At 59.1% G+C, this 57,671-nt stretch carries 38 protein-coding genes (1 of these 38 running past the window's edge); 11 read left to right on the top strand and 27 right to left on the bottom strand.

Translation table 11 applies throughout. The features are described from left to right. The 5 genes from SFU85_12555 to SFU85_12535 form a co-directional block, all read right to left on the bottom strand. Window positions 1-621, bottom strand: partial view of a hypothetical protein gene (locus SFU85_12555; GenBank protein ID MDX6767608.1) — the 5' portion only. The gene continues 6 nt to the left of window position 1, outside the view; the window shows 621 of its 627 coding nt (coding positions 1-621); the start codon lies at window positions 619-621; its stop codon lies beyond the left edge, outside the window. 178 nt (window positions 622-799) lie between these two features. Beyond that, window positions 800-4,108 (bottom strand): hypothetical protein, encoded by a 3,309-nt coding sequence (locus tag SFU85_12550; GenBank protein ID MDX6767607.1) that lies wholly within the window; start codon window positions 4,106-4,108, stop codon window positions 800-802. Next, window positions 4,105-4,875, bottom strand: coding sequence for a prepilin-type N-terminal cleavage/methylation domain-containing protein (locus tag SFU85_12545; protein ID MDX6767606.1), 771 nt, complete (start codon window positions 4,873-4,875; stop codon window positions 4,105-4,107). The genes SFU85_12550 and SFU85_12545 overlap by 4 nt, the downstream gene beginning before the upstream one ends. Window positions 4,876-4,928: 53 nt before the next feature. After that, window positions 4,929-5,384 carry a hypothetical protein gene (locus tag SFU85_12540; GenBank protein ID MDX6767605.1) on the bottom strand — a complete coding sequence of 152 codons (456 nt, stop codon included), beginning with the start codon at window positions 5,382-5,384 and terminating at the stop codon, window positions 4,929-4,931. Window positions 5,385-5,423: 39 nt separating this feature from the next. Further along, complete coding sequence (locus SFU85_12535; protein ID MDX6767604.1) at window positions 5,424-6,074, bottom strand: prepilin-type N-terminal cleavage/methylation domain-containing protein; 651 nt, start codon at window positions 6,072-6,074, stop codon at window positions 5,424-5,426. 199 nt (window positions 6,075-6,273) lie between these two features. On the opposite strand from SFU85_12535, the gene SFU85_12530 reads away from it, so the two are divergent. After that, complete coding sequence (locus tag SFU85_12530; GenBank protein MDX6767603.1) at window positions 6,274-7,344, top strand: LacI family DNA-binding transcriptional regulator; 1,071 nt, start codon at window positions 6,274-6,276, stop codon at window positions 7,342-7,344. Between the two features lie 81 nt (window positions 7,345-7,425). Here SFU85_12530 and SFU85_12525 read toward each other — a convergent pair whose 3' ends face one another. The 3 genes from SFU85_12525 to SFU85_12515 all read right to left on the bottom strand — a co-directional run bounded on the left by SFU85_12525 (window position 7,426) and on the right by SFU85_12515 (window position 15,326). Next, window positions 7,426-12,225 (bottom strand): glycoside hydrolase family 2 TIM barrel-domain containing protein, encoded by a 4,800-nt coding sequence (locus SFU85_12525; protein ID MDX6767602.1) that lies wholly within the window; start codon window positions 12,223-12,225, stop codon window positions 7,426-7,428. A gap of 131 nt (window positions 12,226-12,356) precedes the next feature. Continuing rightward, complete coding sequence (locus SFU85_12520) at window positions 12,357-13,100, bottom strand: hypothetical protein (protein MDX6767601.1); 744 nt, start codon at window positions 13,098-13,100, stop codon at window positions 12,357-12,359. A 48-nt stretch (window positions 13,101-13,148) separates the two neighbouring features. Further along, a complete protein-coding gene (locus SFU85_12515) occupies window positions 13,149-15,326 on the bottom strand; it encodes a glycoside hydrolase family 31 protein (protein ID MDX6767600.1) in 2,178 nt (725 codons plus the stop codon). Window positions 15,327-15,686: 360 nt separating this feature from the next. Here SFU85_12515 and SFU85_12510 point away from each other — a divergent pair, with 360 nt between their 5' ends. After that, a complete protein-coding gene (locus SFU85_12510) occupies window positions 15,687-21,251 on the top strand; it encodes a glycoside hydrolase family 2 TIM barrel-domain containing protein (GenBank protein ID MDX6767599.1) in 5,565 nt (1,854 codons plus the stop codon). Between the two features lie 48 nt (window positions 21,252-21,299). On the opposite strand, the gene SFU85_12505 is transcribed toward SFU85_12510, so the two are convergent. The 4 genes from SFU85_12505 to SFU85_12490 form a co-directional block, all read right to left on the bottom strand. Beyond that, window positions 21,300-22,211, bottom strand: coding sequence for a ribokinase (locus SFU85_12505; GenBank protein MDX6767598.1), 912 nt, complete (start codon window positions 22,209-22,211; stop codon window positions 21,300-21,302). A gap of 14 nt (window positions 22,212-22,225) precedes the next feature. Then, entirely contained in the window at window positions 22,226-23,611 is a 1,386-nt protein-coding gene (locus SFU85_12500; GenBank protein MDX6767597.1) for an ADP-ribosylglycohydrolase family protein, read from the bottom strand. Between the two features lie 157 nt (window positions 23,612-23,768). Continuing rightward, window positions 23,769-24,113, bottom strand: a complete 345-nt coding sequence (locus tag SFU85_12495; protein MDX6767596.1) for a hypothetical protein — start codon at window positions 24,111-24,113, stop codon at window positions 23,769-23,771. Window positions 24,114-24,238: 125 nt separating this feature from the next. Continuing rightward, window positions 24,239-25,276, bottom strand: coding sequence for a cellulase family glycosylhydrolase (locus SFU85_12490; protein MDX6767595.1), 1,038 nt, complete (start codon window positions 25,274-25,276; stop codon window positions 24,239-24,241). A gap of 202 nt (window positions 25,277-25,478) precedes the next feature. On the opposite strand from SFU85_12490, the gene SFU85_12485 reads away from it, so the two are divergent. Then, on the top strand, window positions 25,479-26,438 hold the full coding sequence (locus SFU85_12485; protein ID MDX6767594.1) for an AraC family transcriptional regulator: 960 nt from the start codon (window positions 25,479-25,481) through the stop codon (window positions 26,436-26,438). On the opposite strand, the gene SFU85_12480 is transcribed toward SFU85_12485, so the two are convergent. Then, window positions 26,369-27,169, bottom strand: a complete 801-nt coding sequence (locus SFU85_12480; protein MDX6767593.1) for a PEP-CTERM sorting domain-containing protein — start codon at window positions 27,167-27,169, stop codon at window positions 26,369-26,371. The two genes, SFU85_12485 and SFU85_12480, sit on opposite strands and share 70 nt — an antisense overlap. A 97-nt stretch (window positions 27,170-27,266) precedes the next feature. Here SFU85_12480 and SFU85_12475 point away from each other — a divergent pair, with 97 nt between their 5' ends. Beyond that, window positions 27,267-28,388: a LacI family DNA-binding transcriptional regulator gene (locus SFU85_12475; protein ID MDX6767592.1), complete on the top strand. Its 1,122-nt coding sequence runs from the start codon at window positions 27,267-27,269 to the stop codon at window positions 28,386-28,388. On the opposite strand, the gene SFU85_12470 is transcribed toward SFU85_12475, so the two are convergent. Both SFU85_12470 and SFU85_12465 read right to left on the bottom strand, forming a co-directional pair. After that, window positions 28,312-30,180 carry an alpha-galactosidase gene (locus tag SFU85_12470; protein MDX6767591.1) on the bottom strand — a complete coding sequence of 623 codons (1,869 nt, stop codon included), beginning with the start codon at window positions 30,178-30,180 and terminating at the stop codon, window positions 28,312-28,314. The two genes, SFU85_12475 and SFU85_12470, sit on opposite strands and share 77 nt — an antisense overlap. 143 nt (window positions 30,181-30,323) lie before the next feature. Then, the gene (locus SFU85_12465; protein ID MDX6767590.1) at window positions 30,324-31,352 is read right to left on the bottom strand and encodes a LacI family DNA-binding transcriptional regulator; all 1,029 of its coding nucleotides are present in this window, start codon (window positions 31,350-31,352) and stop codon (window positions 30,324-30,326) included. A 145-nt stretch (window positions 31,353-31,497) separates the two neighbouring features. Here SFU85_12465 and SFU85_12460 point away from each other — a divergent pair, with 145 nt between their 5' ends. Next, window positions 31,498-32,199, top strand: coding sequence for a PEP-CTERM sorting domain-containing protein (locus tag SFU85_12460; protein ID MDX6767589.1), 702 nt, complete (start codon window positions 31,498-31,500; stop codon window positions 32,197-32,199). 536 nt (window positions 32,200-32,735) lie between these two features. Here the strand turns inward: SFU85_12460 and SFU85_12455 are convergent. The 3 genes from SFU85_12455 to SFU85_12445 form a co-directional block, all read right to left on the bottom strand. Next, window positions 32,736-33,440 carry a PEP-CTERM sorting domain-containing protein gene (locus tag SFU85_12455; protein ID MDX6767588.1) on the bottom strand — a complete coding sequence of 235 codons (705 nt, stop codon included), beginning with the start codon at window positions 33,438-33,440 and terminating at the stop codon, window positions 32,736-32,738. Window positions 33,441-33,548: 108 nt separating this feature from the next. Next, window positions 33,549-34,574 carry a LacI family DNA-binding transcriptional regulator gene (locus tag SFU85_12450; GenBank protein ID MDX6767587.1) on the bottom strand — a complete coding sequence of 342 codons (1,026 nt, stop codon included), beginning with the start codon at window positions 34,572-34,574 and terminating at the stop codon, window positions 33,549-33,551. A 79-nt stretch (window positions 34,575-34,653) separates the two neighbouring features. After that, window positions 34,654-35,868, bottom strand: a complete 1,215-nt coding sequence (locus tag SFU85_12445) for a Gfo/Idh/MocA family oxidoreductase (protein ID MDX6767586.1) — start codon at window positions 35,866-35,868, stop codon at window positions 34,654-34,656. Between the two features lie 131 nt (window positions 35,869-35,999). Between SFU85_12445 and SFU85_12440 the strand changes: the two genes are divergently transcribed. Beyond that, on the top strand, window positions 36,000-36,908 hold the full coding sequence (locus SFU85_12440; protein ID MDX6767585.1) for a helix-turn-helix domain-containing protein: 909 nt from the start codon (window positions 36,000-36,002) through the stop codon (window positions 36,906-36,908). Between the two features lies 1 nt (window position 36,909). On the opposite strand, the gene SFU85_12435 is transcribed toward SFU85_12440, so the two are convergent. The 3 genes from SFU85_12435 to SFU85_12425 all read right to left on the bottom strand — a co-directional run bounded on the left by SFU85_12435 (window position 36,910) and on the right by SFU85_12425 (window position 41,255). Next, window positions 36,910-38,619: a hypothetical protein gene (locus SFU85_12435; GenBank protein ID MDX6767584.1), complete on the bottom strand. Its 1,710-nt coding sequence runs from the start codon at window positions 38,617-38,619 to the stop codon at window positions 36,910-36,912. 13 nt (window positions 38,620-38,632) lie between these two features. Further along, window positions 38,633-40,105 (bottom strand): sialate O-acetylesterase, encoded by a 1,473-nt coding sequence (locus SFU85_12430; GenBank protein MDX6767583.1) that lies wholly within the window; start codon window positions 40,103-40,105, stop codon window positions 38,633-38,635. A 97-nt stretch (window positions 40,106-40,202) separates the two neighbouring features. Further along, complete coding sequence (locus SFU85_12425; protein MDX6767582.1) at window positions 40,203-41,255, bottom strand: LacI family DNA-binding transcriptional regulator; 1,053 nt, start codon at window positions 41,253-41,255, stop codon at window positions 40,203-40,205. Between the two features lie 105 nt (window positions 41,256-41,360). Here SFU85_12425 and SFU85_12420 point away from each other — a divergent pair, with 105 nt between their 5' ends. The 3 genes from SFU85_12420 (at window position 41,361) to SFU85_12410 (ending at window position 47,695) form a co-directional block, all read left to right on the top strand. Further along, on the top strand, window positions 41,361-42,251 hold the full coding sequence (locus SFU85_12420) for a PEP-CTERM sorting domain-containing protein (GenBank protein ID MDX6767581.1): 891 nt from the start codon (window positions 41,361-41,363) through the stop codon (window positions 42,249-42,251). 165 nt (window positions 42,252-42,416) lie between these two features. Further along, the gene (locus SFU85_12415; protein ID MDX6767580.1) at window positions 42,417-45,386 is read left to right on the top strand and encodes a LamG-like jellyroll fold domain-containing protein; all 2,970 of its coding nucleotides are present in this window, start codon (window positions 42,417-42,419) and stop codon (window positions 45,384-45,386) included. 32 nt (window positions 45,387-45,418) lie between these two features. Next, complete coding sequence (locus SFU85_12410) at window positions 45,419-47,695, top strand: hypothetical protein (GenBank protein MDX6767579.1); 2,277 nt, start codon at window positions 45,419-45,421, stop codon at window positions 47,693-47,695. A 41-nt stretch (window positions 47,696-47,736) separates the two neighbouring features. On the opposite strand, the gene SFU85_12405 is transcribed toward SFU85_12410, so the two are convergent. From SFU85_12405 to SFU85_12385, 5 genes are all read right to left on the bottom strand, one after another. Further along, the gene (locus SFU85_12405) at window positions 47,737-47,952 is read right to left on the bottom strand and encodes a hypothetical protein (GenBank protein MDX6767578.1); all 216 of its coding nucleotides are present in this window, start codon (window positions 47,950-47,952) and stop codon (window positions 47,737-47,739) included. A 197-nt stretch (window positions 47,953-48,149) separates the two neighbouring features. Beyond that, window positions 48,150-48,959 carry a PEP-CTERM sorting domain-containing protein gene (locus SFU85_12400; GenBank protein MDX6767577.1) on the bottom strand — a complete coding sequence of 270 codons (810 nt, stop codon included), beginning with the start codon at window positions 48,957-48,959 and terminating at the stop codon, window positions 48,150-48,152. A 193-nt stretch (window positions 48,960-49,152) separates the two neighbouring features. Further along, window positions 49,153-50,043: a LacI family DNA-binding transcriptional regulator gene (locus SFU85_12395; GenBank protein ID MDX6767576.1), complete on the bottom strand. Its 891-nt coding sequence runs from the start codon at window positions 50,041-50,043 to the stop codon at window positions 49,153-49,155. 264 nt (window positions 50,044-50,307) lie between these two features. Next, entirely contained in the window at window positions 50,308-51,372 is a 1,065-nt protein-coding gene (locus SFU85_12390) for a Gfo/Idh/MocA family oxidoreductase (protein MDX6767575.1), read from the bottom strand. A 34-nt stretch (window positions 51,373-51,406) separates the two neighbouring features. After that, complete coding sequence (locus SFU85_12385) at window positions 51,407-52,222, bottom strand: sugar phosphate isomerase/epimerase (GenBank protein ID MDX6767574.1); 816 nt, start codon at window positions 52,220-52,222, stop codon at window positions 51,407-51,409. A gap of 104 nt (window positions 52,223-52,326) precedes the next feature. Between SFU85_12385 and SFU85_12380 the strand changes: the two genes are divergently transcribed. After that, window positions 52,327-53,163 (top strand): AraC family transcriptional regulator, encoded by an 837-nt coding sequence (locus SFU85_12380; protein ID MDX6767573.1) that lies wholly within the window; start codon window positions 52,327-52,329, stop codon window positions 53,161-53,163. 315 nt (window positions 53,164-53,478) lie between these two features. Here the strand turns inward: SFU85_12380 and SFU85_12375 are convergent, their stop codons facing one another. Continuing rightward, a complete protein-coding gene (locus tag SFU85_12375; protein MDX6767572.1) occupies window positions 53,479-54,333 on the bottom strand; it encodes an AraC family transcriptional regulator in 855 nt (284 codons plus the stop codon). 84 nt (window positions 54,334-54,417) lie between these two features. Between SFU85_12375 and SFU85_12370 the strand changes: the two genes are divergently transcribed. Next, window positions 54,418-57,483: a glycoside hydrolase family 38 C-terminal domain-containing protein gene (locus SFU85_12370; GenBank protein MDX6767571.1), complete on the top strand. Its 3,066-nt coding sequence runs from the start codon at window positions 54,418-54,420 to the stop codon at window positions 57,481-57,483. Window positions 57,484-57,671: the final 188 nt, after the last annotated feature.

Genomic DNA, 57,671 nt, shown 5'->3' with positions numbered 1-57,671 from the left:
TTTGGAGGTTTTTTTGGTTTCGACTTCTCGGACTGCTTTTTTGAACGCTTCTGTCGTCGGACTCAGGGCAGAAGCGGACTTGTCCAGTGTGTAATCATAGACAAAGTCCTTGTTCCGGTATTGCACGGGCAGAAGGGTTTTGGCATCAAGCCACAACACATGTTGTTGGGCTGGAGCTTCTGTTTGTTCCGCCAAGGCCCGGGTGGCGGCCTCGGAAAGCCCCTTGGATTGGGCCGTCAGCCCTGTCGCATCAGCGGATGAACATTCGAACACGTATATTTTTTTGCCCTGGATATTTTCCGTCCGCACGTAATCCGCACGTCGTAATGCGGGGATTTCCGGAAAATCCCCTTTGCTGAGATCGGGCGCGGATCGGTCGCCCGCATGGACTTCCACGATCCTGATGTCGCTCGGGAAACGCAGGGAACCCTGGAAAATGAGATAGCCCCCCCTGACGTAGAATTCTGAAACCTTGCCCCCTTCCCAGCGGGCCTGCATCGCGAGTTGACCGTTCTCCCGTGCATATACGGCGCTCACGGGATCGGGTTGCCACTTGAGCCGGTTCTGGTTCGTCCGCTCCTCCTCAGGCAGCGGACGCAGGCGTTGGGCTTGGTAGGTCATGGCGCACCCTTCCGGAATCCTCAAGACCAACGGATCCGGAATATCGGAAGGTGCTTTTTCTTTTTCCTGCCCGGAACATGTCATGGCGAGCAAAGTGAACAGGCAAAAAAGCACATCCACACAACCCCCACGCCTTCCACTGAAAAAACGTTCCACTTGCATCACGATTCCTTTCTCTTCATTCGGATACCATTTCCATCTGCCGATCCACCACCTTGCCGGTATAGCGGTCAACGGCGACATGGAGCCAATAACGGCGTTCCCCTTCGACCATAAAATCTTTCAGCGTGGCTCCAGGGCGGTTGGCTGGATATCGCCCCGCCTGGGCCACGACATCGATCAGCAGGTTCCACGTGCGGGTCTGGCCGGACTCAGCCAGCGCCCGGATGACCGCCTCCTTTTGGGTTTTGATTTTGTTGGCGTCCGAGGTGGCGCTGAATAGGGCGTTGTTGCCAAAGCGCGTGACCAGTTCGGATTTGTTCAGCAGCGGTCCCTGTCCAGCTCCCGATCCCCTGGTTAAGGCTGTCAAGGCGTCGGCAAAGGATTGGGCTTCGGAATTGTTGATCTGACTTCCGGCAAGGTTGGTTTCCTGCCGGGCCGCACCCAATATCATGGCCTTCAACACTTCCGGATTCCGGGTGTTGAGATTGACCTTGCCTGCGACCAAGCCAGTGGAGCCATCCGCATCATTCATACAGAAGAAGTCGAGCAAGGCGGCATCGGCGCTTTTGTCATTGGAGAAATCCAGGGAGCGCCAGGGCATGTCCCGGAAGGTGTAACCCATTTCCGCGACGGACCGGAACGGGCGGTTGAGTTGAACCGGGCGGTATTTGCTCCCGTTTTGCATAGGGAGCGTATTGCTTGCATCGGAGGAATACCATCCATCCCCGGGCCGGACCACCCCGTCAGGGTCCGGGTAGTTGGGATCATTGGAGTTAGTGCGTGCGCCGCTATTGTCCGCAAGCCGGTAGGTCCGCCCTTTGTTCATCCACCAGGCATTGGTGTGATTGTCCGCCGCAATAAACTGCGGCTGCCAGAATGTCTCCAATCGATTGGATGCATCCCAAAAGGCCGTCTTGCTGATGAAATTGGCGAAACCATCACTATTCAGATCGGGTTTTTGAATGCCAAAACGGAACGTTCTGGGGTCAGAAATCAAGGTGGTGCCGATGCGTCGGTTGCTGGCCCGTGCCCGGTTGTCCGTCGCGGTGAAACTTTCCCAGAGTCCCCCATTGGCCCCATAGCCGAAACGCTGGACTTCCTTCCATTGCCCGGAATAGTTGGCCTCCAACGCGTAACGTGGACCCTGCCGCGTCCCTTGGTTGCCCGGCAGGGAATAAATGACATTGTTCACTTCCTCGCCGGAGCTGATGAAAATCGAGCCCGCCCAGAATCCGGCGTAATTCAGGCCGTCTCCCGTGTAGAAATTTTCCACTTGGTTGGAATCGCTGGACAGGGTTGCTCCGGAAGACTTCAGCCCTCCCAAGAGGATGGGATTGGCCGCGACAGATGACCAATCGGCATAATCCATTTGCAGATAGGAACTGGTGCCACCGGGAACTGACCCCGACTTGTATGTCGTTCCTGGATTTAAAATGGCTTCTGAATAAACCGTGCCAGAGACACGCCGCAAACGGAACTGGGTCGGGCCGTTATAGGTTGAGGTGGTTTGTAAAGGATTCCAGAAGGTGGGTTCCCACCAAACACTGAGGACATTCCGGCTGGGATCCCCGTCAACATTTCCGCTCGAAGCCAAGGGCCGGTAGGCCGTCAGGCTCATGCGGTAGAGGTAGGGCAAGTTTTCCGAACCATAAAATTCAAAATTACTGAAAAACACCCGGATGGGGAAGCTGTCGGCATCCGATTGATCGATGATGTTCATTCCGATTTGCAGGATATGCCGGTCGCGCAGCACTGCGGTGGTCACCGCCCCGGAATTGTAACTGCGGTTAGTGGCATTGAATGGGTCCCAATCGCTGACCGAAAGCGCATACCCATTGCTGTCAGGTTGCGGGTAGGAAGGAACAACCAGGCCGGTGGAACCTTCCAAGATGGCCGCCTTGAGCAATTCGAAGTAGTTCGGCTCGCGCTGTTCGTCGGCCACCTGGTTCAAGGTCTTGATGCTGCTTTGCGGGGTCGAACCCGCCGCGCCCACGTAGTCCCAGCGCAGGTTCGATGCGTTCCACTTTAACCCAAAGCAGGCCTGTATGGCCGCATCGCTGATCCCGGCGGCCGGGCCGTTGGTTCCCAACCAGGCCAGGCGGGCCAGTGGAAAACGTCGCTGCACCAATGACTCTCCAGGATTGACGGTATAACTGAAGGAAGTTCCATCTGATTTGTAACCGGTGATGGTTTTGTTGGCCGGCGTGGCGGAGGGAAAGCGGACATTGGCCACCGCACGGTTCACCGCTGCGGTAGAATTTGCCTGGGCCGCATAATCGATGGTGGATCCGGTGGGAGTTGCCGGGACCCAACTGGGGGCGTTCCATTCTCGGCTGAAGGTCCCAAGGTAGGGGAGGGCCTGCGTGCCGACGACCGAGGGATTGTCCCTGGCATAACGCAACAGGTCCTGGCGGCCGAGGAGCCGCTGGTTGCCAGCGGCCGGAATGAGGAACGAATTCAGGCCGGAAAACAAATAACTGGTGTTGACCCTGGTAACCGGGTCCCGCCAATTGACGAAGGCCGACGGGTCACCCAAGCCCGGAATGGCCGCCAAGGCAGCTTGGTGGATCAATCCTCGACGGCTGTTTTCCGAGGCAGTCAGACCGTTGCCCGCCTGGTTGATATCGAGAAGACCCCCTTGATCAAAGATCAGGTAGGAAAAACGTCCAATGACGTAGTTGGCATTCCCCACAGTATCGTCCCCCAAGACCGCCAAGCCAGGCAGTGCAGTGGTCGTGTCACGGAAAGGTCCCTGCCGTGTGATCAAGACCCAGTCAGGAGCGACGAATGCGGGGGGGACCGTTTCCCCGAGAAGGTAGCTTTTGTTCCAGCGTTTTTTGCTGATGTATTGTCCGTTGGAGGCTGGGTCGGTCTCGCTGTTCACGGCCACGGCACGGATGGGTGCGGTGGGGGTGGCGTTGAAGGTGCTTTCATTCCAGAAAGCCGTGGCGGAAACACTCCTTTTGATCAAGTTGGGCAGGGTATCCGACGTCCCCGTCCGGATGGGCATGGCAGCCTTGTTGTTGATCGGCTTGTAAATCCAGATTCCTGAGGCGGCATCCTGGTAAGTCGTGCCGGCGTCTGAGCCGGCCCGGATTTCTTCCCGCAGGTCCCCCAGAATCAGATCCATGGCGCTGCGAGAAAGAAAATCCGCGCGCGCCTGGCCCGCACTGCCGAAGGAAATCCGTCGTCCAATGAGGGTTTTACTCAAATAGGCCACGATCAACACACTCAAGAGGGCCACGGCGGCGAGGGTGAAGAGCAGGGCGATCCCGTCCCTGCCGCGGCAAAATCTTGTCCAACCCGATGGCTGTCTGGCATTCATGGATTGAGAACAATGCTGCGTTGAAAGATCCGGACGGAAGCGGTGGCGTTTTTCGCCGCCAAGGCGAGAAATCCCGCGGTTCCCACCTGGTCGGTCCAGGCCTTGAGAGGAAACTGGCCGTCCACAGCGTCCGTCAGTGCGGCGACAAGGGAATTCCACTGGGCCGGAGTGACCAGCTTGGCACTTTCCGGATCCATCGCCGCCACGGTCACAATCATGGCGCCCACTTGGGCGAAGTTCGGTCCGGGTGAAGCCACCAGCGACCCATCCGCCTTCATGACAAAGGCGTACTCGACCCGGAACACGCTCTCGCCGAGAATACCGAAGTCATTGGCCCCAACTGTTTCCACAGAGGAGACATTGAGGGGTTTGCTGCCGCCAGTGGCTTCCCAATCCGTTCCCGTCAAGCCCCTCTCGAGTCGTAAGCGTGAAGTGGCGGCATCGGTTTGGACCCGGTAATTGACAAACGAAACCCGTCGACGTCCGGAGTAAGCCGGCACTTCGGCATAAAATGAAAGCCCGTCATTTCCCGGCAGTTTGTCAACTTGGTAAAGACTGCGCGGGTCGCGGCTCATCTGGAGCAGATCAAGGGTGAAGCGATCAAGGGCGACACGGGCCTGGTTGACGGCGTCCATGCGTCGGTTGCTCTCCCGGATGGCACTGCCGGTCAGTGCGGTCACCTGGGCGATGATCATGCCAAGGACAACAAAAACAACGACCGCCACCATCAGCTCGATCAGGGTAAAGCCAAGCGCGCGTTTTCTCATCCCGCTCTTCCGAAAGTTGTGGATGCGGGGACCAGAAGGGATGGAGGCTGTTTTCAACGTAGGAAGGTGGCGTAGGTTTCCACCCGGTTGCGTTGGGCCTCCGGAGCGGAGGCAGGCCACGCCACCTCGACCAAGCAGCCCACCGGCTCACGTGCATCGGCTGAAGAAACGGGATACTGGGTAATCTTCAGGGCGTATCTGGAGCCCGCCTGGGCGGAGAGCATTTCATTTTCGGAAATAAAATACTGACGTGTTAACAAAGACGTTCCTGCGGCAGCGGGCAAATCCGGCAGGGCAAAACGCTTACTGGGTCCGCCGAGCGGCGAGAATCTCAAATCATCGATAACGGCACCGACCAAATTGACCGCCCGTGTTTCCTCATTGCTCGCCTTTTCAGACTGCATACCGACCGGCAACAAACCGACCAGGGTGATGAGACAAAATGCGGCGATACCGAGGGCTAGGGCCACTTCGACCAGCGTGAAAGCCGATGGCTTGCGTTCCAGCATAAATCGAATCCGCATTTTTACCTGAACGTAATCCGACGTTCAGGGCCGAACCAATCGCACATTTCCTCCGAGTCCGCTGACCTGCAAGGAAGCCACGTTCGGGGATGTGCCCTGAAGATTTTTCAAGCCGATTTCAATCCAACGCGAGGACGTGTTGGGCTGACAACTGACTTCCCCCTGGGGCGTGAACCGCAGGACCAGGGTGAAGGTCTTGGTTTGCCCGGCGAACTTGGTGCTGAACGTGCCGTTGGTATTGGTTGTCAATTGTTCGAGAAGGCTCGGATCAATCGAGTTGGCCAGGGAGTTGTTCCGGGCCACGTCATTTTCCAGGCCCACTTGCGAGAGCAGGGTCGGGCGGATGACCGGGCGCAGATTGGAAGCGGTCAGATCGTTTTCACCACTGAGCGAGGATACCACCGAAACATAGATCCCGTCTTTGCCGCCATCATCGAGCAAGCCCAGCCAGACATAGGTGTTCTGGGACGTGGCGGTGATTTTGGCCTGCTCAATGATGCCGTTGAGGTCGGAAAGGGACCGCGTGAATTTGCCTGCCGGGTAGAGCGAGCTCAACCCCATGACCGAGAGTGCGGAAAGCACGGATATCACAGCCAAAACCGCGAGCAATTCCACCAAGCTGAACCCACTTGGGGAGGTCAGCCGTATCGGTTTATGTACATATATTGTATGCATATTGGCCATTGTTTGTTTGCTTGTTTGTTACAGTTTCAACTATTGGGGCCGCATAGCAAGGGGTGGAATACTAAACACGTTAATTGAGTTGCTACCTTTCCCATAATCGCTTCAATGGACCCAATCAAGACCTGAAGAAAACCATCGCAGGGCAGGCGATTACCTGCGGGTGCGCGTTTATTCACTCAACTATAGGTGTATGAAAGTAGAAAAAAACAAGTCGAAAGGCGACCACGCCGGTCCCCCCACCTACCGGGATTTGGCCCGCAAGGCCGGGGTCAGTGTTGCTGCCGTGAGCATGGCTCTCCGCAACCGACCCGGCGTCTCGGAGAAAACGCGTGCGCGCATTCTCCAGTTGGCCAAAGACGAAAACTACCGCGTCAACCCCCTTGTCACTGCCCTCATGGTCGAAACACGACAACGTCGCAAAAACGGGGTCAGAGCCATCATGGGAATCCTCAGTCACGGACCTCTCGACTCACCGGAAAGCTATCGCGAACACTACGGCAAATCGGAATACCTCCGTGGTGCCACGGCCGCGGCCTCAGAACACGGCTACGCCCTGGAACAATTCGATTGGAAAGATTTGCACGCCGACATGCGCTCATTCCAGAGGGCTTTGTATACGCGACGGATGGTCGGACTGCTGATCCATTTGAGCGAACCACCCCCCGCCTGGTTCAAACCGGAATGGGAAAACTACGCGGTGGCCTCGGTGGGCAACGTCATCCATCTGCCCGAGCTTGATGCCGCGACCCATGATCACTTCAGCGGCCTGCAAATGGCCCTGCGTCATGTTCATGCGATGGGCCACCGCAGGGTCACGCTCGTTTTGGATAAAGAAGCCCAGCGCCTGCAGGAATACCGTTACCTTTCGGCCTACACCGGAGCCCCGAGTTTCCTCCCCAAACTGGCCAGAATTCCTCCACTGCTTGCGGACAAGATCACCCCGGAGCAGGTGTTGGAACATGTGCGAGAAAACAAAACCACTGTGGTCATCTGTGCTGACCATTTGGTGTACCATTGGCTGGAGAAAGGCGGCTACCGCATTCCCAAAGATATCTCCTTCATTCACCTCGACCGTGACTACCGCTGGAACCACATCGCCGGAATAGAGCAGAACAGTTTTGACACCGGCTCGGCTGCGGTGGAATTGGTGGTCAGCCGGATCAACCGCAACCAATACGGCATTCCGCAGGTGCCCCACGTGACCATGATCGAGGGCCGTTGGGTGGATGGGCCAAGTATCCGTCCCCTCGGTGACGCTTGAGATTCGGCCCGATTGATCGAACGGACGCGACCCAACTTGCCTGTGGGACCTTCCAGTTATGCCTGGGCCTTCCGAGTGGAATCAGGGGTCCGCTTTGAGACCGCTGATGCCTAAGACGAATGGCTGGCCATTCCCCACTTTACCCGGCGAGAGGATGTCGATGCTATCGACACTTTTGTCCGGTTTTGGATTTTTCCAACGCATGAGGTAGATACCCACCTTCACGTTCCCCTTCGCGGACTCGGGGGTCATGGTGGTCCAGGCCACCTCCGCGTCAGGGAGGAAAACTTTGCCCGCCTCAACCGCTCCGGCCGAATACCAATCAGTAATCGATTCCTCTGGCTTGACCAATACATCGACAAAAGGATCGGGCATGCCAGGAATCCAAGTCTTTCGGTCCTCATAATAAACCCGATAGGTGAAACCCGGCGATCCCCAGCTGGCACTGTGGAGGAAGTACAACTCTTCCACCTTCCTTCCCACCTGGATGTTTTTCACCTCTGCGGGGAGCACGCCAATTTCACGCGTGCCGGAAAGTGCGATGATCGATTTGCCTCCGTTTTTTGCCGGGTCGATGATGTCGAACGGGATATCCTTGAAGGTTTGGGCACCCAGGGGCATGTTCCGCAAATCGTTGTCGGGGCCCTGTCCCGACCAACCCCTCAGCGTGTTCGCGGGGTCATCGGCGAATGGACGGTTGGCCTGGGCACGCAAATCGAGGGTGAAGTAGCGTTCGGCCGGGATTCTGGTCGTCGCCGCTTGCGCGGCCCCTTTGCCCCCAAGAGAAACACCGGCATTGGTCAGCATCATCGAGAGGGTGCGCAACGGGGCAGGCAAGGGATATCCCAAGGCATTGGTGAGATTGACAATGACCGCCCCGTTGCCCACTTCCCAAACCCCTGCGTAAGCGGGATCGATCAACGGTGTCAGCCCGTCCCCGGTCAATCGCTTTTTACCCAGAAGGGCGCGGCTGTTTTCTTTCATGGAGACGGTGATATTTCGGGCCCCCTCTTCCAGGTTCCCCTGCCAAAAAAAATCACTCGGGCTCAATCCCTGCATCCAGCGACTTTTTTCCGAAGGGTAGCCGCGGTCCATGCGAAAGTCCTCCAACTTCACTGTCCTGCCTGTCAGGGAGGACAACCATGCTTCCCCCTCACTACCCAGTCCTTGCAAGAAAAGGCGGTTGCCCTGCCGCAGCCAGGGCAGAAGAACGGACTCGTGCTTCTGAAGGTAGGCCATGGTCTCCGCATCATCCGCCGGAGCCACCAGCACTCCGTAGTTTTCCAGGACCAAAGGATCCCCGGGTTTTTGGATGACCTCCCCGGAAATACCAAAGCGGGCCCGCATGCTCTCCCCCTTGGATTGGGGAAAAGCCAGCACGAGAGTGGGACGGATGTCACGAAGAGGTGATTCCGCCCCGGGCCAGCCGAGGATGCGCGACAACATCTCATGCGCCATGGGGTCACTTTCAATCGCCCCCTCAATGTTCAATTGACAGAACAACACACGCCCCGCACCTTCCCGCACCTCCAAAAGCGGGGATTCCGTGAGCATCTGGGTGCCAGCCAGAAGATGGGGGCGGAAATTGCCGCGGTCGGGCAATTCGATGGCATTGTATTGCACCATCCAGTCAGCGTCACGAGTGGTCCAAAATCGGAAATCATCATCCTGCAAGTCGCGCGTGAGGGAAGAAAAACGGTCGGGAACGACCGCTACCACGCTGGTGTTGCGGTTGTACTCGGAAGCCTGGGTCTGGGTGATCGGGAAATGGAGGAACTTCGGGAGCTGACGATGGGCCAGCACCACAACATCGGCGCCGGCATTGACCATGTCGCGCAATTTTTTCAACCCATCGGGTGCGACACCCGCCAATGCCTCCGGCCCAATCAGAATAAAAGCGCCCCGGGCCCGATTCGGATCCAAGCTGTCGAGGTTTTTCCGGACGACGCAATCCAGCATTGCCTTTTTCAGGTACTCCACCATTTCCCCGGCAGGATCAAAGATTTCCAAACGCGCCGCCCCCGTCAACTTGATCGGTGCGCGGTCGAAGACGGAAAGAACCTGGCTGTCCGTGAAATAGGCCGTTCCGTCGGAGGCCCACATTTCTGTCAACAAGGCATAGTCTTTACCCGGTTCCGCCGGCAGTTCCAACGACACGGTGGCGGGGGCATAGACCGCCGGCTTGAGCCGGATTTCCAATTGCTGCGTGGCCACAACGACCGGCCCGTTCATCACCGTCCACTTCACCGTCACATCTTTTTCTTCCAGCATGTCGTTGTGCAACGAATAGACCATGCGGGCTTTTTCTCCGGAGTAGAAACGTGTCTTCCGGTCGAGGGGGAAGGCCGCCAGGGGACTGAACGCCCTGGTGTATGCGCGGTCAACATGGATGAGGAAACCGGCCACGCCGGCCTGCCGGTCGAATTGGAGATAGTTCCGCCGCTGGGTGGCCCAATTGAGGTAGTTGTGGGCGTTGCCCCGGTCCCAGTCAGATGACCAGGACAGGGGATGGTAGGTGCTCAAACCGTTCAGTTCGGCACCAGGATTGAGGCAGTATAAAGACTCGGACAGGAGAAAAGGCCTCCCCCCCAAATGGGCCAGGCCCTGATAGAAGCTTTTGTCCTCGAAAACGGTCCAGGGTGGTGCCGTTTCCCTGGCGGGTTTTTGGGAGTAGATGCCAACGTTGCGAAAGAGGGCAGGCCTTTGCTCGGGGTGGAAAAAAAAATAGAGAAACCGGTCCCTCGGGCTGTCGAAGCCATGGAAGTCGACGATCTCAAAGCCCGGCGGATGGGGCACAGATCCACTCACCGTGACCAGCCGGGTGGGATCCATTTGGCGGATGCGCTGGAAGAGGGATTCCATTTTCTTTCCCTCCCCCGGACCGTCGAATTTTACCTCGTTGCCCACATCCCACATGAAGTTGGAGGGTTCGTTCGGCCGCACCCGGTAGACGGCCTGCATTTCCTTGTAGAGGTTTTCCCATGTCTCAGGCAATTGATAGGCAAAGCGGTCCCCATGATGGGCGTTGTGCTCCAACATTTCATTTTTGATGAAGATTCCCTGTTCATCCGCGAGACGGCTTCCGGACAGACCCTGCATGAATCCATTTTCACCCTTGAAGTTGTAGCGCAGGATACGGGGCGACCAGGGAATCACCGGCCAAGTGTTGCCATTGGTCATCAGGTGGCCTGTCCCGTAAAGGTTGAAACGGGCACCATTGAGGGTGAAATGGTCTCCGGAAATGCCGATCTGACGGAAGCCGAAGCGGTCCCGGCGCTCATCCAGCACGCTACCGGTGTTGTCGAGCAGGCGCGTCCTCAACTCATAAAGATGCGGTTTCTCCGGATTCCACATGACGGGCTTTTCCCACGGGATCCTCATTTCGAGCACCTGCGTTTTCGCCGGCGAAACCACGACGGTTCGAGAGGGGAATTCCAGAACTTTTTTGCCCCTGTCATAAACCACTGGTTCCAGAACGACACTGCGGGCCACCCCGGCCTGGTTGACCAATTCAAAGCGACCCTGGATCTCGCTGGGGTCTATGCGAGTATCCACCGCCACCCAATCCGTCCGCAGCGCAGGTGCGGCAAAAATTTCCGGGATACTGTCCAATCCCGTGTAACTATTTCCCTGATTGAGATGTGAAGTGGCCGCGATCAAGCCCCGGGAGGGTGCGGAGGCGGTACCGGGTGCGGTCACCGGAAGCCCCGGCGCCAAATTGGCCGTGTAATTGGTGACCCGTATGGCCAGCTCGTGCTCCTTGGCATTTTTTAAGTGCGACGTTATCTCAATCGAACCGGGCAGCTCGTAGTTTGGCTTAACCCCAGCAGGGGCACCATCGATGAAAAACTCAGCCCGATATTGCACGCGGGGGAGAAGCAGAAAAATCCTTTGCGGGCCCCATCCTTCCGGAATGGCGAACTTCTTCCGATACCAGACCGTGTTGGACTTGAACTCGGCAATCGGCACTTCATGCGGGAGGGTGACTTTTTTCCATCCTTCCCTGGGCTGGGTGCCGGGAGATTTTTCCGGTCCCTTGGGCACGGAGTACTCCCAGCCCTCTCCGAGGCGGAAAGCCCCTTCCCGCTCAAGATGGTGGATATGCTCCCGACCGTAGTATTGGGAATAATCAAATGTTGCCTGTCCGGCGCTGACGGCCTGGACGCGCGTTTTGTAAAGATCCGGTTTCTTAGGAATCTTCAAATCGAGCGGGAGCGCGCTTCCCCCCCCTATTTCCAAATTTTCACCCATTTCAGCCAATGGGGTTCCGAAAAAATCTTCATGGCTTACTTGGAGCTTCAATCGCACCGGAAAAGGGGAAGCGTTCTGAACACTGACCGTACCGCCGGTGGGTTGGGAAATACGGATGGTCTCATTCAAATCCGCCGTCCTTAGACGCAACCGTCCGAACCCGTTCGGGTAAAGTTGGGTGAGATGTTTGGCGCGAAAAAACAAGCGGACCGTTTGGCCCGGTTTGCTCACGGGCAAAAAGACCACGCCCTCCCCCCCCGCCCAGCGACGGGCGGCAAGGGAGCGGTCAAAAAAAACGGGATTGCCCAACAGGGTGGCGTCTGCGATGGCACGGGTTTCATCCAACTCCAAGACCAAGCCCCGATCCTGTGGGGCATCCTCGGGGATCTTCAGGTCCGCCATCCAAGCCCGCGTCTCACCAATGAGGATGTTGTGTGCCGAAAGAAAGGCCCGGTCAAAAACCTGGGCCATCGACAGGGCATCCACCCCATTCCTGCCTTCCAGATCCTTTTCGCTCCGGATGTCCCGAGGCAGAAGATATAGTTGGTGAGAAACATCACGACACCAATCCGGTTTGGGCGGCATGGCAGTGGGCAAACGCACCACATCCGGAACCTCTTCCGGTGTCATCGCAGGTGCCGGATCTTGCGCCGTTACCCCGGGATCAGGAACAACCGTTGCCGGCGGCGGCGCAACTTCCCCTGTCAGCAGAAAAGGGATAAGCACACCGAGCCCGACAGATAAGCGCGCCATCCATCCGATCATGGCACTTCAATTTCAAAACGAAGCGTTTCGCTGCCGCCGACAGTTTTCGTGCCCCCAAAATCAAGATAGAACGTGGCACCGCCGGCACTGGCATTGTAGCCTGGCGTTCCGTACCAGACAAACTTCTGGTCAAACGCGACCGTGGCCGTGCCGGATTTGAAATTGAAAACGAGGGGATTGCCCGGCTCGGCATTGAATCCGTCTTCCATCATTTCCTTGTTGGTATCGATGGGAAGGATAAAATTAGTGTCGACCCCGTGTGGCAGATCCTGAGTGATCTTCATATTGTACTCCAGCACGATCTTTGTCGGCAGACAGGTGACCTTGAGGCCCCAAAGCACAAAGTTGCTCATGTTGGCATTGACATAGTTGAATACGGGATTGCCAGCCTCGTCTTTAGTCTTGACTACCGTCAACTCAGGGCCGGTGGGAATACCCCCATCATACGTAAATTTATCAGGTCCTTCCTTTGGAGTGCCTTGGATGATCCATTCCCCCACTTTGCGGAACAACACAACCCCACCCGCATTGTGGATCGAACGCAGACAGCCCCGTTTGTCCAGAAGGAACCCGTAGTGGTCGTTTTGGAAATGTTCCTGCAACAAGGAGGGGTCAAAATCATTCGGAAGGATCGTATTCAAATCTACAGCCGCCCTGGACGGGACCAATGGCAGTAGAAAAAAACCGAGTAGAATGATGGGGAGAAACTTCAAAATAGTACATAAGCGAATGTATTTCATAACAATTGTCCGTTCATAAGTTTGTTCTGCACACGGTTAATCGATGAGTTAAGAAACAACCTGGACGGGTTCGCCCAGTACAAAGGGTTGGAATGCGCCTGACTTCTTGCACCCCCGGGTCATTTTCTGAAATCCGGTGGAAGAACTCCATCTCCAATCATGCCAAACACATTCCCCCGATAGATAGGAGAGCGAGTTCCCATCATCATCATAAAAACACCCTTTGGCCTTGGTCTCACTGTAAATGTGGGGCACGACCTGGATTGGTTTTTTTCCATCGAAGGCGTACCCGGGGCTGGCCAGCGGCAGAATGGCCCCATCGCGCACAAAGAGAAGCATTTCGGAGAGGGGAACATCGGCAAAGTGAACCTTTTCCCCACCTTGGTAGGACTTGCCCGTGAAGAAATTACGCCATACCCCTTGAGGCAGGTATACATCAAGGTTCTTTTCATTGGCCAGCAGAGGAGCCATCAGCAGATCATGGCCAACGAGAAACTGTCGGTCGCACCGCCAGGTATTCCGATCCCCGGGATAGTCCATCACCAGGGCACGGAACGGCGGCGTCCCTTCCCGGGCATAGGTGGCAAATGCCGTGTACAGGTAAGGCAACAGACGCATGCGCAAATTCAGGACCCCCCGCAGCAAGCCGGAGATTTCTTCCGATTCTGCCATAAAAATATTCATCTCATTGAGTGAACGCTCGACTTGTTTCCAAGGCGGGTTGGGAATGTACCAGCCGTTGATGAGACTGAGGGGCGAAAGGGCCACGCACTGCACCCGTCGCACCAGATCCTCGATGCTGTCGGCGTGCCGGACTTCCGGAGTCCAAAGTAAACCGGAAAAACCGGCGTTGACCAAGCCGCGGATGAAATCGTCGTGGCCATACAGATCACTGTAGAGCACATAGGGCAGCGGGGCCGCCAAGGCCCCGGAGGAACGCACGAGATCATACTGCCTGCGTCCGAGCCGTTGGAAATTCTCCGCCAGGGTATGCTGGTAGTGCACCCCGTAGAGTGAATGCATCTGTTCACCATCCGCACCGCTCGGAAACTGGGTGTGTTCCGGGAACGACCAAGCGAAGGGTAAAAAATCGCCGTTGTCGCACTCGTCCAATTTGAATCCATCGGCTCCGTCCTTGATCAATTGGTCGTGGTGGTCGGAGAAAATTTTCTTGGCGCGGGGGTCCAGAAAATCCGGAGCCAGACCATCGGTACTGAGTTCGTCACCACAGAAGGGCTTGATCTCCTCGGCAAAAGGGGCGGCGGGATGGACAAAAGCATTTTCCCACAGGTTGAGGCGGTAACCCCGTTCATGCATGTCTTCGGTGAACTTGCGCGGATCCGGAAACCGCTCACTCCAGACAAAGGAATTCGGATAAAAATGAGTGTGCCATCCGGGTTCCAATCCGATGACACTGAAAGGCATTTTATCCTTCTGAAACTGCCTTACCAGATTGAGCACATCGCGGGCATTGTGTGTTCCGCAGGCCCGGTACCAATTCCCCAAACCCCAAATCGGCGGCAGGAAGCCGCCCCCGGAAAAAAGCACATAGCGGCTCACGGCCGATTTCATGTCAGGCCCGGCAAAGAAATAGATATCCACCCCCGCCGCCGCCGGGATGTCGATGACCGTTGTGTTCCCGATGGAATGGGCCGCGTAGAGTTCCTCGGTGCTGGTGTGGGGCACGGGATTCGATCCCCATTTTTCATCTACCCTCCGCTTCAACTCTTCGACCTTGGCGTGGGTTCCGAAGTAAAAGGAAGCATAACGTGCCGTATCGACGAAAATCCCATAACCATGGGTCGAGACAAAAAAGGGCACCGGGGCGTGGGAATCACCCGTGTCCACCGTCGGATCGGCATTGACTCGGAGCTGTTTTTTCTTGCCCGATTGCAGATGGCTCTTCAACTGCAGACCCAGCCCAAAGATGCCCTCGCTCCGGTCGTAAGGCAGTTCCAATGTGCACCCGCGACGATGACGGCGAAAGTTGATCTTCTCCACTTCAAACGGAACCTGCATGCCCCATTCAGGCAGCAGATGATAGGCCTCCTGTTTGGCGGAGTTGGAACAACGGACAGAAACCGGAGTGATTTCTTCCGGCTTCCCCAGGGTGATCTTCCACACTCCGGGTGCCACCAATGTCCAAACAGAACGGGCAGGGTCCAGCGTCTCCTTGCCGAAATCCACTAACCCCGCCAATTCATGGCAATCAACATTCGAGATCATCAGCAGCGTATTCGGGGAGGATAGTTATCAATGTCTCTGGCCCAGCAGGACCCGGTTTCGTCAGGTGTCCATCATCGGACCGGGACGCGTGCTGCCAAGCGACAGGCGACTAAACGCGTTAATTTTCGATACCCCACCCATTGTCCGGCCCTTCGTATATTAACCTGAAAGTCATGATCCTTTTCTCTTGAAGCATTTGTTAACGCGTCAAGCGTTTGACTAGTCAGACCGATTGGACGAATGCTTCCGTTGAATCTAGATTCCCTTTTCATGCATTCACAACTTTCCTCGCAACTCCGGCTTCCAAGTTTACTGTCCTTGCTGCTGTCCTTTGCTCTCGTCTTGTGTGTCCTGGTGCTGATGAGTGGCTGCGTAAAGAAAGAGCCCGCCCCCAATGTTCCACCTCTTTCCCTGCGCATGCCGGAAAAGCCCGCCTGGGAAGTCACCCTCACCCCGCACTTGGAGTGGCTCGGCGATTCGCTCGATTCACTGGAAGCCGCCCGCCGCGCACCAGGCATGCCTTACGCCCAGGCCATGAGCCGACGCGCCCGTGAAACCCGACTTGACCATCAAGGCCGTTCTGTTTGGTGGCGTGTACAGGTTACACTACCACCTGAAGCCGCCACCGGCGAGCCCTGGCCGGCCGTGCTCGACGCCGATGAAGCCCGCGTCATCGCCGGAGCCTGGATAGATGGTCAACCCTTTGCCGGATTCGAGGGAAAAGACCAAAGCGGCCGGATCGTCAGTGGCGAGGGTAGCGTTGCCCTGCCCGGATTCGATACCCGGGAGCGTGGCAGCCTATGGTCAAGTGGCGAAGGTTCTCTGCTCCTTCCACTAACCCCGGGGCGGATTTCCGGGGAGGTTCTCCTCAAGTCCCAGGACATGCCGCATTTGTATGAAAACGGCTTCGGCCAGTTACGCCTCCGTCCCGCCACGCTTGACGAGCTCATTCGCCTGGAGCGGGCAGAAAAAGGTTCCGTGCGCGTAACCAACCGGGGACCTCTTCCGATGGTGATCACCTTGCACGTCCGTCATGAAGATTACTTTGGTGTGGCCCTTGTTGTGAATGACCTTCCGCTGACCCTTGCACCCGGCGCCAGCACCGTCATCCCTGCCGGCCAACCGGAACCGGACAAATCCACCGACCTGTATAAAACCCGCTTCTGGGCCAGTGTTGGATCCCGCAAGACCCTGGAATATTGGGACATCCAGGATGCCGCCCGGGATGAACGGGTGCGCCCACAGGTGCTCCGGCTCGAACGGGGCTGGGAGTTCTGCTTTGTTCCGGGACCGCACGCGCAGCACCCCGCACCGGCCTCCGCGGCCCAGTGGAAACCAGCCACCATACCCCACCGTATCCCAGACGATACCTATTCCAGCCATTGGATGTGGTATCGCACCCGCTTCACGGTGCCTGCGAATTGGAAGGAACAACGCATCCAGCTCATGCTCCCCAGCCGCATCCTCCTGCAATCGCGTGTGGTGCTTGACGGCCAACTCGTGGGCGAGTTCCCCAACTGGGAACTCCCCAAAATGATCCTGCTGCCCGGGACCTTCACCCCCGGATCGACCCACGAATTGATGATTGGTGTGACCGACTACATCGTCGCCCTCGCCCCGGGAATCACCCCACCCGCCGGTGGTCCGATGAATCCTCCCGGCCGCGGCTTGATCGCACCCATCGCCTCCACCACCCGGCTCGAAATTGGCATGCAGAATATCCCGGAGTTGATCTCCGTGCCCGCCGTTCGAACCGATCAGGCCACCGTCCGTACGACCCTCTCGGGTGGCCGTCCGCAGATTGAGGCAAAGTTAAAGCTCAACAACAATTCGTCCCAAGACGGCACCTACACCGTGGAAGCCTCGGTCCTCGAGAAAGGCACACCCGTCTTCCGCTTCCCCACCCTCACCGTCGCCGTGCCCGCCGGAAAAACCGTCCCCGTCGACTTGAAGAGAGATTGGAACGACCCAAAACCTCGCCTCTGGACCCTTGAGGACCCGTGGTTGTATGAACTTCGCACCGAAATTAAGGACGCTACAGGCGTGGTCCTCGACACCCGGCGCGAGCGCTTCGGGTTCCGGGAATTTGGCATCAAAGACGACCACTTCACCCTCAACGGTCATCGCGTCAACCTGCTCGGGGGCAGCCACGTGGTCCTGCAATCCCTCACTTGGCCGGTGCGGCACCAGCCATTCATTTTCCTGCGCCACTTTGGCAACCACCAGCCCAGCGGCTTCCTCACGGGTCGCGCCGTGCTTCATCTCGCCGATGAGATGGGCTATCTGGTCAAAAACGAAAACAGCAACCTGAATGCCCATCACATGGACAACTATGCCTGGCAGGACCCGCTTCTCTGGGAACGCGCCACCTCCCAAATGCAAGCCCTCATCGATGCCCAGGGCAACCATCCATCGATTGCTGTCTGGGACATCGGCAACGAAATCATTTTCAAAGGACCCGGCGAAAGTCAGATGATGGCCGACCAGCTGGCCCGAATCCGCAGCATGGATCCGTCGCGGGTGCCCACCGTCGGGGGCTCCGCCCCCTTCCCGCCCGGAGCGATTGCGCTCGATATGCACGGCTGGGGAAGCTGGTCAAACCGTTCAGACTACCTATTCTACCATCCGGAGGAGCGCCCAAGTTACCTTCGCAAATCCGGGTTCTACTCACACCGTCCCGCTCAAGACCCCGAGAAAGACTGGTCGGTGGATCTGAAAAACATGGGAGAATCCTCCCTCGTCCGTCCCAATGACAACAACAAGCTCCACCATATCGAGGGCAAACCCGTCATCTTCTCCGAGGGGCATTATTACGAAAGCCAGCTTCCCATCCCGCTTCTCGGCCATTTGGCCTATCTCCGCTTGAAACGCGAGGGAACCGAGCAAGGCCTGGACCGCTACCTCAGCTACCACGGACTGAACTTGCTAGCCACCCGAACGCTCTCCATCCAAAATGTGCGCGATGCCGGCTTCGCCTCCTCGATGATCCACGTCGACCGCGGCATCGGGCGTTTCATCCTCCCTCTGGTGAGTTTCTCGCACGACCGGCGCACCCGTTTCTCGTCCGGTGAGAAATTCCAGAGCCGTTACGGGATCTTCTACGACCTCTCGAATCCCGGCGAAGTCCATGCCCGCTACCGTCTCTTCGACGGGGAAACCCTGCTCGGCGAAAAATCCTTCACCCAGCTCTGCCAACCCGGCTCGCGAAACTACGTAGATCTCGAGTTTCCGCTTCCCCGGGTGGAAGAAGACCGGCGTCTCCGTCTGGAAGTGCGCCTTTCCATGGAAGCCACAGGTCGCTGGTTCTACGATGATGTGCCGATCACGGTATATGCCACGGACAGACTTGCCCTGCCTGCGGGCCAGTCCCTCGCGCTGTACGATCCCCAGGGCGGAGCAGCCGCGTTTCTTCGGGCACACAACATTCCTTTCACCACACTCAAGAAACTGGCCGATTGGGAGGTCGCACCGGACGGATTCCTCCTCATCGGCTCAGAAGGCTTGAACAGGTGCGGAGACGAGGACCGGGCCGGTCTGGGCAAAAAAATCGAGGCCGGAGGACGCGTCATCGTGCTCGACCACCGGAGCCTTCCTCGCTTTCTAGCCCGTCCGCTCGCGCAGACTAGTCAGCTCTTGAACATGGTCGCACGGCTCGAAGGACCCTCCGTGCTCACCCGCGGTCTGCTCAATGAGGATCTCCGATTCTGGCACAGCCGCGAACGGGACCAGTTGGTCAGCTGGGGGGCGTTGGAGATCCCCGCCACCGGACGCTTCCGCGTCCATCTGACCTCAGGAAATGGTTCACCCTTATTGGAATTGCAGGAAGGCAAAGGCCGGGTCGTCTTTGTCCAATTGAACCTTCAAGATACGCTCGGCCTCGAGCCAGCCTCCACCCGCTTGATGGCCAATCTCCTTCAGTGGTCCGGTGAACCGTCCGTTTTTCCAGATAAAAAGACCCTCCTGGTTTCAAGCAATAACATGCTCGTCTCTCCATTACAGAACCGCCTCGGTTTGAACACACCTGTAAAACCTGTTCTTTCGGCGGAGGATGCCGCCACCGCGGAATTGGTCGTGGTCTCCGGCACCGAGGCGACCAGCCGTGCCGGCGCGCTTGGCTCCCACACCGGATTAGCCCGTCTGTTCGATCGCGGCGGCACGCTGTTTGTTTACGGCCTGGATGCCGCCGGAGCCCGTTGGCTTTCCGAAATCGCCGGGACCGAGCTGAAACTGGAACCCGTGGCCAGTCGCGGCGCCCTCCTCCGGGGCGGCAACCCCCTGACCGCCGGTCTCGGCCATGGCGATTTCTTTCCCAGTGGCTTCGGCGATGGTTTTGACGTGGATGCCCCGTTCACCGTCAAGCCCGGGGACAATACCCTGGCGCTCGCACGCTTGAGCGGCTCCTCCGTGCGCGCCCTGACCCAGCCCGGAGTCCTCAGCGAGATTCCTGTCGGCCGTGGCCGGATCGTCGTCTTGCTCGTGCAGTCATTGGAGTACCCCGTGCCCGCACTCATCCGGATCCTCTCCACGGTCCTCTCCAACATCGGCGCCCCGCTCAATCCGGGTGGCGCGGCCGAGGCAGACACCACGGTCTGGGCTTTTGATCCGGTCGACCTGGGCCGGCATGTCAATTGGCCGCTCTCGGACAACGACGGGCCGAACCAACGCCGTGGCTGGCATCTCGGTGGTTCCGACAATGACATGCGTTCCCTGCCCTCCGGCCGCCAGAACTTTCGGGGCATCGAATACCTGCTGACCGATCCGACCAGTGCAAAAGGCAATGGCGCCATCGGCATCTCGGGAGCCAACCCCAAAATCCCCGAGCTGCCGCGCGAAGTCAAAGGCATCCCGGTGAACCGCAAGGCCGAGCGCCTCTATTTCCTGCACAACAGTGCCTGGGGCATTCCCGAGTTTGTCTACCGCGTCTATTATCTTGAGGAGCGCAGGGCTTGGATCCCCGGCAAGCCCGATCCCTTTGTCGATGTCGTGGTCAAGCCCAAGGAAAACATCCACGACTGGTGGTTCGGCTCCGCGGTCGACAACGGCTCGATGTTCCTCCCCGGTGCCACCGTGGCCTGGTTGGGGGACAACCCCACCACGCGCCGCGGCAGCACCCGCTTCGGAGTCTATCAAATGATCTGGGACAATCCACACCCTGACAAGACCATCGAATCCATTGACATCCTCTCCACGGGCCGGCCCGGCGAAGGAAATGCCTACATCCTTGCCATCACCGCCGCCTCCCGTGCGACCGGGGACGCCACACCGGCCAAGCCGCCCTTGAAGAAAGTCCTGCCCGCCGGTGTGAAAACGAGTGATGTGCAGGAACAGATCCAGTTCAAACGCTACGGTGCTGTTCTGCTCAAGGACGGCGGCCTCGCCTCGGTCTACGACGACCAAGGCCGGGTCTTTGCCACCTCCCGTGGATGGTCGGTCCAGGGATCGGCCCCACGGCCAGGACAGAAGCCTGTCTATGAGGACCTCGGTCGCCAAGAGGGACAACAACCCACCCTCACCTCATCGGTCGAGGGCACACGCCGGACCTACGTCATCACCGGGAAAGAAGGCGCCTCCGGGCCCTTGAAGTGGCAGGGCCGACTCACCGCCACACCCGGCGGACTTCGCTACGAACTCAACTTCACCCCCCTCAGGGGAACGACCCTTGAAGGGGGCGATGCCCGCGTGCACTTCGGCCTTGGCTGGTTGAACGGTGCCAAGGCCGACAACAGCAAGCCAAACGAAAATCCGCTCCGCATCACCACACCCGCCGGACTGGCCACCTTGAGTTTTGATTCCCGTTACCGCTACTGGTTCCAAAGTTATGCGGTTTATCCCGAATTTGTCACCTTCTACGCCCCGCCCCACAACGCCGCCCCCTACACGCTCGGCCAGGAGGAATCTGTCTGGTGGGAATTGACCGTGCCCTAGGTCGCTGTGCGACAAACTTTCACCGCATTTCCCCCATCTTCGGCCCCATTACACTTCAACCTCGTTCCGCTTCGGCATCGCATCCTGGGCTCCGGCCCGCGTGACGCTGATCGAGGCGGCACGGATGGCACGACGGGCATTATCCTCCCATGACAGGCCCTCCGCCACTCCGGCCGCCAGCCATCCACAGAAACAATCACCCGCGCCCACGGTATCGATCGGGCGCACACGCGGGGCCCTCAGCCGCATCACGCCCAAGGGACCTGCAAGGAAGGCACCGTGACGTCCGAGCGTGATCACCACCCAGCGGCAACCCTGGGCCAGGAGGTCACGGGCGGCGGCCTCGGGGCTTGACCTGCCTGTGAGCAGACGGGCCTCGTGTTCATTGGGCACGAGCGCATCGACCCGTTTGAGCAAAGTGGAGGGCAGTGCCCCATCAGGGGCGGGGGCAGGATTGAGTAGGAAGGGGACACCGAACTTGCGCGAAAGCACGGCGGCGGCCTGCACCGCGGCCAACGGCACTTCCAGTTGAGCCACCACGCATCCAGCCCCCCGGATCACAGACGCAGCGGAACGCACCTGCGCCACCGACACCTTGTCGTTGGCTGATTGCGCGACTCCGATGAGATTCTGCCGGTCTTCGCCCCCGATCAGGATGAGGGCAATGCCGCTGTTCTCACCCCGAAGCGTGCGGAGATGACTCAGATCTACCCCATCCTTTTTAAGTCCCCGCCGCAGATGGCGACCATAGTCGTCGTCGCCCAGTGCGCCGATGAGGGACACGCGCGCCCCGGCACGGGCGGCAGCCACCGCTTGGTTCGCCCCTTTGCCCCCGGGCACCTGACGGAATACTCCCCCCAAGAGCGTCTCTCCCGGCCGGGGCAGGCGCGGACACTCGAGCACCAAGTCGGTGTTGGCACTGCCGAGTACGACCACAGAAGGATTAACGGACCTTTTCAAGGATATCGCGGTATTCAACTCCGGAAACTTTGAACCAGATCAAAAGTCTGGCGTGCACAAGTGGAGATTGGGATAGGATGGTAGTCGAAAATCTCTGAGCGCAGGGTGTCGTTCAGCCTTCCCTTCCAATGTTCCGGCACGCGGGAGGCACCGGTGACGGCACCGACGATGGATCCAACCGTGGCCCCGTTGCAGTCGGTGTCCCAGGCCCCCATCACCGCCAGGGTAATGCCCTGGTGGAAGTCACCTCTGGCCAGGAGCACGGCCATGGCGCAAAGCGCGGCATTGGTAAGGGTGTGTACGGTGGAATAGGACTCAAAAGCTGTGTGAACATCGCCCAAAAGGACCTCGAACCGGGAGGCATCGCAACCATGAAGTTCGACGATCTCTATTGTACGTCGGATGACCTCCGCCAAGCGGCATCGGACGGGGATCTGTTCGAGTCCGGCTTGGACAATGCGGCGGGGATCGGTGGTCACAAAGGATGCCGCAATCATGGCGGCACAGAACATGGCTCCGTAGATGCCATTCTTCACATGACTGATGCGCGCATCGCGCCAGGCCAGCTCGGCGGCCCACTCCGGATTACCCGCGGCCGCGTAGCCATACGCATCCACGCGGATCTGGGCCCCGATCCACTCGCGGTAGGGATTGAGATGATTCCGCACCCAGGCCCAGTCGACTTCGGGCGGCTTCTTGCCCCAGTCCGAACCGGCGTGGAATTCGTAGCCGGTGACGAGATTGAGGTAGGCCTGGGTTTCAGCGGTGCATACTGAATGATAAGGCAATCGCCGGATCCAGTTGCAGGCCACATCCCAACTGGTGAAGTCCCGGCCTTTTTCACGCATCAACACGAGGCCCAGCACGGTGTAGCGGATGTCGTCATCGCTCTCCATGAAAGCGATGTGCTCCCGTGTGGAGGATCGGCAGATCACTCTGCCGATCGACGGGTCGCTCTCGGCCGGGGAATGCTCGGGCACGAAATCCCGCAGGGGCCATTCCTCTGGAGAGACCGCTGTGAGGTAGGCCTTGAGTCGTTGCCAGGGCTGCCGGCCATCGTGGTCCACTCCGCGCATCCCCATTCCCTCGAAGGGTTTCCCTAGTGCACACCCGGCACAGCGTCCCAGCCACGCGCCATGCAGCCGGTCGTACAGTTCGTCGGCATCCTGCGTCAGGGGGGGGAGAGCCGGACCGGCGGGGGGACGCTGGGCGCGAATGGACTCAAGCTCATCGGGTTCTTGATAGGGAAAGTCGGGCCGCACTGGCAGTGCCTGCATGCGTGCGAGCAGGTCGCGCAGCGCCTCGGGATTCTTGCCGGCGGCCTCAAAGGCAGGGCGGAAGGCTTCAAGTGCGGCGGGGTCCTTGCCCTCCTCGCGGCCTTGTTTGAATTCTTCATTCACTAGACTACCGAGATGATCCCAACCGGGCATATGTTCACTTTCCTTGTTGCTTGCCAGCCCGCACTTTATATGATTATTAATGCTTCGATCCTCTTCGAAACGCTCAAAGAGCATGCAAATTCGATCATCCACACTGGAACTGCCAATCCTACGCGCGTTACATCAGAATGACCCCCAGGAGGATCCGCCCTTCATCTTCCAGCTGGTGTGCAACGGCCTTCTGCCGACCTACGGAGGCAACCGCACTTCTATTCGAGGATTGAATCCGATGTCTTTCTGTAGGGCGTAGGGAAATATCGGCATGCCAGGGGTAGGTCTCTTGTCCGCCCCGCTGCCGCATCTGCAGATCCTCGTGGGGCGAGAGGATGTAGGCCAGTTTGCCGTGAAACATGGGCGGGCGGCGGGAGGTGCCGGATTCGTGCAGCGATCTGGCGGCAGCGTTGGGGTGATAACATATTTTTTTCGCCAAATCCTGGGCACGCTTCCGGGTCTGGATCGACATCGTGGGATCATTGTTCTATGCGCACGACACCCCGCTGGTTGAAAGTCCGGCAACCGAGTCGATGTCGCTCAGACGCAAGGAGGTGGGTGATCGCTCAGCCATGGTATTTCTCGCAGGATGAGTGCTTAATGCCGTTTCAGGATCTCCAAAAACGCCGTGTCAAGCCGGTGACCGTGAAAGTCCGCGTATGGGACGTCCTCACGGCCCGAATCGATGATGCCGAAGGAGCCCCGGAAATTCCACAAACACCAACCGAATCCGGCGGCGTTCAAGACGTCGAGTTCGTCCTCCAGCCAACGGAGCGCCACCGGGTGGGGAAGCAAATGTGAGCAACCCAACTCCCCGCAAATCACCGCGTGACCCTGCCGGGCAAAGGCCTTCCACGCGGTATACCGCTGGTCCAAACCCTCACGGGTGAACGTGCCGTCCCCGCTGGAGCGCCCGGGGTCGGGCCATTCCGGAACCGGTGCATCCGATGCCCATGACCACCAGAGTCTGTGATGGGTGATTTCTCCCGGCCAATAGCCCCGGCAACTTTGAATACACCCCAGGTCGGAGAGCTCGGGACAGGGATCCGCCCCGACATTGAATCCTTCCACGACGATCCTGCGATCCGCATCGACGTGACGGATGGCCTGGACCGCCCGGCGGATCACCCGCTCATGATCGGAACGGGAGCATCGCGCCGGCTCGTTCAGAATGTTGAAGGACAAATACGGTCCGGCTGCGGCATAGCGGCGGGCAAAGGTCTCCCAATGATGCGCAAGGACCTCCGCACCCTCGGGATGGGTCCAAAGGTCCCAAGGTTCCGGCGGCAGATGCTCGTCCCGCAGGCCTTGGTTGACACAAAACCCCGGCACATGGTGAAAATTGATCGAAAGGTCCAATCCATTTTCGGCCGCCCATTCCACCGCCCGATCCACCGGCTCGAGGGCTTCCTCCCGCAGGGTCTTTGGATGCTTGGGGTCGCCCCACCAATGATAACAGAGGGGCAACCTCACGTAGTTGAATCCAAAATCAGCGATCCAACAAAAATCCTCGCGGAAAAACTTTCCCCGGCCCGAGGGTGTCATCTCCTGCCAGCGGGGATCGTGCTCCACGAGGAACATCTCACAAAGATTGAAGCCCCGCCAAGTGGCGGGGGGACGGCCCGGTGCGGTCATACCGCGAGTCCCTTTCTCCCGCCGCGGGCACGGCGGGCCGGAGCCTGACAGGCTTGCTTCAGATTCTTCATGGACCGGATCACCCTGGGGGTTCCCAAGAGGCACAATAATAGTTCATTGTCTATATCGTGAGACATGGCTGAGTCGAAACCATTCTATTCGATTGTATTCCTTCATATCCTGCTCAAATTGGTCATAAACCATGCCGAATCGCTCATCCGCATTGGAAATCCACTACTCCCCCATCCCGCTGGATCCACTGCTCCCGCTCGTGTTGCAAGAGCACTACATCCAGGAGGATCGACCGATCACTTTCCTACACGTGCACGACTGCCTTGAGTTGGGCCTGTGCCACCAGGGCGAGGGTATCTTTATGGTGGGGGAAAAGATCCTCCCCTTCTCCACCGGCGATGTTGTCTTCATCAACTCGACCGAAGTCCATCTGGCCCAGAGTGCGCCGGGTAGCAAAAGCCGTTGGACCTGGGTGTACCTCGATCCTATCCTGCTGGTCGATCATCCCGCCGCCCGGGCCGTGCTCGATCCCACGCCACTGGCCGGGCCTCGCTTCATCAACATTCTCCCAGCCGGGAAGCATCCAGAATTGTTTGACGGCCTGCGAAGGATCATCGCGGAAAAGAAGCAGGCCGGACCGCACCACCGCCAAGCCCTGCAGGCCCTGGTCTGGGAATGGATGGTGCGCATCCAGCGCCTGGCTCCCAAACGGTCGGCTCGCGCTGCGGTGTCTCGATGGCATTTCGACCGTTTGGCCCCGGCGCTTCAATTGCTGGCCCAGAATTACAGCTTGGACCAACCCATCGGCGAACTGGCCCGGGCCTGTGGCTTGAGCGAGCCGCACTTCCGGCGGCTCTTCCGCGCATCGATCGGCACGACTCCTCTGGCCTACCGCCACGATCTCCGGCTGCGCATGGCCACCTCCCTGTTGCGGAACACCAGCCGCTCGATTCTGGAAATCAGCCAGGACGTGGGCTTCGAGAGCCTGTCCAGTTTCAACCGTCAATTCCGCCAAATTTACCACACCCACCCTTCCGCATGGCGACGGGGCGGCAAACCGAACGGTGAATCGGCCCGGGATCAGGACGCGGGCGGATTCCGCCGACGCAGGAAAGTCAGAGTCAAAAGCCCCCCCGCCAAAAGGGTGTAGGTACCCGGTTCGGGAATGGCGGCCGCATCCAACACCAAACTGTCGTAGCGCATGCGCGCCCCGGTCGTGTCGGTGCTGAAGAATCCTATGCCCTGGACGCTTAAGGAGCCCAGCGAGGCCGCCGCGATACCGGCGTCGCCTCCTGTTCCCAGGGTGAAGCCCGTGGTGTTGAGGGTGAAATTCAGCTTGGTCCAGGTGGTGGTGGAGAAGGTGACGGTTTTTTGCTCCGCTCCGGTGGCAAAACCACTTCCAAACTGAATGGCCGGACTGGTGAACGTCGTGTCTGATATATACCAGTCACTGCCCAGCTGCACAGCCAGGGCCGTGGTGGGGCTGTTGCTGGTATTGCCCTGCCACCAGCTGGCTGTGTTCATGCTGGAGAAGGCAGCGGCACTGTAGCCGGAAATGAAATTACTCGATGCGGTATAAATTAGGGCACGCTTCGTTGAGGATGTATTTTGAGCAAAGTTGAAGGCGAGCAACCCCGCTGTGGCATCTTTTCCCTGGGCGTTGGACAGGAGCGGGGTGACCGAGTTGGGATCTACGGAACTGGTACTCAAATTCACCGCGCTCGATGCCGCTCCGACATTGGATATGCCAAACCAGTTGACTGTACTGGTATTGGCATTGCCCCCGTTGGCCGCACTGGTGTTATCGAAGGTCTGCGTGTAGATGGTGACCGCCCCGGAAGAAAACGGCAAAAGCACAAGAAGGGTGACTGCCCCAAGCACGCACCGAGACAAATGGCTAACGTCATGTTTTTTGCTCATGCAACCATGCTGAATCCAGACTTGTATACGGCCAGTGATATTTTATGCTCTCATGTGCATGAGTCTTGAACGTGTCACGCTTGTCGACATCGCCCGTGAGTTGGGAGTGCACCGAACCACCGTGGCCCGGGCGCTCAACCACCATCCCGGCCTCCCGGTGGCCACCCGCAATCGCATCAACCAAAAAGCCCGCCAGATGGGCTACACGCCCGATCCCGTCCTGCAGGCCCTGACGGCCTATCGTCTCAAAAAAAGACCCCCCAAGTTCCACGGGGTCATCGCCTGGTTGGATGCCTATCCCACACGCGGAAAGGCCTCACAGCTTTTTGACCAGGAACGACTCGGGGCGGCCCGACGCTGCGCCGAGCTGGGCTACCGACTGGAAGATTTCTGGCTCCATGAACCTGGCCTCACGCCCTTGCGCCTGAGCAAAATCCTGCGAGACCGCGGCATCCAGGGTGTGCTCATTGCCCCTCTGCCCGATGGTTGTGATCCGGTGCGCCTGGAATGGGAATGGTTTACCGTGGTCGGCATCAGCCCCACGGTTAGGGACCCGAAAGTCCACCTGGTCCACAACGCCCAGTATGAATCCATGCGTGAAATGATCCAATGTTTGCACCGTATTGGATACCAACGACCGGGCATGCTGGTAATCGAAGAGCACGACCGGCGCGTGCGCCAGGCCTGGAGTGCCGGATTTATTTCCCAGACCAGGAATTTGAAACTTGCCAACCCAAACCAGCTCATCTGCTTTGAGACGGACAGCGCCTTCGAGGAATCCGCCTTTCTTTCGTGGCTTGCGCGATTCAGGCCAGATGTCCTGGTGTGCAATTACACCGATGTCCGACCGATATTGAAAAACGCAGGATGGCGGGTTCCCCAAGACCTGGGCGTGGTCTGGACCCTCGCCCGGCTGATCGGCCCGGAGGCTTCGGGGCTCAGACAACAGGAAGTAAAAATCGGCGCGGCGGCCATTGATCTCCTGACCTCCGCCATCCTCCGGGGTGAGCGTGGCCTGCCCGATACCCAACTGCGCGTCCTCGTCTCATCCGTCTTTTTTCCCGGCCGGACGATCCGCCCGCATAAAAAAAACGAACCCTCACTCAAACCAGGGTCCACAGCTCGGCATCGTGCGGGCCAATCGTCCGCCCGAGCGGCAAAGAAGCAGTCGCCCCACTGAAAACTTCCCGCAGTGCCGCACCGGGATGGCAATCCAAATCCGCCGCCGTGACTTGGACCGTGCGCGGGCAGGCATCCCAGTTCGTCAAGGCCACCACGCGCTGGAGATCCTCGGCATGCCGCACCCACGTGTGCGGTGCACGACCCCGATTCTCCGTCCAGTCGTAACCCGGACAGTTCACACGCTGGCCGAAGCGCACCAGCGCAACCGCATCCAAAAACGACGGCATGCGGGGATCGTGGGTTTGTTCACTCAACTTCCCGGCCAGTTCGGTCGCCGTGCCCGTGGCCACCATGAAGGCCGTGAACAGGCGGAAGGTGGCGTCGGGAACATCCTTGTGCCGGAAAAGCGAAAGCCCATCAGCCTCGGGAATCCAGAAGTGCCGCTGGGTTTCTTTCAAACCGACCAGAGCCGCCGTCCACACCGCGATTTCTTCCATCAGCTCCGGTCCCACGCCCCCGATGTCGGGACCGATGCGGTGTTGGTCCCAAACCCGGCTGCGGAAGGGATTGCCATTCGCAGGTTCCAAACAACTCAGCATCAACCCATCGGCAGGCAAACGCTGACGGATCTCCGTCTCGAGCCATTGCATCCATTCGACGTTGGTGGCCTGGCGGCCGGACAAGGTCATCCGCGTCTGGTCGAAACCGTAGGTCCAGAAATCCAGTTTGATTCCCTCGAACCCCCATTCGACAAACAACCGATCGAGCGCGCGCCGGGTGATGTCCCGCACCTCCTGCCGTGAATAATCGGCAAACACCAGGTTTGTCTCGAAATGCAGGACCGAGTTGGGAATGAAGTACTCCGGATGGCTTTGATACAACGCACTGTGGACGGAACAGGAGGGAGAAAACCAGATCATCGGACGCAGTCCGAGGGCGCGGATATCCTCCGCCAAGGCACGCATCCCCCGTGGGAAGCGACGGCGGCACCAGGCATCCTCCTCGCGCCAATGCCCCCCGAGATTGGCTGCTGGGGTGGAGTGCGTATCAGCGTCCGTTTCATAACCGTCATCGATCTGTATCCAACGGACTTGGGGGATATTCTGTGCCAACCAGCACGCTTCCCGGAGAATCAAGGCTTCATCGACCTGGCGTTCAATCCCTTCATTCCATGTGCCCCAAAAGAGTTCATGCCGCGCGTTCGGTCCAAGATGGATTCTCCCGGCCAGGCCGCGTTCACGCAGGGCAGCGTGATAGTTTGCAAAGACTTCCGTGCCAAAAGTGACCGGATCGGGGAGGATTTCCAAGTAGAGCGATTCCCCGACAAAGGATCGTCCCGCGGCCAACGGCCAGTCTGAAAGGCCGGGAAAATCATACTCGACCGCCACCTCGACGACCCGGTCGCCGATCCGCTTCCATGAGTACCCCGCTTTGGAGCGCGACTCGGTCAGGGGTCCGAAAAGCACACCGGCCCCGCCGGGTTGGAAAACCACGAAGGCATTGTGCAGTGCCATGTCCTGGTGCCCGGGGAGTAGATCATACGCACCCGGAGAAGCGAATCCCGTGCGCGGCAATCCCTCGCTTCCCAAGCCACGGTCTACTGGCAGTGTCATCTCCCGGTGCAGGCGAGGAAAAGAGTGATGATGCACTCGCAACGGCAGGATGTCGGGGAACGCCAAGCGGAACACCGCCCTGTAGCGGGCCATATCCCGGGCGTTCGCGGCCTCGAAGTGAACCACCCAGGTGGAAACTCGCTCCGTAAGCACGGTGCGGCACAACTCCGCGCCCGGCAGGCCGCCAGCCCCAACGCCTTCGATATGGACTTCGACCGACGACAAAACAACATTCATGCAGCAGCAAGGACACCACACTTCCATGGGTTTGTCCCGCCTACGTGCCGAAGAAAACCATTAACACGTCAACATGGCAGTGGGCGTTTGTTGTTCCCGTCCGAGGTTGCCCCGCTGCCCTCTGGATTCTTCCGCATGGCGTGTCACGTAGAACGCGCTGGCCGAAGGGTTGTCCCTTCCTGCCATTCCCCCATCAGGCAGGTTCCCGCGACGAGGGGCTGGCATCCACGACTACGGTTGCGGATCAGACTTTCCATCAATTGCAGGGCGGCCAGGACCTCGCGTTGCTTGTCCTGATAGATACCGGAAACTTGTGGGTTTCTTTGAGGATCCACATCGAGTCCGCACAAACCGACCCGCTTGGGCAGGTGATATCCCTTTTCCTGCCAACGGGCCGATTGAAACCCGTCTCCGAACGTAATGACCACATCCGGCTTGTGCTTTCGTAACCAGACATTCAGCGATTCTTCCGGATCGGTCTGCATCAATGCGGTTCCGAAATACTCGGGTGATTTGACGGCAAAAGCACCTCTCCACGAATCCCATGCCTCGACTTGATTATACAATTCATCCAACCACAGACCCGGACGACGGTAACCCCGGAGTTTCAATTGCCGCATGACTTCCATCATCGATTGGAAGTGGTGGCTGAAGACAGAGGGGAACAAACGCGAACCGGCCAAGCCATCAATGTCGACGACGCAAAAATGATCCCAATCGATGGCCCAGGACTCTGCCGGCGTTTCCCCCTCGACGAGGAACAAGCCCATGAACCCGCGGGCGGACAGCTGGCGGGACCACTTCTTTTGCTCCCCGGAGTCGGTGCCAATGCAGACTCTCTCCAGTTGGTAACCCCGGCGGGCGGCCTGCTGGGTCATGAAGTCAAACTCACGGAAGCTGTCTTTGTTCGGTGATGGCACCATCCGGAGGCGCATTGGAGAGGAGGAAATCATGGCCATGTGACCGAGGTATCCATGGGGACTCGAATCGTGGCGGTGGCGGGCAAGTGCCGCGGCCATCGGATCCGGCTGGTAGCCCAGGCTGCGGGCCGCCTCTTCCACCCGCTTCCGGGTTCCTAAAGGCAAACGGGGACTCCCCCGCAATGCCAGGGAAACCGTGGACTGGCTCATGCCCAGTCTCGCCGCAACCTCCGTCTGCAGCGGCCGGCTCATGCTTGATCCAGAATCCTCATCCCCTGAATTTATCAGAGGCTGGTGCCGGCGCCCAGCCTGATTCATGCGCATGAATGCTCAGCCCTCTCGCCTGGTGACGGATAAGTTGTGATCCTCAGCGACACAACCAAAGAACGGAGTCCCTATGAAAAACCTCGAAACAATCCCCCTGAAATCCCTCGTCTCAGCCATAGTCCTGCTGGCCATGCTCGGCACGGCATCGGCCCAGATCATCGTCCGGCCCACTGCAGTCAGCGAAACCGGTCTGGGCACGGCCGGGGGATCTCTGGTCAACATCATCGATGGCAGCGGGCTTTCGGCTGCGATGAATACGGGTGACGCCTATACCGGCACGTGGAGCACCCACAGCACCGGCGGTGGCGGCGATGCCTGGATCTCTGCATTTTATCCCAATGGCACCAACTCCATGACCTTCACCCTGGGGGGAGCCTACACCCTGCAGGGCTTCAACCTCTGGCAATACAATGAAACCGGCTATACGGTCCGCAGTTTCAATGGTTTCTCCATTTCCACCTCCACCGACGGCGTGAATTTCAACTCCACCGGAATCACCCTCACTTCCGCCAATTTACCCCAAGCCCCCGGCGTCTCTACCTACACGGGGATCTACACCACCTTGTCAGGGACCAACCTGACCGGCGTGACCCATGTGCGTTTTGAAAACATTTCTTCCTACGCGGGGGACAACCCGGAGTTTTACATCCGCGGGGCTTCGGAAGTGCGCTTTGTGGCGGTTCCCGAACCCAGCACCTGGGCGCTGCTAACCCTGGGTGGGGCGGTGTTGGTTGTCCTGCGTCGGCGCAGCCTTCGACGTTCTGCGGGATAAAGACCCGGTATTCCCCCCTGGACAATCGACCGACGTCGCCTCCACGCGTCGAACTCGCCGGCTGGACGGTTCCCGGGTGGGGAATCAGAGGCATGATTCTTGCCCTCCCTGAAGCCCGAATCGGTGAATAAAGGAGGAATCCATGGCGGCGGCACCAGGTCACACACTCCACTTCACAACCCACCCCCGTCCTTATCAGGGTGGGCAGATAATACGCATGTGTCTCCTGCGGGGGCCGCTCCCATCTTAGGGTTGTGAGCGATCTTCTATTACGCACCAAGGAGATCGCTAGACTCCCGGACGCATGCGGGATGAATGAGTTCGCTTGGAGTTGGTGAGCGGGAAATTATGCAAGCTGCGGTTGACTTCATGCCGCCTTCTTGTCCATCCCATGGGGCCCACATCACTTCTGACAGATGAACAAGGAATGACATCGGCACGTGCCCCCTATAAAACTGAAGGGCCACCACCCTGGAATATCACCAATGGGTGTGTGGCCCTGCAACTACCCGTGCGGCACAGCGTAATCGGAAACTTCAGGCCGCTGTTGCCTTGAGCCGACGGCGTAGCACGAACACTCCTACCAACCCCGCTGCGAGCAAAACATAAGTGCCCGGCTCGGGAATGGTGGCAATGGTCAGACCATTCCAGTTTCCGGTATAACTTCCGGTGATTTGGCCGGTACCATCCGCCACCGCCGTGAGGGTATTGTAACTAGTACCTAGATTGAAACCGGTGTTGTTGCTGACGGAATTGACGTTCACCGTATTCGCGCCGACAGTAAAGCTCGCCGAGCCGGAATACTGCGCGGGCTGGGAATAAAAGTAGAGGTCATACGATTGCCCGGGAGTGAGATTCTGCAAGGTCCAACTGCTTCCGCCACCAGCCGCGATGATGTATTCCTGGAAGAGATCGTTGGAATAGCCCTCATTGTAGGCACTGGCTGCATTGACCGTCAGGCTGATCCCCGTGCCCGCCCCCGTCGAGGTCGTGAGGTCGGTGAGCGTGGCCGGAGTGGCCAGTCCATTGATCAAAAAATAGTTCCAGCCGTTGTTCCCGGGATCGGAGACCGCACCCTGCCCGGTATAATTTTCTACCCCACCCGGAAAGCTGTTGGTGGAGGCGGAGTAGGCATTGAAGTCGATGTTGATGATCGCTCCTTGGAGCCGGGTCAGCCCCGCCCCCATCAAGATCATGGACAAAACCAACAGCGAGACACGGCGTAGGAAGTTTTCTCTCATGGAAGGACTAATGGCTTGGGCTTCCAAAATTAGCAACCATGACGATATCCGAAACGTTTCGGAAAGCCGGTAGAGGGTCATTCCTCCCATCTTCCCCGGAACTGGGCCTTACTTTTTGAGTGGGCGCAGGGTTTCGCCCTCGTGCCAGAGGCCCATGACGTCTATATTCAGCTGGGAGCTGGTGCGCCAGGTTTCACCCGCCTGGATCTGCTGGTGGAGCAATTCCACCACCCGGCGGCTGGATTCGGTTTCGCGTTGGTAAATGCCAGTCAGGGTTTCGAAGCCCTCGCGAACATGCAGGCAGCAGTAGCCCAGGTCTTGCGGCACGGAGATTCCCCGCGCGGCCAGCGCGCGCACCAAGTGAAATCCCTCGTTGGCCATGACCACATCGGGCTGCACCCGGTCCAGCCACTTCATGAAAATCGACTCATCCCATTCCTCCACGCGCAGGATGTTGTTTTTGAATCCCCCGCCATAGGCTTCCACCGCCACTTCAAAGCCATGCTGCCAGGAGGCAAACCAGCGGGGCTCAATCACCAACCCGATTTTTTGATACCCCCGGTCGTGGCATTGCTTCCAACAGAGGATGGCGTCTTGGGCGGTGTGGCTGATGACCGAGGGAAATTCCCGCTCCAAGGGATGACGGGACAGGGCCGCTACGGGGTAATCGTCCCAAGGAAACTCCAACTCGAAGAGGGTGTTGTTCAATTCCACCAGCAAGCCACAGATGCCACGGGCCCGGAGGACACGAGCCAGGGCGGTGAGGGCCTTCTGTTCCGCGGGCAGGATGAAGGCCTCCAACTGGTAGCCCTCTTCCGCCAATAAATGTCGCAGGTTCTGCCGTCCCGCAAGTCTGGAGGTGTGCCAGTCCAGATACTGGCGCCCTTTGTCTGTCCGGTCATGGACCAACAGGGCCACCGTGCCGCGGAAAATCCCGGACGACGCGGGTGCCTGTTTGACCAAGGCCCGACCGATGGGATCGGGGACGTAACCCAAATCCCGCGCCACCTGGCGCACCCGTTCCAACGTGGACACGGCCACACCCCGGCCACTGCCATGGAGCGCGGTGCTCGCAGTGGATACACTGACACCGGACGCCCGGGCCACATCAATCAATCGGATGCGTGGTTTCACTCCAGTTCACCCTTGGGGGTCCCTTCCTGCTTAACGGATTCGCCACACCGGGTCAAACGCAACGCCCCGGTCGTTCAGGTCAAACCCTCCCCGGAAGATTCCCAAAATCCGGAATGACGCATTGCTCCCCATCCTTCTGGGAAGATTGGTGGGCCACGATGCCGGGCGCGTTGTATCGCGCCGCCGTCCAGATGTTCAAATCCGGCTGCACCCCCCGCACCACCGCGGTGATGAAATCATCCGTAAGGAACTGGTGCGACCCCTCATGGCCGTTCGGTTGGATGCGGTAACTCTCGGGGAGGCGGCTGCGGTATTTTTGATGGATCCGGCCGAAGCCGCTGCGGAAGTCATTTTCCAAAGCCACATTCACCTGGATCTGGGTCCACTCCGCATGGCTGTGCACCCCCCCGCAACGCACCTCGTCTTCGATAGCTACCGGCTTGTGAGAGGTGCGGTCGGTCCAGATTGCCCCGTTGCTTTGTTCCTCGAAAGAGCCCTCCGTGCCATAGAGGCTCAGCCGCACGGAGCGTCCCCCGCTCTGGCCGACACGGCGGAATTCATTGATGCGCGCCATCCCGCCATCGCTCGTGCGAAAAAGCGCGGATTGGTTCGAAAAACAATTGCCCCACCGACTGACCTCGGCCCGGAAAATTCCATCCTCGTGGCGGTCGGTGTAGCCCAGGCACGAGACATGGGTCATGCGGGCTCCCGTGACCGAAAGCACCATCGCTACCGAGTGGGTGGGGTAGAGCATCGGCGGAAAACTCGCCTGGGATTTCCAATGGTCCCCGCCGGCGAATTGGAAGGCTTCGTAAAACCCGTGCGACATGTCGTGGTAATACTCGCCCTCGCCATAGACGAAGTGGCCAAATTTCCCGGCATCCCACTGTTCCTTGCAGTAAAGCCGGTTGCCGTAGTAATGGGAGGTTTCGCCCAGCATGTAAATCAGCCCCGTCCGCCGGACCGCCTCGATCAGAGCCTGCAATTCCTCCAGGGTCGTCGCCGCAGGAACGGCGGAATACACATGCTTGCCCTCCTGCAACGCTTGGAGGGCCAGAGGGGCATGGCTCCAGCGGGATGTAAAGAGGGCCACGGCATCAATGTCACTCCGCAAGACCTCCCCGAAATCCCGGTAACGCATCGTCAGTCCGAACAAATCCCCCACTTCGGACAACCGGCCCGGATGGGATTCGCACAAGGCCACCTCCCCCACCCACGGGTGGGCTTGGTAGAGCGGTATGAAGCAGGGGGAAAATTGTCCCGCCCCGACGATGCAAACTTTGAGCCTTTTCATGATTTCATCCAATAGTCGAGCGCTGCCCCCCGGACCCCAGAAAACGCGCCACGTGCTACATAACCCAACTTTCCATGAGGATATGAATAATTCTACCGCTTTTTAGGCTAATTCTTCCAGTATCCTCAGGTATGAAAACGACCGCATCTGACCGTTCCACACTTCGAAAGGCCGATCCGGGCCTTACGCGGGGCGCGGAAGCCAAGCAAGTTGTCATGGGTTTCTGCAGTGGACGACACTTGGCGCAGCCGATGCACAAACCCCATATGCACCAGGAGCTGGAATGGAACTACCTTCCCCGCGGCAGCCTGGTGTATCTGGCCGGGGGAAGATGGGTGCGCGTTCCCGAGCGTCGTCTCACCGTCTTTTGGGCGGCCGCCCCACACCAAGTGATCGAGGTCCACACGCCGGAACCTTTCTACTGGTTCACCCTCCCCTTTGCCTGGTTCCTCCAGTGGGGCATTCCCCGGAATTTCACCGAAGCCCTGCTCGGCGGCCGTTTCATGATCGATGCGGTGGAAGATCCCTGCGATGCGCTGCAGATCCCACGTTGGCACCGGGATATGCGGACGGCGCACCCCGAGCGTCTGCGAATTGTGGAACTGGAGCTGGAAGCCAGGCTGCGACGCTTCGTCCTCGGCCGTCGCACCCCATCCACACCCGAGCGGGTCGGAAACCCCGGTCCCCTTTCCGCTGTCCGCCAGATGGCGGAGGAAATCGCCCGGCGCTACCGGGAGCCTCTAACGATCGCCGAGATCGTCCGTCCCACGGGATTGAATCCCCACTACGCCATGACACTCTTCCGCCGCACCTGCGCCATGAGCCTGCTGGACTACCTCATTCAACACCGGATCTTCCATGCACGTCGTCTGCTCGTAACCACGCCGATGAAGATCCTGGACGTGGCGCTGGAAAGTGGCTTTGGATCCCTCAGCCGTTTCAACGAGGCCTTCGTCCGGGCCAACCTATGCACCCCCCGGGATTACCGGAAAAACAACCTCCACCCGGCCACTGTCGTCGAAAAAAAGAGCCGCTCCTGACCTAACTTCTTTTGGACGAACCAAGCAGATTACGGAGGAGGATGAGAAAGACACTGGCCGTCCAGGTATAGGCCGGATCCCGCCACCCCCGCCCGTCCACCGCATCGTGGTTCTCGGCGAAACCATGAGTGGCGCAGGCCCGGCAGTAACCCAGCGCCGCCCGATCGGCGGTCTGCCGGTCACCGATTTGGCGCAGACTGTACACCAGGATGTCCATGACGGGCGCCCATACCGGCCCCCGCCAGTAGCTGTCCGCTTGATAAAGAGCACTGGCCCGGCTTTCGGTGGCAAATCCACACGGACTGAGAAACCGCTCCGGATCGGAAAGGGAGGCCAGGGTTCCACGGTTGACCGCCTCGGGCCATTCGTCCGCCAGCAAGATGGCCAGGTGGGGCAGAAGAGAATCACCCTGGGTCGGTAACTCACGGGTGAAACAGGTCCGCGTCCGCCAGGCTCCGTCCACCCAGAAATGCTCCAGGCAGGCCGATTTCAGCGCTTCGGCCCGCGCGTTCCAGTGCTGCGCTCCGTCGCCGGCCAATCCCAATTCGTCTGCCAGCACCGCCAGCATGCGCATCTGTGCCACCATCCACGCCAACAAATCGGGCGAGCCGACGAGGTTGGAATCATCGAAACAGGTGGCATTGTCCCACCCGCACTCACAACCGTGGTGGTACTCTGGCAGCCCATCCTGATCGGCATCCCGGTGCTTGAACCACCATTCCACTTGTTTCTTCAAATGGGGATAGATCTCCCGGCTGATCTCCGTGCTACGGAAGAACGGATGGAGGGCGCGCAAACGGGCCAGCACCCAGCCATAGAGCGGCGGCTTGGTCATGCCCCAGGATTGCTGGCGTGGGGAGAGGAAGTCCGGACACTGGCCATCTTCCCTCTGGTGGTCGAAGAACAACATAAATTGGTCCCACGCCAGTTCCGGATGGTGGGGGGCCAGCGCCAGGGCATTGAAACAATTGTCCCAGCTCCAGACCGAAGTCATCCAGTTCTTCGACATGTAAAGCGCCGGTCGCCGGATGTATCCCCGCGGTTCCACTTGGAATGACCAGAGGATGTAGGCCGCCTTGCGGGCGGCTTCCGCAAACTCCTCCGGGATATCCCCCTCCAACAGGGGTGCCGACCATGTCTCGAAATCATTTTTCCAGCACTCACGCAGGTCTTCGAACTCCCGGGCCCGTGTCATCGCCGGCCCGGCACTTTCCCCGGCATCCTCCCAAAGCCCCCCCTCAAACCCGCCCGCGCTGTCCGGTTGAAACAGCATCTCGCCCTCACCCGCATGGAGGGTCCCCAGGTGGACCCCGAAGCCCACCGTCAACCCTGACGGATGGAATCGGCGCCGGGTCCATGGCTCCAGTCCCGGCAACGGCTCCATGTCTTGCCCGAGATGTCTTGCGCGCAACACACAAGCCCGCCCCCAAACACGAATCTCCCGCTCGGACGCGAAGGTAAACCGGACCTCCGCCCTTCCCTCTTCCCCACGGGCCTGCAATCGCAGGCAACCGGGCACGGCGTGGGCTTCGAACGGAATTTCAGTTCCATCCTCCGGGCGCAAAAGGTGGAACCCTAGCACATCCCGGGGATCGGAGAAATCGTGAAGCCGGCGCAGATTGACCGCGAGAGGATCAATCCGGCGATCCGGACCGAGGCCAAGGTAGGCACCCGGGACGGAAAAATTGATCTCGGATAAGGGAAGCTTCATCGCACGATCCCTCTCATTCAGATACACGTCGCTTGAAGGGACCAACGGCCAATCCATCACCGGTCTCCAAATTGGCCCGGGGATCGGGTGCGACGGCATAGCGAACGACCGTCGGATGATCCACTTCACTGGACCATACCCATACCACGTCCCGTTGGCGCGCATCGATCTCAGCCCGGGCGGATTTGAATTCTCCCCCTGCCCCCACCACTTCAAAGCTGCGCAGGGGTTGGTCATCCAAGCTCTTCAATGCCTGGTTCATGGTATCGAATTGAACGCGGAGCACTGAGGAACCTTCCGCAACCACCCCAATCACTTCAGGGGACTTCCAGGCCACTTTCTGCCCATGAACCCCACCCCGCGCGGCCAGTGCCGCCCGCCGACCGACTTCCGCTTTGGCTTTCGGGTGGATGTCCTCGGGGTCCCCTTGGTCAATGGTCACCACCAACGCCGTCCGGGGAATCAAACGGACGGCTTCGGCTTGGGCATCGCGGATGCCGACAAAACCGCCAGAGTACTGGCCGCCATAAGCCGGCAGTTGAACGATCAGGAAGGGAAGATCCGGTTGCCGGAACACCGAGCGCCATCCTTCCACCAGCGCCCGCAAGGATTGGACATAAGCCCGACCCCGACCCGCATCTTGTTCACCCTGATACCAGAGCACCCCGGTAAATCTCGCAGGCACAAGTGGATGAATCACCGCATGGTAAATTTCCATCGGTGTATCGCTGTGTCCAAAAGGAGGTTTGCTTTCCGTGCCGGAGGGGTCGTTTTCTTTCTCTGTTTCCTTTGCCTGAGCAAGACGCCAAGCATCATACTTGGCCACCAAAGGGGTGTCGTAAACCTGCAAGGCCTCCCGGGGAATCCAACCCTGGGCCTGGGTCCCTCCCCAGGCGGCCACCACCAAGCCTACAGGCACATCCAGTTCCTGCCTCAGATGGCGGCCAAACTGCCACCCCACAGCCGAACACCCACCCAGGGTCCCCGGCTGCGAAACCATCCAGCGCGCATCCCCCTTGATCCGGGTTTCCGGTTGTGGACTGCGCCCCAGAGGAACATTCAGCCAGCGCAATTGGTGATCCGGGGCCTGTTGTTGCGCCTCTTTCCACTCCGATGCCAGGGAGTCTTTCATCCCGTTGGCCATGTTGGATTGCCCCGCACATAACCACACGTCACCCACAAGCACGTCCTCGACTCTCACCGTTCCCGAGGCAGCCTCAATCACCAGCACGTAGGGACCGCCGGCCTGCAAGGGCGGAAGAGACACCTCCCACCTCCCGTTAGCATCGGCCATGACACTGCCCCATTGGTTGTTGCATCCCACTCTCACTTCCTCGCCCGCCACGGCCTGGTCGCCAAACACCACCGCACCGCATTCCCTCGGTAGCACGCAGCCGGGCGCAAACAACGCGGACGGCCGTGGTGCCGCCACCGCCTCACAGGGCATGGCGCACAACCCGGCACCCAGGAGCCCACCCAGGATCAACCCAAAAGTATATGGAGGTGGCACGATAAAAAGTCTCGCCCTGGGACGATCACAGCAAAGCCGGGCCTTGCTGAATGCGTTAAGGCCAGTCTCGCTGTCAGATTCTGTGGGAAGAATTAACTTCTTGCTGGCGAACCGTGGAGCCGGGCACCCAAAGCGAGCTGTTCATGACTTGGAGGGGTTCGGTCGGCAGCCCCGTTTCCGCCCGCTGGATCATGGCCACGACAAAGTTCACCGCCGATTGCGCCATCAAACCAAATTGCTGGTCCAGGCCGCCCGCCTCCGGTCCGAAGCCCCGGGGATCCGTCCAGACACACCCGATATCCTCCGGCACCCGCAGTCCCATCTCGGCCAAGACCGGGCGGAAATCATAATCGGCGGCTATGATCACGTCGGGCCTCGTCTTCCGGACCCAGGACTCAAAAACCGATAAATCCCATGTCCGGTATCCAGCCGTGCGAAGGATGGCGTCCTTCCGCTCGATCCCCAGATGGTGGGTTCCGGCAATGAACCCTGCCGTCCAGGAAAAACGCACCCGTTCATCATGTGCCTCTTCCATCGCCAGGGCCAGGCGTCGGTAACCCATCAGGTAAAGTTCGCGCACCATCATGCGCATGGATTCGAACTGATTGCAGTAGGCAGCATGCATCTGGGGCTGGAGGAGCGAGGGGCTGAGGGACACGCAGGAAAACCACTCCCATTCCATCTCGAGCTTGAGGCCCGGATTTGGCAGGGGAGCAAACAGCAGTCCTTGAATACCCCGTTGCCGCAGGATGCGGCTGAGCCGGTTGCCTTTCATGGCGGGGTCCCCACCCCAGAACATCTCCACTTGATAACCCAAGGTATCGGCATGGGCCACGCAGCCCCGCCAGGTCCGCGGATACACTTCCATAGTTTGGGCACGGCCCGGGAAAAAATCCAACCAGGCCAGCGTCCCTTGGAAGTGTTTCTTGCGCTTGCTGTTACGGTAGGCGTTAAGGGCCCCGAGGGCGGGATCGGGACGATAGTGGTGCGTTTGGGCCAGCTTCTCGATCCGTTCCCGGGTCTCCTGCGGTATCCCCGGATGCCCCTTCAGGGCCCGGGACACGGTCGTATAATGACAATTCGCCATTTTTGCCAACTCACGCAGACTGATTCGGCTTTTCTTCATGCACCAATAAGCATAAAAAGTGAATGGAAGGAAACAAGCTCATAAGTAACAATCACACCAATCGAAGGAATGTAATCCAGCGAAGCCCAAACTATGAAAAATGCTATGAAAACGAAAAAACTCTCGGTCTTCTCGATCGCCTTGGGACTTGTCTTGATCTCTGGCGCAATCACACCTCTCCAGTCCGCCGTCATCATCACATCGAATTTCGAGTCTCCTACGTTTACAGGTTCTGGCGGGGGAACAGCACTGAGCGGCCAGGGCTCTTGGAGCAGCGCAGGTGACTGGGTTGTGTACAACACAAGTCCGCTGACCTACTCTAATGGCACCGTCACCAACAACGGGGGAAGCCAGAATGCGTCGCTCCGGGGCTGGAACCCGACAGCCGTGGCCAACATCTCTTTCACCAGCCAAACCGCCCAGAATCTGTATTTCAGCTACCTCTTCAATTACACCAACCCAAACGGGGACACGGATGATTTCATGCGTTTCCAGTTCAACAATGCCGCCGGTAATGCGGGTTCCAGCAATTATCTCGCGATGCAATACTCGAACAATCAGATCAATGCCCGCGTTCGTGGGGCGTCTGCACCCAGCGCTGTCGCAGCTGGCTCGGCATTGACCAGTGGTCAGACCTACATGGTTGTGGGCAAGCTGACTTGGGACGGCAGTGCCTACAACCAGATCGACCTGTGGGTGAATCCCAATGTGGGAACCGAACCGACTCTTTCCTCTCAATACCTTGCCACCGCCACCGCGAGCGGGGCCAACACCGGCCTCAACAATATCAATGCCTTCACCATGTTTGCCGGGGCCAGTTCAGCCCAATATGACACCCAGACGCCCCCGAGCGACGTCGTCCGCTTCGACAACTTCACTTTGGGCACCACATATGCCGATGTGGTGACGGTCATCCCCGAACCCTCCTCCTATGCCCTGGTGGCGGGGGGCCTGATTTCACTTTTGGCCTTGCGGCGGATGAAAAAGAACCCCTGAGAAAACTCACAGATCGTAACTCCAACCCCCTTGGAAGCTGCTCCAAGGGGGTTTTTCTTGAAGTCCAGCCATGTGCCTATCCCGACATCCCTTTCTGCGCCGGTTTCATTGAAGAATGCACTGGTTCGAGTCGCCACCCTGACCCATGCCCCCTTCCTTTTCCCCATGACCAGCTTCCCCCAAGTGCCGGTAACGCTCGCTCCCGACGGGGCCTGGACCTGGTTCAATGACCCACGCGCCCTTTTCAAGGACGGCGTGCTTTACTTCGGCTACATGCGGAACAGCGACGGCAAGTCGGTCCTTTCTTCTTACACTCCGGGCAGCGGCAGCCCCGTCGAGCTGTGGACAAGTTCCTGGAATGAAATCGATGACCACGACAACCCCGCGCTCTTGAAGCGGCAGGACGGAACGCTGATGGCCTTCTATGCCCGGCATGCCGGAACCTCCACCAGCCTGGAATACAGGGCTTCCAACAACAATCCGTCACTGCCCTCGAACTGGGGCGGCGAGCAGGCCTACAACAGCAGCGAGCGGATCAGCTACGCCAACCCCTACCAATTATCGCTCGAGAACGGCCGGATCTACCACTTCATGCGCAACCTCAATTTCAACCCCACCTTCATCACCAGCGATGATGGTGGGGCCTCCTGGTCCCCGGCTAAGATGCTGATCCTCACCGGAAACGCCAGCTCCGTCAGGCCCTATGTCAAATACTGTTCGGATGCCGCCGGACGGATCGACTTCCTCTACACCGACGGACACCCGCGGGACGTGGCCAACTCCCTGTATCACGCCTATTACTCGGGCAACGCGGTCTACAAGACCGACGGCAGTCTTTTGAAAACGGCATCGGCCCTTCCCTTGCTTCACGACGCCGGGGAACGCGGATCCGTCATCTATCAATACAGCGATGCGGCCACCACGGACCCCAACAATCATATCCCTGGAGGGCGGGCCTGGTGCTGGGACATCACCTACGGATCCGGGGGCAGCCCCGTGTGCGTCTTCTCGGTCCAATCGGACTTTGTCACCGGCCCGAATTGGTACAATGACAGGATCTATTACTACTACGCCCGTTGGGTGCCGGGCAGTGGGTGGCAAAAACGTTTCATCGCGCATGCCGGCCGGCCTCTGTACGGATCCGAAGACGATTATGCCGGCGGTATCAGCATCGATCCGGCCGATCCCAATGTGGTCTACCTGTCCACCAACGCGGCCAATCCCTTCGATCTCTCCACCCTCACCAATGTCCCCCTCAACACCAATGAACGCTACGAAATCTACCGGGGCGTGACGACCGACGGCGGCCTCACTTTTTCCTGGCAGGCCGTGACCTCCAATTCGACCGCCGACAATCTGCGTCCCTACGTGCCCCGTGACCACAGCGGATACAACTACGCCCTGCTTTGGATGCGGGGAACCTATTCCAGTTATCTCAGCTGGTCGACGTCGGTGCAGGGCTATTTCAGCAACTCGTTTTTGAACAAGGCCCCCGTCATTTCCCTGCTCTCCCCGGCCACGGGCAGCGCCGTCCTACCGGGAACCTCCGGGCGTATGCGCCTGAGGGCGGATGTATCCGACGACGGACAGCCTTCCCCCGTCACCACCCAATGGAATTTGCTCAGCGGCCCGGCCGCCGTCACCTTCGACAACGCCACCGACCGCGACACCCGCGCCACCTTCATCCAGACGGGGAAATACATTCTACGATTGACCGCCAGCGACTCCGAGCTGACCACCACCAAGGATGTGACGGTGCATGTCGGAAACGCGGACCCGACAAGCCCCGCACTCTGGCTCAAACTGGATGAAAGCTCCGGCACAGCCGCGACGGACATCTCAGGAAACAGCAACCATGGCACCCTCACCGGGAGTGCAAGCTGGCAGACCGACGCGGTTGCAGGACGAGCCTTAAGACTCAACGGGTCCAACAGTTACCTCAACATTCCCGACGCGGCGACACTCGAGCCGGGCAGCGCCTTTTCACTCAGTTACTGGTTCAAGGCGAATTCTTACAACACCGCGGGGGCCGGCTTGGTTTCCAAGCGGGATGCACCGACGACCAACAACTCCTTCACCACCTTCCTCCAAGGAAACCCCTTGGACGCCGCCTACAAAAAAATCAGCGTGGATATCAACGGCAATACCAGCCGCTTTACAAGCAGCACCCAGTTCGCCTTGGGAACCTGGTATCATGTCACCGTCGTTTACGACGGAACGCAGCCCGCCGCACAGAGGGCCAGACTCTATGTCAACGGATTGCTTGACGCAACCGCCAGCGAACCTTTCACCTCGGTTCCGGATTATCCCTCGGCCATCAAAATCGGCCTCACCCACGCAGGCGCTTCGACTTGGTTCGACGGGGCCGTGGACGATATCCGTTTCTTTCAGCGCGCCCTGACCGATTCCGAGATTTCCAGCCTGGCCGGCACCCTCAATATCGCCCCTCTTGTTTCCACCGGCACGCCCCCCGCGGCCACCAGCGCGGTTCCGGCCAACCTGTCGGGCTCGGTATCCGATGATGGCCGGGGCGGCGCACTCACCTCTTTCTGGGAATTGGTCAGCGGACCGGGAACCGTGGTCTTCGGCAACGCAACGGGCGCCTCCAGCTCCGCGACCTTCAGCCGGGCCGGTTCGTACCGCCTGCGTCTCTCCGCCTCGGACACCCAGGCCGAAACCAACAACGAATTGACCATCACGGTCTCGCCCAACTCCGCGGTCTTTGCGGACTTCATTCAAGAAGCATTCCCGGAAGGAACCAACCCGGCACTGCTCATCCCAAACGCAGATCCGGACGGTGATGGAGTTTCCAATTTGACCGAATTCGCACTGGGCATGAATCCTTCGCTACCGGATGCCAAGACTCACACCGGACTTGCCAACGGTCTTCCCGCATGGCAGATACCAGACTCTGGATCTGGTTTCCTCTCATTCACCATGCGCAGACCCAAATCACTTCTCGACATCAACTACCGGGTGGAGGTCTCGGGCAATCTCGGCACCTGGTCGGACGCCCTTTTGACCGGCCCCGCGCAGGACAATGGAAACGGGACGGAAACGCTGACCTACCGCGATACGGTGCCCATGTCTTCCGCCACAAAACGGTTCATCCGACTGCGCATCGAGCAACCGTGATTCATGCGCACGCCACCTGTCAGGTAGATTGATTGAACTGGGAACTTACCGCCGTCATCGCCGAGCATCAGGGCAGGTCACGTACGAAAATCCATCATTTCGGCCTGACGCCGGGCCAAGCCACCGCCATCACTTCCGCGGGGGCTTCTTGTGATTTCACCCTTACTTTGGTCCCGCTGGATCACGGAACCGGAAACAAAATCCGCCTGAAAGTCCGTTGCACCGCGGGTTCGGCGCGCGGAATCAGCCTCGGCCTGTGCTGGACGGATCATTCCTGGTCTGAGGAAAACTACGTCCTCATTCCCGGCTCGGTCTACCAAGGCAACCGTTTCGACGCCCTCAAACGGGGCTATCCACCCGGAATCCGCGATCTGGGCCAGCGCGATGACAAACAGCGGCTCGATATCGGGGATATTCCCAGGCTCTCGAATCTGCCGGGACCCTCGCACATCGACCAACTGTCGGTGGATGCCTCCATTCCAGGAATGGGTGTTTTCTTCCCGGAGCGGAAACGTGGCTGGCTACTACTGACCGGGCAGATGACATCGCTTGGCGCTTATGGCTTGGAGGTCATCGAAAATGGAGACCGAAGCCGGGCGGATCTTCTCTGGCTCACCCCCGGATTTCTGCATCCCCTAGCCCATGAGACAGGAATCAAGCCGGCCATCGGCGATCTCGCGGCAGCCCATCTTCATCCCGAAAACGGGTACCCTGTTGATTGGGCTGCTGGAGCGGAAGTTTTGCTGGAAGCGGAGCTGCACGAGTTTGACGCGGATACTCCGCAGGCCCTGTTCAGTCTGCTGATGGACCGCCGGAAGGCCTGTTTTCCAGATGACCCCCCACTGCCCAACATCCTTCCTATTTCAGCCGCATCCGATCTCATCCATTCAAAACAAAACGCGCAAAACTGGAACGAGGATCGAGGGATCTACCAGGTCGGTCTCCCCTGGCTTCCACGTCAGGATTCCCAATTCTGGCAAAACGGTTGGATTGGTGGCGGACTGGCCACTCTTCCTCTCTACTTGGAGGGCGACGCCAGCAGCAGGGAAAGATCCAAAAGGAACATGGATTTTTTGCTCCGTGAGGGCGTGTCCGAACGGGGTCTTTTCAAGGCCATCATGTCCCCTTCGGGAACATGGTATGGCGACGGCTATGCCGACTGGGACGGAGGCCCCGAGCCCCACACTCTCAGCAGACGGAACGGTGATTGCCTGCTCTTCGCGCTTCGCATGCTTCATCAGATGCGACGCCGGAACGAGCCCATCCCCCCCTCTTGGGAGTCAACCCTGCGGAAATCCGCCTCGGCCCTCTGCGAGATTTGGCACCAGGAAGCAGACTTTGGCTACTTGATTGATTATGAAACAGGCAGGGTGGTGATTGGCGGATCCACATCGGGAGCCCTCATTCCCGCCGCCCTCGTCATGGCCGGGGATTATTTTCAAGATCAGGGGTTTCTGCGGGTTGCGGGGGAAAGCGCGGAACATTACGCCAAAGAAGATTTGGCGCGGGCAGTCACCACTGGCGGACCGGGAGACGCTGCGCAGGCGCCGGACTGTGAATCCGCCTTTTCTTTGGTGGAAAGCTTCATCGCCTTGTACGAGGCCACGGGCGAAGCCCGCTGGCTGCAAGCCTCACTCGACGCGATTGCCCAGGCCTCATCCTGGGTCATTTCTTACCGCCATCGGTTTCCTGAACAATCCACCTTTGCCAAACTCGGCATCGACGCCCGCGGGACCATGCTGGCCAACGCCCAGAACAAGTGCGGCGTGCCCGGAATCTGCACGCTTTCCGGCGTGGGTCTGTTGCGTGCCTTCCGCGCCAGCGGAGACCACAGGGTTCTCGAGGTATTGCGCGAAATCGCCCACTCGCTCCCCCAGTTCGTCTCAAGAGAGGACAGGCCGATTGCCGCAAATATCACCTGGGGTCATCCCGGAAAATCCTTCCTTCCGCCCGGCTGGATCTGCGAACGGGTCAATGTCACGCCATCCTGGAACGAGCCTCTGGGCGAACAGGCGGCCTATTCGTGCTGGTGCGAAGTGGCCCTGATGCTGACGTGGTCCGATCTTCCGGGCGTGTACGCGCAATCCGACACGGGTCTGATCTGCTGCCTGGACCATATCCTGGCGGAATGGATGGATTCTGGCCGCCATTCGCTGCGCTTGACCAATCCGACGGATTTTCCCGCCCGGGTAAAAATCCTCGCAGAAACAGCAGAAGGGGCCCGCCGGCACCCACTGCCAACCAACTTCGGATCGGATCTCCCGCAGGTTCAGATTCTCCCGCACAGCAGCCGTGATTATCTTCTTTGATCCTGCCCGAGCATCGATTCTTGGTTCGCAGCAACCAGGGATCAGTCCGGGGCCAAGTATGCGCCAAGCTCCTTCCGCAGGAAAACCAGGGAGCGTTTGGCCTGTTCGACCGTGCCGCATTCCACGCTCAGGAAGATCTCACGGTCCACCGGCCCAAGAATCTCGGCCACCCGCTTCCAATCCACCACGCCTTCCCCACAGGCGCAACCCACCGGCGTGCCCGTGACCTTGCCACGTTCCGCAGAACTCTGCGCCATGCTGATGTCTTTGGCATGAATGTGAACCACGTGGTCGCGCACTTTGCGGAGACCTTCAGCGGGAGCAGTCCAGGGCTAATCCGGATCCATTTCTAGGGCAGCCACTACCAATGGCTAATTAACTGCAAGATTCAGCAGCACAACTCAACTCCGGGGAATCAAATGCAACACGGCTTCCACATGAGTGTGGTGGCACATCAAATGCCACAAGGGGATGTATGGTCTTTACGACGGCGACGGGTCACCACAGCGCAGAATAAAATACCCAAGCCAAGCATGGCGTAGGCACTTGGTTCGGGAACCGGGCTGGCGCTCAGCTGAAAGCCATTGAACGCTCCCTCGCTAGCTCCGTCATTGTACCACGAAAGAACAATGGTGCCGCTGCCGTCGCTTTTCAGCGAACTGGACGTCGCATAGGTGAATGCGTTGTATGTCTGACCGAGCACGAAGGATGTGTTGTTGCCAGCATTGATGATGGTTTTGGCGACACCAATCCCGCTTCCCGAGTAGGTGGAGTTCGCACTGAACGTGGTGCGGTCGCTACCGTATTGTGTATTGATCCCGAAGACATAGAGGTCGTACTGCGTGTTGGCGGCGAGACCAGTCAACGTAAAGGTCTGTGTCCCTGTGGCATAGGCATAGTCATCGAGCAAGGATGTGGTGTAATTGGCATTGCCCGGGAAGCGCATTTCCTGATAGGCACCGCTGAAGGTCAGGGAAAATCCGACAGAAGTGGCGGTGACCCCATCAGATGCCAGCAGGGTGCCGTTGCTGGTGTAAGAGCCCGGCGAAAATTGGGTTCCGCCGGTGACGCTGACCCCATTCCAGTAGGCGCCGGACCCGGGAGCGGGGCTGGCTGCAGAGCCGCCGAGCTTATCCATAAAAGTGACCGTGTTGCCGACATTGAAATCCACATTCACGAGGATTTGTGCACGACCGGCTTGTGGCAGGGCCGCAAGGGCAACAACAAGAGAAAAGGCTTTAATGCAGCGATGAATGGCTCTCATGCATCGACGCTAAAGCGGACCAAGCTATGGCGGCAACGTGGTTGATTACTGAAGCGCTTCAGCCGGGGCCGGGCGCATGGTGGACCCCTCGTGCCACTGGCCAATCACCTCGACACGGATCGGTGTGAGGGTTGTGCCTTTACGGCCGGAGAGCACGGAGTTGTGGAGGAGTGCGACTGCTTGACGATCGGCCTCATCGTTCTTCTGAAGAATCCCGGTCAGGCCGTTGCCGGTGGGGGGGCACATGCAGGCAGCAATAGCCGAGATCCTCAGAGACATGGATGCCCCGGGCGGCAAGATCTTCGGGCAGTCTCGATCCCTCATTGGCGATGACAGCGTCGGGCTTGGCCTTGTCATACCAACGGAGAAATTGGTCGATGTTCCAGTCATCCAAGAAAAGAGGTTTGTCGGCCAGAGTGCCACCGAAACACTCAGATGCGTAAGCAAACCCCATTTTCCAATCAGGGAACCATTTTGAGGAAACGGCAAGGCCGATCCTGTTGTAGGATCTCCGCCGGCATTCGCGGACAGCAAGGATGACATCGCTGTACGAATGGGCGATGACCGAATCGAATCGTGCCTGCAAAGGGTGGGGCGAGGATGCGACCACCGCGTAGTCCTCCCAAGGGAACCGGATCTCGTAGTGCCAGTTGTAGAAATCGACGAGAAGTTCAACGGTTCCTTTTTGATAAAGGATGCGTGCGAGCTGGTCGGCCTCTTTTTGGGTCCCGGGAAGGACATATCCCTCCATATGATAGCCCAGTTCGCGGAGATGTGATTTGAGATTGGATCCCTCGGGGTGGTCTGATGTCTGGGCTTCGATGGTCAGCCGTCCAGCATGGCCGCTATGGTTGATGAGGTAGGCTACTGTCCCACGGAAGGGGGTCCTTTGGACTGAAGACTGTATCGAGAGTGCGCGTGCGGCCGAGTCGGGCACGTAGCCCAGTGTCTTGGCGGCCGTTCTGACCTTAGCGGCCGTTGCTGCGGAGATGCCCCGCGGTGGCTCGTGCAAGGCCATGCTGGCAGCGGCCAGGCTCACGCCGGCTTGGCGCGCGACGTCTACCAGCCGCACCCTCGGGTTCATGGACATCGCTTAGACCCTCGTTCCTTGGCTGGTCAAGTGCAATCTCGGCCTCCGACTTATCCTTGGACTTGAAAACCGCAGTTTTGTGCAATCGGGATGGGATATCTAGAAAAAGCTTCTCGAATAGATCTGTGCAAGTTCTTCGACATGATAAATAAACTAATTATGCATGACCAGTTTCTTACTGATGATGTATGAGCCCCGCCCCCCCTCCAAACTGCCGCTGGCAATACCTTTATTACTAGGAGTAGGCGAATTGAATGATTAGCTTGGCCAGGAAAAGCGTGGGTGGGGGAATGCGGAATGAACCGGGTAGGGCCGCCCCTGATCTGAGGCGGAAGCGTCGATGGCTTCCATGATTTCAATGACGTGGGCCGCTTGGTGAGCCGAGCAGGGGTGGGGAACACCAGCTTCAATGGCGCGGGCAAGTTCACGCACACCACGTCCGAACTCAATGCCGTCGACGCCAGGGTCCGGGCGCTCGACTGCAGTCAGCGGTTGACCGGCTTGGCAGGATTCAACTCGCGCGTTGAAAAGGAAGCTGCTGCCGAGAATAAGCGAACCGGCGTCGCCGTGGAACTCGACCGCGCTGCCCTGCTGTGTGCCGAGGTTGTAGAAATTGCCTGACAGCCTGGCAGCACAACCATTTTCGAAATCGAGCATTGCCACGATGAACTCCGGCTTTTGCAGAACGAACGGGGTTCCGTTCTGGGTGCGGCGTTCCGGCAGCAGAGTGCGTTGGAAGGATTGTACCGAGCGGACCGGGCCGAAAAATGCCGTCAGAAGTGTGAGCGGATAGATGCAGACATCCCACAGCACTCCGACTTCATAAAAACAGGACGGGTTCGGGTGCCAAGATTCGATTCGTCCGTGGTTTATTTCCGCGAAGACTTGGCGGATGCGGCCGAGTGCGCCCGAGGCAAGAACAGCGGCGGCAGACTGCTGGGCCTCACCGAGCCAAGTGGAAGGGGCGGAAGAAAGCCTCAGGCCGTGTTTGTCTGCTTGGGCGGCGAGCCTCTGCGCGGCAGCTGCGCTGAGGGCGAGGGGTTTCTCGGTGTGGACATGCTTTCCGGCGCCAAGGCAACGGGCCACCACTTCTTCGTGGGCATGATGAATGGTCAGGTTGACCACCAGATCCACGGCCGTATCGGCGAGCACTGCGTCCAACGTTGGATAGCTGCGGCCTCCGAACTCGTTGGCGAAAGCATCCGCGCGCGGAAGATCGAGGTCGAAGAATCCGGTGAGTTTGATTCCCGGATAGGTCAGCAGGTTGGAGGCATAGGCCTTGGCGATGTGGCCGCAGCCAACGATAACGGTGTTCAGGGGCATAAAGGTTGGGAAGGTCAAATGAAGTCTGTGCGAATCAGGCCAGCCAGGAACGGACACGACGGAGGCTCTCGCGGCACTCTTCGTCCGGATTGTGCGTTTCGGGTTCGTGTTCAATGCCGATGGGTCCGGTGAAGCCACCCGCCACGGCGGCACGCAGGACCTTTTCGATGCCCACGATACCATCGCCCAGGGTGCAGGTTTCGTGGCCGGAATCGATGAGGTCGTAGCCAGTGGGCTCCTTGCGCCGGGCCTTTACGTCCTTGGCGTGGAAATGGAAGAGCCGCGGAAGGAGGCGGGGCAGTTCAGCGGCGGCATCAAAACCCTTGGTGCCCGCCCATCCGGTGTCGTAGGCGACACCAAGCACATCCTCATCGCCTTGGCCGATTTTGGCAAGGATCTCAGCTCCAGAGGTTTCGGGATGGTTTTCGTAGGCTAAACGAAGTCTGAGGTTCCGTAGTTCCGAAACCAGGGATTTGCGGTCGGAATCCAGAAGGCCGTGCGAGCCGCTAATGAGATCCGTTTCGAGGGCGCTCATAACTCGCGCACAGACGCGAAGATCTTCGGTGCTTGAGCCGCCGTACCAAAGATATGCGCTGACCCGCATGCCGTGGCGCTTGAGGGTGGCAGAGGCGATCTCAAGGTGACGTGCGGTGGCCCATTCCGGGTGGAGGTGGGCGCACCAGAGGTCCAAACTGGAAAAGCCGAGTTTGCTGATGCTGGAGACGAGCACCTCGAAGCGCTCCGCAAAATGTTCCGCCGCGCGGTGGAGGTCGTTGGTGGCGCGGTCGCCCTGCATCCAGCCCCGCGTCATCTGGAAGCCGAGGGGTTTGGAGACAAGGTTGGCGGTCATGTAGGAGAGAGGATTCGTGGGTTTCATTGGTGGGACAAGAATGGGTTAAGTAACAGAAGGATTCTTTCCTTTTAACGCGAATCATTCTTCTTTATTGATATTTTGTGATCATTCTCACTGCCCGAGAAATCCTGCGTGGAGAGGTCAAACAGCAGCACGCGATGCGTCTGCGCGGAGTAGGTGCCTTTCCGTTCCACCGGCATGACTTTGCGGAGGTGTTCTGGGTCAGCCGCGGACGGGGAGTCCACCGGCTTGCGATTGGAAGCCAAGATCTTGAGCCGGGATTTCTGGGATTTATCCGGGCGGCGGATGCCCATGGTTATGAATCCGAAGGGGATGGGTTCCTACTCCACAACATCGCGTTTGACCCGCAGTGGCTGGAATCCTTCCGCCGAAGGCATTATCCAGGGAAGGACTGGCCATGGAGCGGACGGGGCGGCAGGCCCGTACACCGGCATCTGAGCCGGATGCAGATCGAGCGACTGGCCCTTGAGTTCGCCGCTTTGGCTCGATCAACAGGGAAGCCACGCGATGCCGAGCGATTTCTGCTCAACCTGCTGCACGTGGCCGCAATGGATGAACCGGACCGGTGGCGTTTGCAGGATAGGGCTCCTGTCTGGCTGGGCCGGGCCTTGCAAGAGTGGGAGGACCCGCGGCATTGGAGCGGAGGCACGCGTGCCCTAGCCCGCTTGGCCGGGAGAAGCGAGGAGCATGTGGCGCGTGTCGTGCGTAGGTGGGTCGGCTGCAGCCCGACGGATCTGCTCAACCGCCATCGCATGCAACACGCCGCACACTTGCTGGCCGCAACCGACCGAAAAGTGTTGGACATTGCCTTGGAGTGCGGCTGTGCCAGTCTCGGGCACTTTTACACGATCTTCCACCGGCACCACGGTTGTGCTCCCGGGAGTTACCGGAAACTCCAGCCCCCGCGCCCCATCTGAGACGTCGGCTCTCCAAACCGGGCCGGACCGATTGCTATGGTTTAGCTTGCTTTTTTAAGACGATAGAAGCAAGCGGGTGTCTGTTATCACATTGCTCCAGCCTTGGCGACCTCGGAGACATGAGTTACTTCAGACATCCGCTGGCGTGCGGGCTCAGGGCGTGCGTCGCTCCAGCATCGTCTTCACCTCTTGGCAAACCAAGGATGAACGCTGTTTTTCGCCAATGGCCATTCGACCCGTCCTTAGCGGACCAAGCACTTCGGTCTGCAGGATCGTGGATGTGCCCGGTTTTCCAAAAAAGCAATTCGAGTCCCGCTAGACGGGACCTTTGAACACATGGGGCGGGTAGGCGTTGTTCAAACGGTATCTACGCGGTGTCATTTGGAATCTGGCGCGGAAGAGCGCGTAAAAATGCCCAGCGTTCTCAAATCCGCATTCGGCCGCGATATCCAGAATGCCCCGGCCCGTTGTGCAGAGTAGGAGCGCCGCATGGTCGAGACGGGCCTCGTTGACGACCTCGGTCGGCGTGCGGCCTAGATGCCGTTTTAACGAACGGGCCAAATGTTCGGGACTGCGGCCGGCCAGAGTGGCGAACGCCCGCGTGCCACCGGCGAAACGCACTGGCTCGCGTATGCCTTTACAGGCCCCGGCCAACCACGCAGGCATAACGGAGGCGGGTTTCTGCCGTTCACAGCCTGACAGCAGCGATATCACTCCCGCCAGGAACGTTTCCGTATTGAACTCGTCCTGATTGCCTGCCTGTAATTCGTGGGAGAGGACGCGAAGGCGCGCGAGTTCGGCAGGGTTGAGCCAGTGCACCCGCTGGTCAATGGGGCGGCGGTCAAAGTAGTGCCCCCGCAAACGGGGAAAACGCCGCTTGAGACGGCTCCAGACAAAGACCGGAAAGGCGAAGTTGACAAAGTCGACCGAAGTGCCCTCGCGCGCAGCGGAGAAGGCGTGGCGATCTTCTGCGCGCGTCAGCACCATCATACCTGAGCGCAGGGGGCGCGAACCACCATTGATGTGCTCGATGCCCTCGCCGCTTTCAATCCAAAACAGCTCGTGGAACGTATGGGTGTGCGCGGCGTTGGGAGTCTGTCGGGCGTAATTCCATCGCGCGAATGTGCAAAAAATCCCCTTGGGCAGTTCGTCGAGGGTAATTACTTGCATCAATATAACGTATGATTTTGTCAGTTGTTGGCAAGACCAGCTATGGGAAATCGATTAAGATCTCATCAACCCATTACTCCAATCATGCTGCCCTCCAATCCTTTGCTCCAACTGACTTATCCCCGCGTCAAATCCGCCGAAAAACGCCTGCAAAAACTCATCTGGACCAAGGTGGCCGACTTGACCCTGGCATATGCGGGAAACACCAGGGACCACCAGAACGTCACCATCACCCCGAAGCTAAAATTCAAACCCATCACCCTCCCCTTCACCTGGGGCAAACTTTTTGACCAGGGATGGTTCCAGATCTCGCTTCCCAAAGAACTCCCGCCCGCACGCACCCCGCTCTACCTCCACTGGAACGACCAAGGTGAAGGAACCTTGCACATCGATGGCATCCCCTACTACGGCTTCGATGTGGCCCACCGCTACTGCCGACTTCCGGATTCGGTCCGCGGCAAAAAACTCCTGGTGGAGTCCCTCGCCCTCCAGAGCGCCATCTGGCACCCCTCCGCCACCGGGATGTCGGACCAAGGATCCGTCTTGAGCGAGGCCGCGCTATACAACCGCGATGATCTGGCCTGGAAGGTATGGCATGATTTCGTCGTGCTCATCGATCTCCTCGAAGAGGAAATGAAGACCAACTTCCCGCAAACCAAACCCACTGCCTGGGGCGTCGGATTCCAACCGGCGACGGAGAACCTCACCCCGTTCTACCGCCGCCTCCTCCGGCTGTTGGACGATGCGGTGAACGCATTCGACTCCGGTGGCCTGAAGGCCTTGGACCGGGCCCTCACCACAACCTATGCCTCTTTCCGGGGGCAGGGCCTGCCCATCACCGCCACCCTCACCGGCCACGCCCACATCGACCTTGTGTGGCTCTGGCCCGAACGCGCAGGCGAATACAAAGCGGTGCACACGTTCTCCACCATGAACCGACTGATGGATCTCTACCCCGAATTCCGTTTCGGCTACAGCCAGCCCGCCAGCTACGCCGCCGTGGAACGGCGTTCCCCCGCATTGATGAAACAGGTCAAATCCCGCATCGCCCGGAAGACCTGGGAGCCCGTGGGTGCCACCGAGGTGGAATCCGACACCCTGCTGGCCTGCGGCGAAGCCCTTGCCCGCAGCTTCCTCGTCGGCCAGGAGCATTACCGCCAGATCCAAGGCCAGCGCTCGCGGGTCCTCTGGATCCCGGATGTCTTCGGTTACTCCGGCTGTCTTCCCCAGATCATGCGGCAAACCGGGGTCGACTATTTCTTCACCACCAAGCTCACCTGGTCGAACATCAACAAATTCCCCTACAGCAGCTTCCTCTGGCGCGGAATCGACGGATCGGAAGTGCTGGTCCATGTCACGCAGGACAATGGCTACAACCAGGCCGTCAGCACCAAGGAAGTCAAAACCGGCGCACTCGCCTACCGGCAGTCCGATGTGCATGACGAATACCTCTGCCCGACCGGTTATGGCGACGGCGGTGGCGGTGTCACCGAGGAAATGTGCGAACGTGCCCGCCGTCTGGCGGACATCGCTTCCATGCCCAAGGTCCGCTGGGGCCGTATTGATGAATTCTTCGACCGCCTCAATGAGTGCCGGGACAAACTGCCCGCTTACCAGGGCGAGCTGTATCTGGAATACCACCGCGGCATCCTCACCACCCACGGGAATCTCAAGGCCGTTTTCCGCGGGGCCGAACGGGCCCTCCAAGTTTGGGAGGCCGTGCGCTGCGCCACCGGGGGCCGGGCCATTGACCCCAGAGCATGGGAGCGCGTCATCTTCGCCCAATTCCACGACTACATCCCCGGCAGCTCCATCGCTGAAGTCTACGAGGAGGGCCTGGCCGAACTCTCCCGGATCACCCACACATGCCTAACCACAAGCACGCGCGAGCTAGGAAAAAAAATGGGAACGAAAGGCGGTTCGTCCTGCCTCTTCAACCCGCTGCCCTACACCCGAACCCATCTCCTGCGTTCGGGCAAGACCCCGTATACCGTGGTGTTGCCCCCGTTGTCTGGCGCCGCCCCCGGCAACCTGGCCCGCCGGGAGACCCGTGTCCCGCTTGAAGCCTCGGCCCAGTACCTCCGCTCGGAGCGCGTCGAGGCGCGTTTCGACCCCCAGGGACAGATCACCCGTCTGGTCGTCGACGGTCGTGAAATTGCACAGAGAGGCCCGCTCAACAGCCTCGCTGTCTATCCCGACCAACCGCATCTCTTCGATGCCTGGGAAATAGACCGCCAGTCACTCAGCAACGGCAAGAAGGTAAACGCCAAAGCCAAGCTGATCGACGTGGTTGTATCCGGCGACGAGGCCACCGTCATTTTTGAGAGGGCAGTATCAAGCAAGAGCCGCGTGACCATCTGTTACCGTCTTGAAGCCCACCTGCCCGTCTTGCACGTGCAGTATGATTTCGACTGGCAGGATCCCTCGAAGCTGGTCAAGGCGCTCTTTCCCACCGCCTACTATGGTCAGAACGTTCGTTATGGCGCGCCCTTCGGTTCCGTGCTCCGCGGGCAACATCCCGGCAAACCCCGGGACGAGGCCCAATTCGAGGTCGCCGGCAGCCGCTATGCCGCCGTCTCCGATGATTCCGAACTCCAGGGACTTGCGGTCATCACCGAGAGCAAATATGGCTTTTCCTGTCGCGAGGGCGTGCTGGGCGTATCCCTCCTGCGGAGCGCCCTGATCACCGGGGAGGATCCCGGACATGCCCGCCTCTTCAAGGCGAGCATCCGGCGGCCGGTCAAAACCGACACCCATTCGGATTTGGGCCCCCAAACGATCCGGCTGGCCCTGGGTTTCCATTCGCTTCTCAATCCGCGCGAGGAAAGCGCCGCCGCACTGGCCGACATCCTCTTCACACCCCCGATTGCGTATCGGGGCGGCAATATCTCCAGTCCGTTCCTTGGGCTGGAAGGTGGCGCCTCCCTCCTTCCCACCTGGGCCAAACCGATCGATGCCCGGAGTTGGATCCTCCGGCTCAATGAAGTCAGTGGCCAGCGTGGGATCGCCGACATCCGACTGGCCCCCGGCTGGACCGCACTCCCGGTCAACCTGTCCGAAGAGCCCACCCAAGGGAACAGGCCGGTCACCCGCATTTCGTTCAAACCCTACGAGCTGCTCAGCCTGAAAATCTTCCGCAAAAAGGGATAGACGTCAGACCAAACCGAATGCAGCAAGCTCGGGTTCGACCCCATAGGCTTAGAGCCTATCCGGATAACCCCCGTGGCCCGCGTGATGAGTGCCACCTGCCCGGGCCCGAGGAGGAGCGACCGCGCATATCGGGACGAGATACGCAAGGAAGAGACGACGAAGGGGGTGGGCAGGTGCCGCCATCACCC

The organism is Candidatus Methylacidiphilales bacterium, from assembly GCA_033875315.1.
GTDB lineage: Bacteria > Verrucomicrobiota > Verrucomicrobiia > Methylacidiphilales > CAZTYG01 > JANRJG01.
Note: the sequence above shows the minus strand (reverse complement) of the source record. Positions and strands in the feature narration are given on the sequence as shown.

What these genes read in the sequence shown, in the direction of transcription:
- SFU85_12370 (MDX6767571.1), top strand. Translation starts at nt 54,418, where the DNA reads ATGCTGCCCTCCAATCCTTTGCTCCAACTGACTTATCCCCGCGTCAAA.
- SFU85_12425 (MDX6767582.1), bottom strand. Translation starts at nt 41,255, where the DNA reads ATGAAGAAAAGCCGAATCAGTCTGCGTGAGTTGGCAAAAATGGCGAAT.
- SFU85_12520 (MDX6767601.1), bottom strand. Translation starts at nt 13,100, where the DNA reads ATGAAATACATTCGCTTATGTACTATTTTGAAGTTTCTCCCCATCATT.
- SFU85_12435 (MDX6767584.1), bottom strand. Translation starts at nt 38,619, where the DNA reads ATGAAGCTTCCCTTATCCGAGATCAATTTTTCCGTCCCGGGTGCCTAC.
- SFU85_12390 (MDX6767575.1), bottom strand. Translation starts at nt 51,372, where the DNA reads ATGCCCCTGAACACCGTTATCGTTGGCTGCGGCCACATCGCCAAGGCC.
- SFU85_12485 (MDX6767594.1), top strand. Translation starts at nt 25,479, where the DNA reads ATGCCGAATCGCTCATCCGCATTGGAAATCCACTACTCCCCCATCCCG.
- SFU85_12385 (MDX6767574.1), bottom strand. Translation starts at nt 52,222, where the DNA reads ATGACCGCCAACCTTGTCTCCAAACCCCTCGGCTTCCAGATGACGCGG.
- SFU85_12470 (MDX6767591.1), bottom strand. Translation starts at nt 30,180, where the DNA reads ATGAATGTTGTTTTGTCGTCGGTCGAAGTCCATATCGAAGGCGTTGGG.
- SFU85_12455 (MDX6767588.1), bottom strand. Translation starts at nt 33,440, where the DNA reads ATGAGAGAAAACTTCCTACGCCGTGTCTCGCTGTTGGTTTTGTCCATG.
- SFU85_12395 (MDX6767576.1), bottom strand. Translation starts at nt 50,043, where the DNA reads ATGAACCCGAGGGTGCGGCTGGTAGACGTCGCGCGCCAAGCCGGCGTG.
- SFU85_12515 (MDX6767600.1), bottom strand. Translation starts at nt 15,326, where the DNA reads ATGATCTCGAATGTTGATTGCCATGAATTGGCGGGGTTAGTGGATTTC.
- SFU85_12375 (MDX6767572.1), bottom strand. Translation starts at nt 54,333, where the DNA reads ATGCAAGTAATTACCCTCGACGAACTGCCCAAGGGGATTTTTTGCACA.
- SFU85_12420 (MDX6767581.1), top strand. Translation starts at nt 41,361, where the DNA reads ATGAAAACGAAAAAACTCTCGGTCTTCTCGATCGCCTTGGGACTTGTC.
- SFU85_12530 (MDX6767603.1), top strand. Translation starts at nt 6,274, where the DNA reads ATGAAAGTAGAAAAAAACAAGTCGAAAGGCGACCACGCCGGTCCCCCC.
- SFU85_12415 (MDX6767580.1), top strand. Translation starts at nt 42,417, where the DNA reads ATGACCAGCTTCCCCCAAGTGCCGGTAACGCTCGCTCCCGACGGGGCC.
- SFU85_12405 (MDX6767578.1), bottom strand. Translation starts at nt 47,952, where the DNA reads ATGGCGCAGAGTTCTGCGGAACGTGGCAAGGTCACGGGCACGCCGGTG.
- SFU85_12535 (MDX6767604.1), bottom strand. Translation starts at nt 6,074, where the DNA reads ATGCATACAATATATGTACATAAACCGATACGGCTGACCTCCCCAAGT.
- SFU85_12400 (MDX6767577.1), bottom strand. Translation starts at nt 48,959, where the DNA reads ATGAGAGCCATTCATCGCTGCATTAAAGCCTTTTCTCTTGTTGTTGCC.
- SFU85_12540 (MDX6767605.1), bottom strand. Translation starts at nt 5,384, where the DNA reads ATGCTGGAACGCAAGCCATCGGCTTTCACGCTGGTCGAAGTGGCCCTA.
- SFU85_12475 (MDX6767592.1), top strand. Translation starts at nt 27,267, where the DNA reads ATGAGTCTTGAACGTGTCACGCTTGTCGACATCGCCCGTGAGTTGGGA.
- SFU85_12460 (MDX6767589.1), top strand. Translation starts at nt 31,498, where the DNA reads ATGAAAAACCTCGAAACAATCCCCCTGAAATCCCTCGTCTCAGCCATA.
- SFU85_12465 (MDX6767590.1), bottom strand. Translation starts at nt 31,352, where the DNA reads ATGAGCCGGCCGCTGCAGACGGAGGTTGCGGCGAGACTGGGCATGAGC.
- SFU85_12550 (MDX6767607.1), bottom strand. Translation starts at nt 4,108, where the DNA reads ATGAATGCCAGACAGCCATCGGGTTGGACAAGATTTTGCCGCGGCAGG.
- SFU85_12490 (MDX6767595.1), bottom strand. Translation starts at nt 25,276, where the DNA reads ATGACCGCACCGGGCCGTCCCCCCGCCACTTGGCGGGGCTTCAATCTT.
- SFU85_12525 (MDX6767602.1), bottom strand. Translation starts at nt 12,225, where the DNA reads ATGACACCGGAAGAGGTTCCGGATGTGGTGCGTTTGCCCACTGCCATG.
- SFU85_12440 (MDX6767585.1), top strand. Translation starts at nt 36,000, where the DNA reads ATGAAAACGACCGCATCTGACCGTTCCACACTTCGAAAGGCCGATCCG.
- SFU85_12495 (MDX6767596.1), bottom strand. Translation starts at nt 24,113, where the DNA reads ATGTCGATCCAGACCCGGAAGCGTGCCCAGGATTTGGCGAAAAAAATA.
- SFU85_12510 (MDX6767599.1), top strand. Translation starts at nt 15,687, where the DNA reads ATGAGTGGCTGCGTAAAGAAAGAGCCCGCCCCCAATGTTCCACCTCTT.
- SFU85_12545 (MDX6767606.1), bottom strand. Translation starts at nt 4,875, where the DNA reads ATGAGAAAACGCGCGCTTGGCTTTACCCTGATCGAGCTGATGGTGGCG.
- SFU85_12445 (MDX6767586.1), bottom strand. Translation starts at nt 35,868, where the DNA reads ATGAAAAGGCTCAAAGTTTGCATCGTCGGGGCGGGACAATTTTCCCCC.